Below are 56,846 nucleotides of genomic sequence, written 5' to 3'. Positions count from 1 at the left end.
CCCGTCGATCTCGATGACCACCCGGCGACCGGTGTTGCGGCGCCAGTGCCGGGGCAGGGTCAGCGGGCTCTCGACGCCGCGCGAGGTCACCTCGAGCACGTACGCGAGATCGGCGAATGCGGGAGTGGCGTCGAGGAGGTCGGAGATCTCGGCGCTGAGCCCGGCGAGGACGTCGAGGTCGCCACCGCCGTCGCGGTCGACCACGATCGACAGTTCCTCCTGGCCGTCGCGAGTGCGCACCGTGACGGCCTCGAGGTCGAATCCCCGTTCGGCGACAAGCTTTTCGACGAGTTCGCTCACGTGCGTCGGGCTGATCGGCATGCCACTCCCCTCGTCTTCAGTTGTCGGGCCGTGCCGGGTGTCGCACGACGTTGCTCCGAACATCGTAGTGGATCGATCGGGCGGAGAACTGCTGGCATGATGTCCCGGGTGAGCATGCCCCCGATCGAGCGACGGACCGTGCGGCACCCGATCGACAGGCGCACCGCGTTGCGGGGCGGACTCCTCGCGGGCGCCGCCGTCGTCGGTGCCGGGGCGGCCGGCGTCGGACTGACCGGTTGCGAGTCGTCACCCTCCGCGGAGACACTCCTCGCCGAAACCCTCGTGGCCCTGGTGCGGTCGGCGAACGCCGACGAGAGCACCGCGCGCGCCCTGGTCGCCGTCGAGCCCGCCTACGCGACCGCTCTCTCGGTCGTGGCCGACCAACGCGCCCAGCACGCACGCGCACTCCGCGAGGAGATCATCCGGCTCGACCAGGACGTCGCCGCGACCCTCGATCGTCCGGTCACCTCGGCCACCGCCTCGACCTCGGCGGCGGGCGCCCCGTCGGCCCCGCCGTCACTGGCGCGATTACGCGCCGATCTCGACGCCGCGGCCGGGCAGGCCCGCGCGGTCGCGCTCTCCGCCGGCGGGTACGCCTCCGGGCTGACGGGTTCCGTCGCCGCCGCGGTCACATCGATGCGACAGGTGCAACTGGCATGACCTCACCACTGAACACACCGGCGCCGAACTCCGCGGAGCAGCAAGCGGATCCCGACGATCCGCTCGCCGTCGCCGCCGAGGCGGAGAACGCCGCCGTCTTCACCTACGGCGTCATCACCGCCTTCGTCGCCGCATCGCGCCGACGCACCGTCGCCGACTACGCGGACGCGCACCGGGCCCGCCGCGACGAGATCGAGCGGGCGATCGAGGCGGCGGGGAACACGCCACCGCTGGCCGCCGCCGGCTACACACTCGGCGTCGAGGTCACCGACCCGACCACCGCGGCCCGCGCGGCACTCGGCGCCGAGATCGACTGCACGGTGGCCTATCGCGCCCTGCTCGAGCAGGCCGACGACGAGACCGCACGCCGGATCGGCGTCGACGGGCTCTCGGAGAGCGCCGTGCGCGCCGCCCGGTGGCGGGTGGTCCTCCAGGAGAGCCCGGTCACGGTGGCGTTCCCGGGGTCTCCCGCGAACGGGTAGCCGGGCAGACCCGAACGAACAGGTGCGCCTGATCGATCAGGCGCGGGCGGCCCCCACCACCGCGTCGACCGCGGCGTCGACGGCGACCTCGGTGGCCTCACCGGTGAACCGGTCCCGGATCTCGATGGTGCCGTTGGCATATCCGCGGCCGACGACCACGACGGTCGGCATGCCGAGGAGTTCGGCGTCCTTGAACTTCACCCCGGGCGACGCCTTCCGGTCGTCGAGGAGTACTTCGAGACCGGCCGCGTCGAGGTCGGCGGCGAGCTGCTCGGCACCCGCGACGGCGGCGGCGTCCTTGTTGGCGATGACGAGGTGAACGGCGAACGGCGCCACCGACTTCGGCCAGCGCAGCCCTTTGTCGTCGTGGGACTGCTCGGCGATGACCGCGACCAGGCGCGACACCCCGACACCGTAGGAACCCTGCGTGAGGCGCACCGGCTTGCCGCTCTCGCCGAGGACGTCCACCTCGAAGGCGTCGGTGTACTTCCGGCCGAGCTGGAAGATGTGCCCGATCTCGATGCCCTTGGCGCTCACCAGCGGTCCGGCCCCGTCCGGCGACGGATCGCCGTCCCGGACCTCGGCCGCCTCGACCGTTCCGTCAGGGGTGAAGTCGCGCCCCGCGACGAGCCCGACATAGTGCCGGCCCGGCTGATCCGCGCCGGTGATCCACGAGGTCCCGTCGACCACGCGCGGATCCACGAGGTAACGGATTCCGTTCTCGGCCAGCGCCTTCGGACCGATGTACCCCTTGACCAGGAACGGGTTCGCGGCGAAGTCGGCGTCGGTGAGCAACTCGACCTCGGCGGGCTCGACGGAGGCCTCGAGTCGCTTGAAGTCGACTTCGCGATCGCCCGGAACACCGATGCCGGTGATCTCCCAGTCACCGCCCGGCACACGGAGTTTCACGAGCACGTTCTTGAGGGTGTCGGCGCCGGTGTACTGACCGTCGAGCGTCGCGTTCGCCCAGTCGACCAGGCTGTCGATCGTCGGGGTACCGGGCGTGTCGTGGACGACCGCCGCGGGCAGGTCGTCGTAGGGCAGCGGGTCGGGCGCGCGGGTGATGACCGCTTCGACGTTGGCGGCGTAGCCGGATTCGACGCATCGCACGAACGTGTCCTCGCCGACCGCCGACTCGGCCAGGAACTCCTCGGAGGCGCTGCCACCCATCGCGCCGGAGGTCGCGGCGACGATGACGTACTCGATCCGCAACCGCTCGAAGATCTTCTGATACGCCTCACGGTGCGCGTTGTAGGCGGTCTTGAGTCCGTCGTCGTCGAGGTCGAAGGAGTAGGCGTCCTTCATCACGAACTCACGTCCGCGGAGGATGCCCGCGCGCGGCCGTTCCTCGTCGCGGTATTTGGTCTGGATCTGGTAGAGGATGACCGGCATGTCCTTGTACGACGAGTACTCGCCCTTGACCAGCGTCGCGAACAGTTCCTCATGGGTCGGGCCGAGGAGCATGTCGGCACCCTTGCGGTCCTTGAGGCGGAAGAGCGAGTCGCCGTATTCGGTCCAGCGGTTGGTGGTGTCGTAGGGCTCGCGGGGCAGCAGGGCGGGCAGCAGGATCTCCTGGCCGCCGATGGCGTTCATCTCCTCGCGGACGACGTTCTCGATCGCCTTCAGCACGCGTAGACCGAGCGGCAGCCACGAGTACACACCGGGCGCGACTCGGCGGATGTAGCCGGCTCTGACCAGCAGCTTGTGGCTGGGGACCTCCGCGTCGGCGGGGTCGTCGCGCAGGGTCCGCAGGAACAGGGTCGACATGCGTGTGATCACGACAAACCAGCTTAGTTATGGTGTTGCGGTGCTCGTCATCCTGCCTCCCTCAGAGACGAAATCCGACGGCGGCCGCGGGGCTCCCCTGGATCTCGACACGCTGTCCTTCCCGGAGCTGAACCCGATCCGCAAACAGCTCGCCGAGGCCCTCGTCGCGCTGGCCGCCGATCTCGACGCCAGTCGTACTGCGCTCGGGCTCGGCGCGACCCAGCTCGACGAGGTCGACCGCAACGCCGAACTCTGGCTGTCCCCGACCCGGCCGGCGCTCGAGCGCTACACCGGCGTCCTCTACGACGCCCTCGACCATCGGTCGCTCACCCGGGCGGGCAAGACGAAGGCGGCCGACCGGCTGGCGATCGGTTCGGCGCTGTTCGGCGTGGTACGAGCACCCGATCCGATCCCCGCATACCGGCTCTCCGGCGGCTCCAAGCTGCCCGGCCTGCCGACCCTGGCGTCGCTGTGGAAGCCGGATCTGTCCCCCGCACTCGACGCCGTCGACGACTTCGTCGTGGATCTGCGGTCGGGTGTCTACCACCAGCTCGGGCCGGTACGGGGTGCGGTGACGGCGACCGTCATGACCGAACAGCCGGACGGCTCGCGCAAGGTGGTGAGCCACTTCAACAAGCACTACAAGGGCTTGATGGCTCGTGAACTGGTCCGTACGCGACGCACCGTGCGCGACATCGACGGTGTGGCCGCGGTTCTCGCCGATGCCGGGCAGCGGGTCGAGATCGAGGCGCCCGACCGGATCGTCGTGCTGACCGACTGACCCGGCCCCCGGACGTGCGTCGCTACTGCGCGTCGAACTCGAACAGGGTCGCGCCACCGGGCTCCACGGTCTGCAGGACGGTCGCCCGACGCGGCGTCACACGGTAGACCCACCACGGCGGCGGCCCGGCCGACGGCGCGCTGAAGTCCGCGGTCAGGGCGATACCGGACTCGTCGACGCGGCACGGCCACCCGTCGTTCGCCCACAGCTCGGCGAGTTCTGCGACTACGCCGGGCTCGGTGACCCGTCGCGCATCACCCTCGACGACGAGATCGGCCACGTCGAGGGCCACCGACAGGGTGCAGCGCGGGTCGCGGGCGAGGTTGTTCGCCTTCCGGGTCGTGGGACCGGTCTCGAGCCACAGCGCCCCCTGATGCCACAGCGCCCCGATGCCGGTGACGTGCGGGCTGCCGTCGGAGTTGATCGTGGCGATCCACCACGTGTGCCGGCCGGGGCCGCCGGTGCCGGGTGCCTGGGACACCCCGGCCGCCAGGCGCGCCGCGACGGGCTGCCAGTCGAGGGTGTCGATGTCGTAGAGCTCAGCGAGATTCTTGGCGTCCATGAAGGGACCGACCGTGCTCCCGCCGACAACTCATCGCTGGGTGTCGGGCCCCGGGGTGCGCGTCTCGGCGTCGACCCCTGCGTCGGCGGCTTCCTGCGCGGCCTGCCCCTCGGCGACCTGCTCGGGCGTGAACCGCATGAACAGCACGACGATCGCGGCGAGGACGGCGATCCCGGCGCAGGCGGCGAAGGCCAGACCGTAGCCCTCGGCCTGCGCCGCGAGCTGTGTGGGGTTCATCGTCTCCACCGGCGCGGTCGTGCCACCCTTCGACAGCGCGCGGGAGGTGACCATCGCGCCGACGACGACCAGGCCGACGGCGCCGCCGAGGTTCTGCGCGACCTGTGCCAGTGCCGTCAGCGGGCCGATCTCGGTGGTACCCACGCCGGCCACCACGGACAGGGTCAGCGGGATGACCGCCAGACCCACACCGAAGCCGATGACGACGACCGGGATGAAGATGCTCGGGAAATAGTCCGGCGAGTCGGTCGCGATCGACGATGCGTACAGACAGCCGATGAGGATCACCGCGCCACCGACCAGGACGAGCCATCGCGGCTGGATCATCAGCGCCAGCTTCGACGCGATCGCCGCGGCGATGCCCAGTCCGAACGCGAAGGGCACGACGGCGAGCCCGCTCTGGATCGGCGAATACTGCAGGATGCCCTGCAGATACAGCGAGATGAAGACCGCCATGCACATCATGATCATGCTGGCCAGCAGGATCGCGAGCAGCGCCGCGACGCGGGAGCTGTTGTCGAAGAGCGAGAACGGCAGCAACGGGTTCCGGGCGCGGCGTTCGACCACGATGAACGCGGCCAGGGCGAGGCCGCCGAGGATGAACGAGCCGACCACGACCGGCGCCGTCCAGCCGTTGGGTCCTTCGTTCACCGCGAGCACGAGCAGGGTGCAGCCGAGCGTGCCGAGGACCGCGCCGGGCACGTCGAGGGGCAGTCGTTCACCCTGGGATTCCCGCAGCGCGACAAATGCTCCGACGACGACGATCAACCCGATCGGCACGTTGATGAGGAAGACCAGTCGCCACGACAGCTCGGTCAGCACACCGCCGAGGATCAGCCCCGCCACCGACCCCACCCCGGTCATGGCCGCGTAGACGGCGAAGGCCTGGCTGCGCGGTTTACCGGGTGCGAAGGTGGTCGCGACCAGGGCCATCGCGGTCGGCGCCGCGATGGCCGCCGACGCACCCTGGAGGGCTCGCCCGGCGAGCAGGCTGGCCTCGTTCCAGGCCAGGCCACAGAGCAGCGACGTGAGCGTGAAGGCGACGACACCGACGATGAACATCCGCTTGCGGCCGAAGGTGTCGCCGAGCCGGCCGCCGAGGAGCATGAGTCCGCCGAATGCCAGGACGTAGCTGCTGATCACCCAGTTGGCGCTCGACTCCGACAGCGAGAGGGCGTCGCGGATGCTCGGCAGCGCGAGCGCGGCGACGGTGCCGTCGAGCACGACGAGCAGCTGCATCCCGGACAGCACCAGGATCGGCAAACCGAAGACCGGACGGAACTGCGCGGTATCCACCGTTCCAGTGTTCACGGTTCCGGTGTGCGCAGATCCGGGAGTCGACATAGAGAACGACCGTACCGGCCGATGGCAGGCACATGCCAATCCCCATTGATTCGGTCGGGCTCGGATCCGGTCAGGCCCGGATTCCGTCAGGCTCTCCCTCGGTGAACGCGGCCACGTCACCGATGACCACGATCGCGGGCGGCCGCAGTCCCTCGGCGTCGGCGACCTCGCCGGCGTGGGCGAGGTCGGTGCGCAGCAGCCGCTGCGTCGGCAGCGATCCGTTCTCGATCATCGCGACCGGGGTGTCGGGTCGCCGGCCGCCGTCGAGCAGTGCCCGGGCGAAGACCTCGACGCGTTCGACGGCCATCATCAGGACGAGGGTGCCCCGCAGCTTGCCCATCGCCGACCAGTCGATCAGCGAGTCGGGGTGGCCGGGTGGCACGTGACCGGAGGCGATCACGATCTCGTGCGTGACCCCGCGGTGCGTGACCGGGATCCCCGCGGATGCCGGCGCGGCGATCGAGCTGCTGATGCCCGGGACCACCGTCACCGGGACACCGGCGGCCACGCAGGCCTGGAGTTCTTCGAAGCCCCGCCCGTAGACATAGGGGTCTCCCCCCTTGAGACGGACGACGAACTTGCCCGCCTTCGCCTTCTCGACCAGGACGTCGTTGATGGCCTCCTGCTTCATCGCACGGCCGTACGGCACCTTGGCGGCGTCGATGATCTCGACCTGCGGGCCGAGCTCGGCGAGCAGCTCGGGGGGCGCGAGCCGGTCGGCGACCACCACATCGGCCTCGGCGAGGAGCCGCTGACCACGGACGGTGATGAGGTCGGGATCACCCGGTCCGCCACCGACGAGGGCCACGCCCGCGGCATGCGGGGCGGCGTCGTCGACGCTCAGTGAACCGTCGGCCAGCGCGCGGCTGATCGCGGCGCGCAACGCTGCCGACAGCTTGTGGTCGCCACCGGCGAGGACCCCGAACTGCACGTCGCGGTGGCGGCCGGACGCCGGCGTGACCGCGGTGCCGTGTCGGGCGTCGTCGGCGCGCACGCAGAACGTGTGCCTGCGCTCGGCCTCGGCGACCACCGCCTCGTTGACGGCGGGGTCGTCGGTGCAGGCCATCGCATACCAGGCGCCCTCCAGATCCCCGTCGACGTAGCGACGCTGGGTGACGCTGATACCGGGGAACGACTCGACGGCGGGCGTCGGGTCGAGTGCGACGACGTGGACGTCGGCTCCCGCCGCCACGAGGTTGGGCAGACGTCGCTGGGCGACGGACCCACCACCCACCACGACGACCCTGCGTCCGCGGAGGTCGAGGCCGACCAGGTAGTGCCCCTCTCCGGAGGGGAAGGCGTCGGGCCCGGGAACGTGCGGGGGCCCCGGGACATTCGACGAGGCGGAGTCAGGCTCGGACATGGGAGCTGACACTACCGGGACCGCTGATCCACAGCGGCGTCGGTTGATCTGCAGCGGCGTCGGTCACCGTCTCCGCTGCTCGCGTGCGCGCTGCCGTTCCAGGGCGCGTTCGCGCGACTCCTCGAACTTGCGCACCTTGACATCCATCTGCTCCAGGAACTCCGCGAGGAGTTCGCGGTAGTACTCACCGATGGGCCCGAAGTCGTCGCGTTCGAAGATGCGCCACTTCCGCAGGACCGGCATGACGACATCCGACATGTGTTGCGGCAGATCGTAGATACCGCCCTTGGCGATCAGCACGGCATTGCGCCGGAAGTTCGGCATCGTCGCGCCGGGCATCTGGAAGTTGGTCACGATCGCGTGGATGGCGGCCATGGTCTGGTCGGGGACGAGGTCGAGCGCGCCGGCGACGATGTTGCGGTAGAAGAGCATGTGCAGGTTCTCGTCGGCCGCGACACGTTGCAGCATCCGGTCGGCGATCGGGTCGCCGCACGCCTTTCCGGTGTTGCGGTGCGACACCCGGGTGGCGAGCTCCTGGAAACTCACGTAGGCGACCGCGAACAGCATGTCGAAGCTGTGGTCGCGCTGGCCGTCGTCGTCGGGCAACGGGTTGAATCCGGACGTCATGTGCGCCATGCGGATCTCTTCGAGCTCGACCGGGTCGACGCCACGGGTCACCACCAGGTAGTCCCGCATGACGATCGAGTGGCGGTTCTCCTCGGCGGTCCAGCGGCCCACCCACCAGCCCCAGGCGTCGTCGAGGGTGAAGTTGTCGGCGATCACCCGGTGGTAGGACGGCAGGTTGTCCTCGGTGAGCAGGTTGGTGATCATCGCGGCCTTGGCGACCTCGGAGAGCCGGGATTGCGAGGGTTCCCAGTCGTGTCCGCCCAGTGCCGCGAAGTTGCGGCCGTCGTCCCAGGGCACGTAGTCGTGGGGGTGCCAGTCCCGGGTCATCTTTATATGGCGCTCGACCTCGGTCTCGCACACCGGCAGCAGTTCGCGCAGCAGGTCCGAGCCGGTCATGCCGGGGTTGCCGAGGTCGGCGTCGGGGGGTCCGATGAGGGTTGTCACGTGCTCTCCTGGTCGGGGCTGGGGTCGTACCGTTTCACTCTGCGCGACGGGGCGGGTGGTGCTCGTGAGGCAAAAGTCCCGCCTGCATGGGGTCCGACGTCGCGAGTTGGCGACCCGCCGGATCCGGTACTTTCAGACCCATGGCCCCTGTCACGACGGATTCGCCCACCACCGGTCCGACCCCGTCCCCGGTTCGTGCCTACCTCGTCGACGACCACGAACTCGTCCGGCGTGGCCTGCGCGACCTACTCGGGACCGCGGACGACATCGAGGTGGTGGGCGAGGCCGCGTCGGTCGGCGAGGCCCTCGTCGGCATCCTGGCGACCAAACCCGACGTCGCCGTCCTCGACGTCCGGCTGCCCGACGGCAACGGCGTCGAACTGTGCCGGGACGTGCGCGCCGCCGAACCCGGGATCAAGTGCCTGATGCTGACGAGCTACGCCGACGACGATGCGCTGCTCGCCGCGGTCCTCGCCGGCGCCTCGGGATTCGTCCTCAAGCAGATCCTGGGCCACAACCTGGTCGCCGCGGTCCGGACCGTCGGACGGGGTGGGTCACTGCTCGACGACCGGTCCACGGCCGCACTGCTGGCCAAGCTGCGCGACGGCAAGCAGACCGAGAAGGACCCGCTCGCCGAGCTGACCCATCAGGAGCGCGAGGTGTTCGCCCTCATCGGCGAGGGTCTGACCAATCGGCAGATCGCCGAGCGGATGTTCTTGGCGGAGAAGACGATCAAGAACTACGTGTCCCGCATCCTGGGCAAGCTGGACATGCAGCGACGCACCCAGGTCGCGGTGATGGCGACCAGACTCCGCGACGGCAGGGCCTGAGCTATCCGAGGAGGGGCACCGACCAGGTGAGCGTCGTCCCGCCCCTGCGCGTGAGGACGCTGAACGTCCCGTCGCAGTCCTCGGCCCGCCGGGTCAGGTTCTCCAGTCCGCGGTAGGTGACGTCGGCACCGATGCCGATGCCGTCGTCGCTGATCTCGACGGTCAGCACGTCGTCGGCGGTCACCGAGACGGCGATGTGCTCGGCCCGCGCGTGCCGGAGGGCGTTGCTCAATCCCTCCCGCAGGACCGCGTCGATATGCGGTCCGAGCGCGTCCGGCACCACTGTGTCGACCGGGCCGTCGAACTCCACGCTCGGCGAGATCGACGCGTGCCCGGACAGTTCGGAGACGATGTCGATCACCCGCCGTCGCAGCGTCGGGTCGGCATCGGGTCCATAGGCCGTCTGCAGATCGAAGATCGAGGTGCGGATCTGCGCGATCGTGCGGTCCAGGTCGGTCATGATCTGCTCGAGGCGCGCTGTGGCGGCGGCGGGATCGGTGGTCCCGGCGAGCAGCGTCTGCACCGACATGCCGACCGCGAAGAGTCGTTGTATCACGTGATCGTGCAGGTCTCGGGCGATCCGGTGCCGGTCCTCGAGCACCTCGAGATCGCGGGCGATCTGCTGCTGTTCGGCGTAGACCACCGCCAGCGAGGCGACCTCGGCCACACCGGCGAGACCGGCGATCTCCTCGTCGTCCCAGTACGGGCGATTGCGGTGCGTGATCAGCATCCAGCCGAACGCGCCCGACGCGCGTTGCAGTGGCTGCACCGAGGTCCAGCGGGCGCCACGCCGGATGAGCGACTCCGCGATCTGCCCGGAGCGCTGCACCCGTAGAGACGTGGCATCCGGCGCGATGAAGGTGTCGACCTCCACCGGCTCCCCGGTGTGACCGCGCAGTTCCACCTCCCCGGCCAGCTCGGTGAACAGGTAGACATCGACGGCGCCGACCAGGTCGGCGACATCCGCGCACATGCGGGACATGGTGTCCGACAGTGCGATTCCGGCCAGCGGCTCCGACCCACGCCGGGCGAGGACCTGCATCCAGCGATGCCGGGTGCGGGCCCGCTCGAAGAGGCCCGCGTTGTCGACGGCGATACCGGCGGCGACCGCGAGTACCGCGACAACGGTCTCGTCGACCTCGGAGAAGTCCTCCGCGGACCGCTTCTCGGTCAGGTAGAGACTGCCGAAGACCTCCCCGCGCACCATGATCGGTGCGCCGAGGAACGTGTGCATGGGCGGGTGGTTGGCCGGGAAGCCGACCGAGGTCGGGTGCGCGCCGAGGTCGTGGATGCGGTGCAGGCGGGGTTCGTCGATGAGCAGCCCCAGTACCCCGCGTCCGACCGGCAGATGTCCCATGGTCGCCCGCTGGGCGTCGGTGATCCCGATGTGCACGAACTCACTCAGTCCGCCGTCGGGACCGCGCACTCCGAGGGCGCCGTACTGGGCGTCCACCAGACCGGCCGCGACCTCGACGATGCGCTGCAGCGCCCGGTCGAGCTCGACACCCTGACCGACGACGAGGACCGCCTCCAGCAGTTCCCGCAGCAACGCCGGGTCGTCGGCACCGTGGTCGGCGAGCGCGTCGAGGGTCTCGCGGAGCCGGTGGTCGAGCATCACGACGCCCCGGCGGTGTCACCGGCCCGGTCGGAGGACAGTGCCGGCGCCACCTCGGCGGCCCGGGATACGAAGCGGCACAGCGCCTCCGGGATCGAGGCCGGATGCAGATGCAGATACGAGGCGTGCACCGACGCCGTCGTGACCCCGTGCCTCGATGCCCGGCCCGAGGCATCCCGCCACGCCCAGGCGGGTGCGTGCGCGCCGTCGCCCACCCCGCTGCGGTGGAACTCGTGGCCCGTCACGCGTTCGCCGGTCCGGAAGAGGACCGAGTCGCTCACGGCGACGGCGTCGCGATAGCCGAGGGTCAGGGTGGGGCCGAAGTGGCCGGGGATGTCGAGGACGCCGCTCATCGGGTGCCCGTCCAGCTGGGCGCACAGGTACAGCAGGCCCGCGCATTCGGCGTGGATCGGACGACCCGCCGCGGCATGCGCACGGAGGTCGGCGCGCAGGAGTTCGTTGGCGGCCAGCGCCTCGGCGTGTTCCTCCGGGAAGCCACCGCCGATCACGACGCCGCCCGCATCCGCGGGCAGCCGATCGACGAGCGGGTCGAACACGACGACGCGCGCACCGGCGGCGGTCAGCATCTCGGCGTGCTCGGCGTAGCCGAAGGTGAACGCCGCTCCCCCGGCGACGGCGATGACCGGCGACTCGGTCGTCGCGGTACGGCGATGGGGCGCAACGGCTTCCGACGCCGACCACGCCGTCGCATCGGGCACCGATCGTGCGCGGGCGGCGGCCACGATGGCCGGCAGGTCGAGGGCGCCGCGCAGGTGTGCGGTCATCGCGTCCACCGCCGCGACCGCGTCGGCATTGCGTTCGGCAGCCGGGATCAGGCCAAGGTGGCGGGAGGGCACGGTCAGCGACGGGTGACGACGCAGCACGCCGAGAACCGGCAGTCCGACCCGGGCGGCGGCCTGTCTCAGCACCATTTCGTGACGGGGCGAGCCGACCCGGTTGAGGATGACGCCCGCGATCGACACCGAGGGGTCATAGGACAGGAATCCGTGCAGCACCGCGGCCAGTGACTGGCTGTGCCCGGCGGCGTCGACGACGAGGATCACCGGCGCGCCGATGATCGACGCGACGTGCGCGGTGGAGCCCACGCCGAGGGACCCGGCCCCGATGCCGCCGTCGTCGGAGCTGCCGTTGTCGTGGTCGACGATGCGACCGTCGAACAGGCCCATCACGCCCTCGACGACCGCGATGTCCGCACCCGCCGCGCCATGGGCGAACAGCGGCGCGATGCGTTCGGCGCCCACCAGATTCGGGTCGAGGTTGCGCCCGGGACGTCCCGCGGCCACCGCGTGGTAGCCGGGATCGATGTAGTCGGGACCGACCTTGAACGGGGCCACCCGGTGCCCGGCTGCCCGCAGTGCACCGATGAGGCCGGTGGTCACGGTCGTCTTGCCGCTACCGGACGACGGTGCGGCGATCACGACGGCCGGCGTCGAACCGCCGGCGGAGTTCACCATTCGATCCCCTTCTGCCCCTTGCGGCCCGCGTCCATCGGGTGGGCGATCTTGCGCATCTCGGTGACGAGATCGGCGGCGTCGACGAGTTCGGCCGGCGCACGCCGGCCGGTGATCACCACGTGCTGGCGTCCGGGGCGCCGCGCGAGGGTGTCGACGACCTCGGCGGTGTCGACCCATCCCCAGTGCAGCGGGTAGGTGAACTCGTCGAGGACGTAGAAGTCGTGTTCACCGGCATCGAGGCGGCGGGCGATCTCGGCCCACCCGGCCTGTGCGGCGGCGGCGTGGTCGTCGTCGTGGTCGGAGTTGGCGCGCAGCCACGACCAGCCCTGGCCCATCTTGTGCCATTCCACCGGTCCACCGGCGCCGGTCTCGGCGTGGACCCGGTCGAGGGCGAGCATCGTCGACTCCTCCCCGACCTTCCATTTCGCGCTCTTGACGAATTGGAACACCGCGACCCGCATGCCCGCGTTCCACGCGCGCATCGCCATGCCGAACGCAGCGGTCGACTTGCCCTTGCCGTCGCCGGTGTGCACCGCCAGGACGGGCTGGTTGCGGCGCTGTCGCGTCGTCAGCCCGTCATCGGGGATGCTGACCGGAACTCCCTGGGGCACTCGACTTCTCCTTGCCGGTTGCGGGTGGTGGGCGGTGACGGGTGGGCGGGTCGGTCCCGGACGGAGGGCTCAGGCCGCCCCGCGTGCGGGTGCCGGTCCGGTGAGGGCGGTGGCCGACAGCTCGTCCATGGGGATCAGGTCGGCACCGAGGTGAGCCGCCAGATCGCCGGCGAGTCCGAGCCGGACCATGCCCTGCTCGCAGTCGACGACCACGGACCCGATCCCGCGGCGGCGGATGCCGTCCGCGGCCTGCCGGGCGCGTGCCATCGCGCTGCGACCCGAGGCGTCGCGCCCGGAGGTGGCCCGTCCGTCGGTGAGGACCACCAGCAACGGCCGGCGGTCGGGCTCCGCGCGTCGACACCGCTCCACCACGTCGGCGGCCAGTTGCAGGCCCTCGCCGAGCGGCGTGCGGCCACCGGTACGGATCTCTTCGAGGCGACGCACCGCGATCTCGACGGATTTGGTGGGCGGCACCGCCAGTGTCGCGGCGGAACCCCGCGCGACGACCACGGCGACGCGGTCGCGGCGGGTGTAGGAGTCACGCAGCATCTCCACGCACAGCTCGGAGACCGCGGCCAGACGACGCCGCGCGGTCATCGAACCGCTGAGGTCGACGACGAAGACGACCAGGTTGGACTCCTGGCCGATCCGTTGCGCCGACCGCAGATCCGGCGCCGCGATACGCAGGCCGCCCGGCCGCCCGTCGTCGCCCCGTGTCGCCCGGCCGGCAGCGGCGAGCACGGTGCCGAACAGATGGACCGGTCGTTCGGCGTCGAAGTCGACGGCATGGGTGGTGTGCCCACGACGGCTGCGCGCCTTCGAGCGACGGCCCGGATCCCCGTCGCCGAGTCCGTCGACCCGCAGGGTCGGCATCCGACGACCGGTCGGAACAGACGCGGAGCCGAACGCGGGGCCGGGGGCGGTCTGCGGGACCTCGCCGTCGCCGGTCTCGGGCGCGGTGCCGGGATCCTCGGCGGTGTCGGTGTCGTGTGCTGCGCCGGGAGCCGTGGCGGTGTCGTTCGGCTCGGACGCCGGCGGATCGCCCCCGCCACCGGGCGGTGGCGTCTCCGGCGGTCCCGGGTCGTCGTCGGGTGAGTCGGGCCCGGCCGCGTCCTCACCCGCCGACATCGCCTCGTCGAGCTGGTCGGAGCTGAGTCCCGACTCGTCGAACGGGTTGCGGCGGCGCCGGTGTGGCAGTGCCAGCTCCACCGCCGCCCGGACGTCGACGTCTTCGACGACAACTGCTCCGCGCCAGGCGGCGTGGGCGAGCGCGGTCCGCGCCACGACGATGTCGCCGCGGAGTCCGTCGACGTCGAGGTGGGCGCAGATGCCGGCGATCCGGCGCAGTTCCCGGTCCGGGAGCTCGACGGTGCCCACGGCGGCGCGCGCCGTCGCGATGCGTTGCGTCAGTTCGTGTTCGGCGGCGGCGTGGGCGGCGACGAACGACTCCGGATCGGCGTCGTAGGCCATCCGCCGGCGCACCACCTCGACGCGTTCGTCGACCTCGCGTCCGGCCGCCACGTCGACGGCGAGCCCGAACCGGTCGAGCAGCTGCGGGCGGAGCTCGCCCTCTTCGGGGTTCATGGTCCCGACGAGCACGAAATCGGCCGCCTGGGTGTGCGACACACCGTCGCGTTCGATGGTGACCCGCCCGCTCGCCGCGGCATCCAGCAGGACGTCCACGAGGTGGTCGGCGAGCAGGTTGACCTCGTCGATGTAGAGGACCCCGCGGTGCGCCCGGGCGAGCAGGCCGGGGGTGAACTCCGCGCGGCCGTCCCGAAGGACCGAGGTGAGGTCCAGCGAGCCGATCACGCGGTCCTCGGTCGCCCCGATCGGCAGTTCCACGACGCGGCCTGCCGTGTCGTCCACCGACCCGGGCACGCTGAGCAACGGACCCAGGCCGCGCACGATCGTCGACTTCGCGGTGCCCTTCTCGCCGCGGATCAGGACTCCGCCGATACCCGGCGAGATGGCCGAGAGGATGAGCGCGAGCTTGAGCTGCTCCTGGCCGACGACCGCACTGAACGGGTAGCGCACGTCGGCAGCCAGATCGGCGGGGGCCGGGAGTTCACCGAGGGTGGTCATCGCGACCCGGCGCGGAGCATCGACACGTGGGGAATTCCGTCCTCGAGGTAGTCGTCGCCGTCGCGGGCGAAGCCGAACTTGCCGTACATCTCGGTGAGGTAGGTCTGGGCCTCGATCCGGCACGGGCGGTCCCCGACCTCGTCGAGCGCAGCGGTCATGAGGGTCGCCACGAGACCGCGGCCCCGATGGTTCCGCTCGGTGCAGACCCGCCCGATCCGGAAGACCTGCCCGCCGTCGGTCTGGGGTTCCTCGAGCAGTCGCAGCGTGGCCAGGACCGTACCCGCCCCGTCGGTCGCGTCCTCTCCGGCACCCTCGGGCGGGTCTGCACCGTCGGTGATCCAGAACTGTCTCGTGGTCGGCTCGAGGTCGCGTCCGTCGAGCTCGGGGTACGGACACGCCTGCTCGACGACGAAGACCTCGACCCGGAGCCGCAGGATCCGATACAGCGTGGCTGCATCGATGTCATCGGCCTGGGCGCGATGCACCCGCGGTACGGAGATCATGTGTCGTGGTTAGCACACAACGCGGCCGGACTTCATCTCCCGAGAGATCAGCCGGCGGTGGCGGGCGCGAGCCGGCCGGTCTCGGCGGGGGTCTCGTTGCGCTCGGTCAGCTGCAGCGACTTGTTCGTCCAGTCCCAGACCTGGCGGTACAGGTCCCGGTTGCCGTTCAGTTTCTGGCCGAAGGACGGGATGATCCCGGACAGCTTCGACGTCCAGCCCGCGTACTCCTCGGGGAAGCACTGCTCGAGCACCGAGAGCATCGCCGGGACGGCGGTCGAGGCGCCGGGCGACGCCCCCAGGAGGCCGGCGATCGTGCCGTCACCGGCCGCCACGACCGCGGTGCCGAACTCGAGCTGCCCACCGACGCCGGTCTTGCGGATGACCTGTACGCGCTGTCCGGCGGTGATGAGCTCCCAGTCGGCGCCGAGCGCGCGGGGGACGAATTCCGACAGCGTCTTGACCCGGTCGGCGGGGCCGGCGGCGAGCTCGCTGATGAGGTACTTGAGCAGGCCGAACTCCTTCGGCGCGATCGACATCATCGGGAGCAGGTTGCCCGGCTTGATCGACGCGGGCAGATCGGTGATCTTGCCGCTCTTGAGGAATTTGGGCGACCAGCCGGCGTACGGACCGAACAGCAGGCCGGGCTTGTGGTTGATGACGCGGGTGTCGAGGTGGGGCACCGACATCGGCGGCGCACCGACGGCGGCCTGTCCGTAGACCTTCGCGTGGTGCTCGGCGACGAGGTCGGGATTCGTGCAGCGGAAGAACTCACCGGAGACCGGGAATCCGCCGAACCCCTTGGCTTCTTTGATCCCCGACTTCTGCAGCAGGTGCAGTGCACCACCGCCGGCGCCGACGAACACGAACTTCGCGTGCACGGACAGCTTCTGGCCGGTCCGCCCGTTGCGGACCTTCACGATCCAGCTGCCGTCGGACTGCTTGGACAGGTTGGTGACCGAGTGGCCGAAGTAGATGTCGGCGCCCTGCGCGACGTAGTTGAGGAGCTGCTGGGTCAGTGCGCCGAAGTCGACGTCGGTGCCCTGGTCGAACCAGTTCAGTGCGACCGGGTCGGCGAAGTCGCGTCCGTGGGACATCAGCGGCAGCCGCTCGCTGAACTCGGCTGGGTCGTCGATGAACTCCATGCCCTCGAACAGGGTCTGCGAGGCGAGGTTGTCGTAGCGCTTGCGGAGGTACTTCTGCCCCTCCGCGCCGTGGGTGAAGGCGACGTGCGGGATCGGGTTGATGAACTCCGACGGGTCACCGAGGATGCCGCTGTCGACCGCGTGGGCCCAGAACTGGCGCGACACCTGGAACTGCTCGTTGATGGTGAGCGCCTTGTCGATGTTGACGTCACCGTCGGCCGTCTTCGGCGTGTAGTTGAGCTCGCACAGCGCCGAATGGCCGGTGCCGGCGTTGTTCCACGGGTCGCTGCTCTCCGCGGCGGCCGCGTCGAGCTGCTCGAACAGGCTGATCGACCAGTCGGGCTGGAGCTGCCGGAGCAGCGCTCCCAGCGTGGCACTCATGATTCCCGCACCCACCAACGCGACGTCGGTCGTGATCTCCGTTTTCGACACCTGGACTCCACTTCACCTGGTGGGACACTGTGACCTGAGTTCGTCGCGGCACGTCGTCCCGGATGGCACCTTCTCGACCGGGCACTTCTCACCCGATCCTTCTCAACCGCCATTGTCCAGCATGGCACGTCCCCCGACAGAATCGACCTGCGCAACTGTGGGCTGCACGACACCTGGGCAGTCGGTGACCTGTCACTATGCTGGCTGGCGTGAGCGTATCCGCCGCCGCCGACTGGCGGCCCGACCGATTCCTCGACGCCTACCGGCAACGCGTGCTCCCGCTGGGACCCGACCCCGACGGCGAGTCGCCGGTCACCGCGACCCTGGTGCGCCGCGCCGAGACGTCACCCGCACGCGGCGCGGTGCTCTACGTCCACGGCTTCACCGATTACTTCTTCCACGAGCCGCTCGCCGATTTCTTCGTCGACCGCGGTTACGCGTTCTATGCCGTCGATCTCCGGAAATGCGGACGTTCGCGGCAGTCGCACCACACGCCGCACTTCACCACCGACCTCGCGATGTACGACGAGGAGCTCAACGCCTCGTTGCGGATCATCCTCGACGAGGTGGGCCCCGACTGCCGCGTCGTGGTGGCCGGCCACTCGACCGGCGGCCTCGTCACCGCGCTCTGGCTCGACCGGTTGCGGCAGCGCGAGCCGGCCCTGCACGCCGCGGTCGACGGACTCCTGCTCAACTCGCCGTGGTTCGACCTGCAGGGCGACGCGGTCCTGCGCACGCTGCCGGTCACACTGCTGATCAAGGCGATCGCCGCCGTCGCTCCGACCAGGGTGATCCCGAAAGAACTCTCGCAGGCCTACGGCGAGAGCCTGCACGACAGCGCTCACGGCGAGTGGAACTACGACCTGTCGGCGAAACCGCTCGGCGGATTCCCGGTCACCTTCGGTTTCCTCGACGCGGTGCGCAGCGGCCAGCGCCGCCTGCACCACGGTATCGACGTCGGTGTGCCCGCCCTTGTATTACGTTCGGACAAAACGCATTTCGCCAAGACCTACTCCCCGTCCACCGATCATGCCGATGCCGTCCTCGACGTCACCCACATCGCGCGCTGGAGCGGTTGCCTCGGCGGCCGGGTGACCGCGGTGCCGATCCCCGACGCCCGGCATGACGTATTCCTCTCCGTCGCGCATGCTCGTGAGCACGCCTACCGCGAGGTCGACCACTGGCTGTCCGCCGTCCTCTCAACCGAAAGCGAGAATCCCCTATGACCGCCACACAGGTCGTCGACCTGGCCATCATCGGCTCCGGGAGCGGCAACGCCATCCCCGACGACCGGTTCGCGGACAAGACCCTCGCGATCTTCGAGGAGGGCGTCTACGGCGGCACCTGCCTCAACGTGGGCTGCATCCCGACCAAGATGTTCGTCTACGCGTCCGAGGTGGCCGAGATCGCCACCCACGGCGCGCGCCTGGGCGTGCACGCCAAGGTCGACTCGGTCGACTGGCCGGGCATCGTCGACCGCGTGTTCGGCCGCATCGACCCGTTGTCGCAGGGCGGCAAGGAGTACCGGGTCGACCGCTGCGACAACATCACCGTCTACGACTCCCATGTGGAGTTCGACGGGCGGGACGACGACGGCCGGTACCGGCTGGTCACCCGGGACGGCGACACGGTCCTCGCCGCCGAGGTGGTGCTGGCGGCCGGCTCGCGCGCGGTCATCCCCCAGGTCATCGCCGACTCGGGCGTCACCTACTACACCAACAACGACGTGATGCGTCTCGCCGAGCTGCCCGAACGCCTGATCATCGCCGGAAGCGGTTACATCGCCGCGGAATTCGCGCATGTCTTCGGCGCGCTGGGTTCCCGCGTGACGGTCATCGCGCGTGGACCGGCGTTGCTGCGCAAGCAGGACGCCGACATCTCCAACCGCTTCACCCAGGTGGCCGAGGAGAAGTGGGACGTGCGCCTGGCGACCACGATCACCGACGCCGAGGACCTGCCCGACGGCGGTGTCCGCGTGGGGCTTTCCGACGGCACCTCACTCGAGGCCGACGTGCTCCTGGTCGCGACGGGCCGCCGGCCCAACGGCGACCGGCTCAACCTCGGTTCCGTCGGCATCGAACTCGACGAGGAGGGCCGCGTGCGCTGCGATGCACACGGCCGCACCGCCGCCCGCGGCGTGTGGACCCTCGGCGACGTCAGCTCGCCCCATCAGCTCAAGCACGTCGCCAACCACGAGCAGCGGGTCGTCCAGGCCAACCTCCTGAAGGGTTGGGACGAAACCGATCTCGACTCCTTCGACCATCGGTTCGTACCGGCCGCGGTGTTCACCCACCCGCAGATCGCGTCGGTGGGGCTGACCGAGGCCCAGGCGCTCGACGCCGGCCTCGACATCGCCGTCAAGGTCCAGGCCTACGGCGACGTGGCCTACGGCTGGGCCATGGAGGACACCACCGGATTCTGCAAGCTGATCGCCGAGCGCGGCACCGGCCGGCTGCTGGGCGCACACCTCATCGGTCCGCAGGCACCCACCGTCATCCAGCCGGTCATCCAGGCGATGCACTTCGGACAGACCGCACACGAGCTGGCCCGCGGGCAGTACTGGATCCACCCGGCGATGCCCGAGGTCCTCGAGAACGCGCTGCTCGGCCTGGAGATCTGACGGCGTCGGCGAGACCCTCAGAAAATGGTTGAGCGCAGGGCGATCTCGCTGGCGAGGGCCGGAGCGGCGTGCTGCGGAATCCAGTGGTCCACGCCGGCGAGTTCGCAGAAGCGGAAGTCGCCGTAGACGTACCGGCCGCTCCCCTGTGCCTGTTCGCGACCCAGCGCGGTGTCGGCGTCGCTCCACAGCAGCGTCGTCGGGATCTCCACCGGCGGGCAGGCCATCGTCGCCTTGATGTCGCCGGTGAAGTTCGCGCGGTACCAGTTCAGCGCCGCGGTCAGGGCGCCGGGCTCCCGCAGCGGGGCGAGCTCGTCCTCGGTGATCCCCACGGCCCGCAGCTGCGCACCGTCGTCGGCGAGGAGCTTCTCCTCTGCCCCGTCGGTGACGAAATCGAGAATGTACGAGGAGCGTTCGCGCTGATCGCTGCCGGCGAGCGCGTCGCGCATCGCCGACGGATGCCCGGTGCTCCCGACGACGAGTCCGGTGAACCGGTCGGGGTACTTCCCGGCGAGATGCCACGCGAGGATGCCGCCCCAGTCGTGTCCGACCAGGATCGCGTAGCCGATGCCGAGCGCGTCGAGCACGCCGATCGCATCGGAGACGAGGTGGGTGAGGTGGTAGTCGTCCACCCGGGACGGCCGCGCGCCCGGGCTGTACCCGCGCTGGTCGATCACGAGGGTGCGCAGGCCCGACTCGTGCAGGCGCGGCAGAACCTGGTCATAGCAGCTTCCGTTCACCGGGAAGCCGTGCAGCAACAGAACCCACGGGCCGGCCTCCGGCCCCCCGATCCGGACGTCGAAGGTGAGGCCGTTCACGGTCACCTGACGGTGATCTTCAGTCATTGGGCAACGATAACCCGTTCGCAGGATCGCAGCGCCTACAGAGCATCGAGGTGGTGCCGGATGATCGGCGGATTGCGCGGCGGCCCTTGTTCGATGAGACGCGTCACGGCGTCGAGGTCGAGATGTTCGGTGACGAGGTCGGCCATCTGGTCGACCTGCCGGCGACGTTCGGCGTCGACATCGGTGTCCGGTGCCACGCGGAACCCGCGCACCCCGGCCTCGGTCGCCACGTCGGTGAGGAGACGGCGACGGAAGTCGTTGCACGCCAGCAATCCGTGCCAGTGCGTACCCCGTAGGGCCCCCCGGATCGCGCCCTCCGGTCCGTGCCGGTCGTCGACGATCCACGTGTCCTCCGCCGAGCGGGTCACCCGTCCGTGATGGATCTCGTAGCCGCTGATCGCGACCGCGGACGCCGGGTCACCGGCCGATCCGCCGGCGCCGGTGACCTGCCGCACGGTCTTGTCGGCGTCGAACTCGATGTCGAGGTCGAACAACCCCAGCCCGGGCACACGCCCGCGACCGGATTCGACCCGGTCGTCGAGTGTTCGGCCGAGCATCTGGAATCCGCCGCAGACGGCGACGATCGGACGTCCGCGGGCGGCGCGTTCGGTCAGCGCCTCCCCGATGCCGCGCGCCCGGACCCAGTCGAGGTCGGCGACGGTGGCCCGGGTACCGGGCACGACGACGAGGTCGGCGGCCGCCACCCCGGCCGGGTCGTCGACCCAGGTGACGTCGACACCGGGTTCGCAGGCCAGCGCCTCGACGTCGGTCGAGTTCGATATCCGCGGCAGCCGGATGGCCGCGACACGCAACCGGGCGCCCACCGTCGGGCCGGACTCGGTGAACGAGCGCGGTGGCCCGACGCGTCGCCCGACGGGTGCGGCGAGGGAGTCCTCGGCGTCGAGCCACAGGTCGTCGGCGAACGGCACGACACCGAGCGTCGGCCGCCCCGTGATCGCCTCCACCTGGCGGAGCCCCGGTTCGAGGATCGAGGGGTCGCCGCGGAACTTGTTGATCACGTACCCGGCGATCAGGCGCTGATCGGCGTCGTCGAGAACCGCGGTGGTCCCGAACAGGTGTGCCAGCGAGCCACCCCGGTCGATGTCGGTCACCAGCAACACCGGAAGCCGAGCCGCCTGTGCGAGACCGAGATTGGCGATGTCGTTGGCGCGCAGGTTGATCTCCGCGACCGAACCCGCACCCTCACAGATGACCACGTCGAAATCGCGTCGCAGACCGGCCAGTTCGTCGGCGACGACGGCTCGCAGTCGCGCCCGCCACTGAAGATAGTCGGCGGCCCCGACGTCGCCGGCCGGGCGGCCGCGGAGGATGACGTGCGAGCGGCGGTCGCTGCCCGGTTTCAGCAGCACCGGGTTGAACCGGGTGGACGGCTCGAGTCCGCACGCGAAGGCCTGCAACGCCTGCGCGCGACCGATCTCGCCGCCGTCGAGGGTGACCACCGAGTTGTTCGACATGTTCTGCGCCTTGAACGGTGCGACGCGCACACCGGCTCGGTGCAGCGCCCGGCACAGCCCGGCGACGATCAGGCTCTTCCCGGCATCGCTGCTCGTACCGCCCACGAGCACTGCGCCACCGACTGCGTCCACCCGGACAGCCTAGTGGTGGCGTCGTTCACACGGCGCACCGTTCGCCTCGCGGCGCGGTGGCGCTGGATAGAGTGGCCCATCGAAGGGGTCAGCAGTCGTGCACAGCAATGGGGGGTCGTCGGACGTGGAGGTCGTGAAGCCCGGATCCGTGTTCGCCGGGTATCGCGTTCTCTCGCTGCTCGGGCACGGCGGCATGGGACAGGTCTGGCTCGTCGAACATCCGACCCTGGGCCGGCGCGAGGCACTCAAGATCATCTCGCCCAATCCCGCCGACCCCAGCTTCGCCGAGCGGTTCCGCAACGAGGCCCGCACCGCGGCGGCACTCGATCATCCCGGCATCGTGACGGTCTACACGCACGGCGTGGAGAACGGCAGTCCGTGGTTCTCGATGACCTACCTCGACGGCGACGACCTCACCGCCGTACCGATCCTGCCGGTCGCGGATGTGGTGACCATCGTCGGCAAGGTCGCCGATGCCCTCGACTACGCGCACACACAGCGCGTCATCCACCGCGACATCAAACCCGCGAACATCGTGATCGCGCGGGGATCCGACGGCCGGATCACGCGGGTCACCGTGCTCGACTTCGGCATCGCCCGCCTGATGGACGGCGCCAAGATGACCGCCACCAATCTGTTCGTCGGCACCCTCGCCTATGCCGCACCCGAGATCCTCACCGGCGAGGCGGCCATACCGGCGTCGGACCAGTACGCGCTCGCGTGCACCACCTTCCAGCTGCTCACCGGATCACAACCCTTCCCCGGCCAGACCCCGATGGCCTTGATCGCCGGCCACGTCAACACACCCCCACCGCGGATCTCCGGGCGTCGACCCGATCTCGGATATCTGGATCCGGTGTTCGCGCGCGCCCTCGCCAAGAACCCCGCCGACCGGTTCTCGTCCTGTTCCGAGTTCGCCGCTGCCCTCGCCCGGGCCGTCGAGACCGCACCGACGGCGTCCACGCCGCCGTTCGGGCAGCACCAGCCCCCGGGTCGCCCCCAGCAGCTTCCCCCCACCCAGCATCCGCCCACCCAGCACGCGCCGGTACACCCCGCCGCTGCCCACCGGGCCCCGCCGCCCGGCGGTGGTCAGTACGCACCGTTCCCCGCCTACGGTCCCGGCGGCCCGCGTCTCGGCCATCCGACCGGACCGCATGGGCCCGGCCCCGGGCAACGGGGATCCGGCTCGCGGACCGCATGGATCATCGCCGCGGTCCTCGGTGTCATCGTCCTCGTCGTCGGGGTCGTCGGAGCCGCCATCGCCCTCGGCGGATCGGAGTCGGATTCCCCGACGACGGTCGCCGGGTCGTCGACGTCGGGGCCCAGCACGTCCGGTTCCCCGGCCGGCAGCGGCACCTTCGACTCCATCGCGTCCAGCGGGGACAGCACGTGCGCGGTACGCGACGGCCGGCTGTACTGCTGGGGCGGCAACGAGCGGGGCACGCTGGGCGACGGCACGACCACCGACCGCCCGCGGCCCGTCGCGATCACCGGCATCTCCGATGTGTCCGCGGTCAGCATGGGCGGTCTCGGAACAACCTGCGCGATCAGTTCCGGTGACCTCTACTGCTGGGGCTACGGCGTCGGACAGCCGGGCCAGAACGTGCCGCTCCCGACGAAGGTGACCGGCCTGTCACGGGTGTCGGCGGTGTCGGTCGGGTTGACGATCTGCGCGATCAGCGACGGCGACGCCTACTGCTGGCGCAACAACGCCAGCGGGCAGGTGGGTAACGGCAGCACCGGCTCGGTGGACGTGCCGACCCGCGTCGCCGGGTTGACGGACGTGACCGCCGTCTCCACCTCGCACACCACCAGCTGCGCGATCGCCGGCGGCTCCGCGTACTGCTGGGGCAACAACCGCGAAGGCCAGATCGGTGACGGCACCACGATCGACCGCCTGACCCCGACGCGGGTTCTCGGTCTCGATTCGCCGACGTCGATCAGCGCGAGCCTCTACTCGACATGTGCGGTGGCCGGCTCCGGCGGCGTGTTCTGCTGGGGCCAGAACACCAGCGGCCAGCTCGGCGACGGCACCGAGCAGAACCGGCGGACCCCGACCCGGATCGACGTCCGCGGGGCCACCGAGGTGTCGACCGCGGCGTACGGCGGATGCGCCGCCGCCGGCAGTTCCGCCTATTGCTGGGGGTCGCGCAGCGATCAGCCCGACAAGAGCCCGGACCGCGTCAACGGACTGTCCCGGGTCACCGCGGTCACCACCGGGTCGGCGAACGTGTGCGCCGTCGCCGACGACGAGATGTACTGCTGGGGCCTCAACGGGAAGGGTCAGCTCGGCAACGGGACGACCACGACGAGCAGCGAACCGCAGCCCGTCCGGTTCCCCGCCTGACTCCTGGTCGGCCTGACCTCTCAGTTGTCGGGAAGCGTGAGGACCTCGGCTCCGTCGTCGGTGACGACGAGGGTGTGCTCGAACTGCGCGGTCCACCGGCGGTCGGCGGTCACGACGGTCCAGCCGTCGTCCCACATCTCCCATGGCAGCGCGCCGAGGTTGATCATCGGCTCGATGGTGAACACCATCCCCGGTTCGAGGACCGTGTCGACGTTCGGCTCGTCGTAGTGCAGCACGATCAGCCCGTTGTGAAAAGTCTCACCGATGCCGTGGCCGGTGAAATCGCGCACGACCGTGTAGCCGAAACGATTTGCGTAGGACTCGATGACCCGTCCGACGACATTCAGCTCGCGGCCCGGCTTCACGGCCTTGATGGCCCGTTCGGTCGCGATCCGGGTCCGTTCGACGAGATCGACGGCCTCCTGATCGACGTCGCCGGCGAGGAAGGTCGCGTTGGTGTCACCGTGCACACCGTGGATGTAGGCGGTGACGTCGATGTTGACGATGTCCCCGTCCTCGATCACGGTCGAGTCCGGGATGCCGTGGCAGATGACCTCGTTGAGCGACGTGCAGCACGACTTCGGGAAGTCCTTGTAGCCCAAGGTCGACGGGTATGCGCCGTGATCGATCATGTACTCGTGCGCAATCGCGTCGAGTTCATCGGTGGTCACGCCCGGGGCGACGGCCTTGCCCGCCTCGGCGAGCGCGTTGGCCGCGATCTTGCTCGCGATGCGCATCTTCTCGATGGTCTCGGCCGTCTGCACCCAGGGCTCGTGCCCTTCGTCGACCGTCGGCTTCCACACGTACTCGGGACGTTCGATGGAGTCGGGCACGGACCGGATGGGCGAGACGATCCCCGGCGTGAGGGCACTACGAACTGGCATGCGTCCAGACTATCGCTGCCCGTCGCGCCGAGGCCCGTGGGCGGACGACGGACCGATCGCCATTAAGCTCGCCGGGAGGAGCCGACGGCGGCGTCGGGCCGACGATGGAGGTGGTGACGCGGTGCGGACCAGGGGGTTGCGGGCGGCGCTCGTGATGGTGCTGACCGTCCTGAGCCTGTCGGCATGCTTCGTCACCCCGATCGAGCAGGACAGGCACTCGCCGGGTGCGTCGCTGCGCTCCGGTCCGCAGACCGCCACACTCGCGGAGTCCGACGTCACCCCCGTCGTCGAGAATCCCGCCCCTCGGCTGCCCGCCACCGTCGACTCACTCCGGTACGGCGACGTGACCGTCGGCGACGCCGACCGGATCATCGCCGTCGACATCAACGGGACCCTCGGCAACATCGTGTACGCCCTCGGACTCGGGTCCCGCGTGGTGGGGCGCGACACATCCACCGCCTTTCCCTCGGCGAGGTCGCTTCCGGTGGTGACCAACCGCGGACACAGCCTCAACGCGGAATCCGTTCTCGCACTCGACCCGAGCGTGCTGCTCGTCAGCGAGTCGACCGTGCCGACCACCGCGGTCGACCAGATCCGCGACTCCGGGGTCGCCGTTGTGGTCTTCCCGGCCGCCCGCGATCTCGAGTCGAACGACACCCTGATGCGCTCGGTCGCCGCCGCGCTCGGTGTCCCCGACGCGGGCGAGAAGCTCGTCGCCCGGACCGACGCCCAGATCGAGGAAGCGCGCGAACTGGTGCCGGACCCGTCCGGAGATCCCACGATGGCGTTCCTCTACATCCGTGGACGCAACCTGCTGCTGCTGGCCGGGCCCGGATCGGGCGCCGACGACCTGATCGAGGCGCTCGGCGGCCGGGATGCCGGTGCGGCGGCCGATCTCACCGGCGCGTTCACCGCGATCAGCGCCGAGGCCATGATCACCGCCGACCCGGACGTCATCCTCGTGATGACCCAGGGCGCGGCGACGGTCGGCGGACCCGCGGGGGTCCTGACGTTGCCGGGTGTGGCCGACACCGAAGCCGGCCGTAACTCACGGGTCGTCCAGATGGACGAGACCCAGATCCTGGCGTTCGGACCCGAGGTCGGACTCGTGCTCGGCGCCCTCGCGAGGTCGATCTACGCATGACCGACCCGGCACCCACCCGGACGACGACAGCGCCGGCGACCGAACCGACCACCGCGTCGACGGCCTTCCCCTCCCCCGGTGACACACCGCATCGGGTCCGCGACCTCACCGTGGTCGCCGTGATGCTGGTCGCCACCGTCATCCTCGTCATCGTGTCGGCCGGCACCGGCAAGGTGTCGGTACCGCCGCTCGAGGTACTCGGCAGCATCGCCCACCACTTCCACCTCGACCTGGGACCGCTTCCGTCACACCCGAACGGCGAGGGCGCGCTGTGGAATGTGCGATTCCCCCGCATCGTGCTCGGACTGTTCGTCGGCGCCGCACTCGGTGCCGCGGGCTGCCTTCTCCAGGGTGTGCTCGCGAATCCGTTGGCCGAGCCGGGCATCATCGGCGTCTCCTCGGGCGCCGCGGTCGGCGCCTGCCTGATGATCGTGCTGGCCGGAGGGACCGCCGGAGTCGGTGGCGCCGCGGGCAATTGGGCTCTCGCCGGTGCCGCGTTCGTGTTCGGTCTGATCACGGCGGCGGCGGTGTACCTGTTGTCCCTCCGGGACGGCTCGTCGTCGGCGATCATGCTCGTGCTCACCGGCATCGCCGTCAACGCGTTCGCCGCCGGGATCATCGCGTTCCTGACCTTCGTCGCGACCACCGCCGCCCGCGAGCAGATCATCTTCTGGCAGCTCGGCTCGCTCGCCGGACGCACCTGGAGCGAGATCTGGGTCGTGGCACCACTCGTCGTCGCGGGTGTCGCCGCCTGTCTGTTCCTCGTCCATAAGCTCGATCTGCTGGCGCTCGGCGACATCCAGGCCGCCTCCCTCGGCGTGAACGTCGAAGCCGTCCGTCGCCAGGCGATCGTCCTGACCGCGGTGTTGACCGCCGCCGCGGTCGCCTTCGCGGGGATCATCGCCTTCGTCGGCCTCGTGGTACCCCATGTGATGCGCCTCATCGTCGGACCGCGCCACGCGATCCTGCTGCCCACCAGCGTCATCGGCGGGGCTCTGGTCATCACCGCCGCCGACCTCGCCGCCCGGACGATGCTCGGTGACGCCGACCTCCCGCTCGGCATGTTCACGTCGCTGATCGGCGGCCCGGTGTTCTTCATCCTGCTGCGTCGCAGCCGTCATGCGGGTGCCGGATGGTGACCGCCGAGACCCCGGCCACGACGGTCCTGGGCATCCGCGCACGGGATGTCTCGGTCGCCCTCGGCGGGCGCGAGGTGGTCCGCGGGGTGTCCCTCGACGTCGGGCCGGGTGAACTCGTCGCCCTGGTCGGACCCAACGGATGTGGCAAGTCGACGCTGCTGTCGGCGCTGTCGGGCACCCGCACGCCACAGCGGGGACACATCGAGGTCGACGGGCGCGACGTCACGTCGACCTCGATGCGCGAACTCGCCCGCCACCGCTCGCTGGTGACGCAGCAGAACCGGGTCGACACGCCCTTCACCGTGGCCCAGGTCGTCGCGATGGGCCGATACCCGTGGCTGCGGACACCGCGCGCCGCCGACTCCCCCGCCGTGATCGCCGACGCGATGGCGCTGTGTGAACTCGGCGACATCGCCGACCGCCCGTTCGGACAGCTCTCCGGCGGCCAGCAGGCACGCGTCTCCCTGGCTCGCGCACTCGCCCAGGACACTCCCGTGATGATGCTCGACGAGCCGACCGCGGCCCTCGACATCCACCACCAGGAGCAGGTGCTCGACATCCTGCGCATCCACCGCGACGCGGGCAACGCGGTGCTGCTGGTGGTGCACGACCTGACTCTCGCGGCCGCCTACGCCGACCGGGTGGCCGTGATGAAGGACGGCCGGTTGCTGGCGAGCGGACCGACGTCCGAGGTGATGACCGTCGACCTGCTCAGCCGCACCTACGATCACCCCGTCGAGGTCATCGAGCACGCCGGTCGACGGGTGGTCCTGCCCGTCAGGGCAGAGGGCGCACCGCGTACCCCGGTCCGAGACCACCGAAGAAGTCGCGGGTGACGGCCACCGCGTTGTTCGAGTCCCCGCCACCCACGACGAGGGTCGCGAAGGCGATGTCGCCGCGGTAGCCGGCGAACCAGGCGTGTGACCCGCCGGCGAACTCAGCCTCACCTGTCTTGCCGAACACCGCTCCCTGCCCGTCGATCACCGAGGCCGTACCGCTCGTGATCACGGCCCGCATCATCGGGCGGAGCTGGTCGTAGACCTCGGGCGCCATGGTCGGCGTCGGCCCCTCGACCTTCGTGGGCTTGTCCAGGATGAGTTGCGGCACCGGCGCCTTGGTGCCGTTCGCGACGGTCGCTGCCACGAGCGCGAGGCCCAGCGGCGAGACGAGCACCTTGCCCTGTCCGAAGCCGTCCTCACTGCGGGCGACGAGTTCGTTCTCGATCGGCACCGACCCGGACACGGCGTCGAGGCCGGCGATCTCGTACTGCTGTCCGATGCCCATCGCAGCCGCGGCGTGCGCGAGGTCCGACGGACCCATCTGGCTGGCGAGCTTGGCGAACGTGGTGTTGCACGACTGCGCGAACGCTCGCAGCATCGACACGGTGCCGAGCGAGAAACCGTCGTAGTTCGGGATCAGGCGCGGCCCGATCTGGATCGCACCGGGACATCCGACGGGGGTGTCGGGGGTGGCCATGCGTCGGCTGATCGCGGCCGCGGCGGTCACCATCTTGAACGTCGAGCCGGGCGGGTACAGACCGGTCGTCGCGATGGGACCCTGCCGGTCGGCGGCGGGATTCTGCGCAACCGCGAGGATCCGTCCGGTGGACGGTTGCACGGCCACGAGCGCGATCTGAAAACGGTTGGTGGCATTGACCGCTCGCTGGGCCGCGTTCTGCACCGTCCGGGACAGGCTCAGCGAGACCGCCGGCGCGGGGTCGGGGTCGTGATCGGCGAGCACGTCGGCGTCGAGGCCGTTGGGATTGACCGTGACCACGCGCCAGCCCGCGCGTCCCGACACCTCGGAGTCGACGACCTTCTTGACCTCGGTCAGCAGTGCGGGCGCGAATCTCGGGTCCTCGGGGACCAGTTCCGCCTGTTCATTGGTCACCACGCCGGGGATCGCCAGCTGGTCGCGCAGTCGGTCGAACTGCTCGTGCGAGAGCCGGGCGAGCGGGTACTGCTGCCGGTTGGCGGTGACCTGTTCGGTGATCGTCTGCTCGTCGAGCGACGGGCTGAACCGGCGCAGCACCGCCACCGCGGCGGTCACCGACTCGGCGATCGACGCTCCTTGTTCGGCGGCGGCGACCGGGTCGAAGTTGACGCCGACGACGCTGCCGTTGACCATCACCTCCGAGCCGTCGGCCTCGTTGACCGTGGCGCGCGGCGCCTCGACGATCTGGAGCGAGAGCCGTTGGTCCGCACCGAGTTTCGGATGGATGTTCGTCGATGCCCAGCGCACCGCCCAGCCGTCGTCGGAGCGGCCCATCCGCAGGGTGGCGTCATAGGTCCAGTCGCGACCCCGCGGCAGCGCCCACTGGTAGTCGACGTCCACCTCGGCGGTGTCGCCGGTGACGCGAACCCGGCCGGCCTGCGACTCGAGCGCCTCGGCACCCAGACCGGCCCAGGCCGACTCCATCGCGGACTCCGCAACGTCGGGGGCGTCGGTCAGTGCGGCCGCCGAGGCGACCTCACGGTCGGCATAGGCCTGGAGGAAGCGTTCGGCGGCGCGGCGCGGACCGTCGTCCTCGGAGGCCGAACAGCCGACCGTGGCCACCGTCACGGCAGCACACAGCGCGACGATCACCGCCGGGGTCCATCGAGTTCGCATGCGCCACATCGAGGTCGAGTCTAGGGTGGCGCGGTCGGATTCCCGCGACGCCACGCGGCAGGGCGGTCAGTCGACGAGGACGGTCGCGAAGGTGCCGACCTCGGTGAATCCGATGCGCTCGTACACCGCCCGCGCGGTGACGTTGAAGCCGTTCACGTAGAGACTGGGGATGCGCCCGTGCGCGGCGACGGCCTCCGCGACGGCGGCGGTGCCGCCCAGCCCGAGCCCCTCGCCACGACGGTCGGGAGCGACCCAGACACCCTGGATCTGGCCGACCCGGCGGGACAGCGAGCCGATCTCGGCCTTGAACACCACGTCGGGGCCGTCGAACCGCGCGAACACCCGCTGCGCGGTGATGAGCGAGGCGAGGCGACGCCGGTAGGACCGGCCGCCGTCGCCGGCCGTCGGATCGACACCGACCTCGCCGATGAACATGTCGATGGCCGCGGGCATGTACGCGTCCAGGTCGTCGAGGGTCACCAGCCGCACCAGGGGGTCGGCGGGTACCGCCGAGCAGGTGGTGAGGGCGAGCAGCGGCTGCACCGGTCTGACCTCTCGCGCCGGACCCCACACCGGCTCGATCTGGTCCCACATCTGCAACACGAGTTCGGCGCGGCCGACGATCGATGAACACGCCCGCGGCGCGGCGACGGCGCGGTCGGAGAAGTAGTCGAGATCGCCCGGCGACCCGACGAGCGGGATCAGATTCGCGCCGGAGAAACAGAGCGACGACGCCGGATTGTGCGCCGTCCACAGCTCACCGCCGAGGAGGCGGGGGTTGATCCCGTGCGTCTCGAATCGGGCCGCCACCATGCACATCGCCACCGGGTCGGAGGTGAGGACACGTTCGACGGCAGCCGCATCACGAGCGCCGAGCGGCTTGTCGCCCAGTAGCTTCAGCAACGCCGCTCCTCCTCTCCGGGCTTCCGCCGACCTACGAAACGGTCACCACGGGCGCGCCCACAGTTGTACCGTCTCCAGTTTCTCCTGATTCCTCGGCGATCCGCAGCGCTTCTTCGATCAAGGTCTCCACGATCTGCGCCTCGGGGACGGTCTTGATGACCTCACCCTTGACGAAGATCTGACCCTTGCCGTTGCCGGATGCGACGCCGAGGTCGGCTTCCCGGGCTTCGCCGGGACCGTTGACGACGCACCCCATCACGGCGACGCGCAGCGGGACCTCCATTCCCTCGAGTCCCGCGGTGACCTCGTCGGCGAGTTTGTACACGTCGACCTGGGCGCGTCCGCACGACGGGCAGGAGACGATCTCGAGTTTGCGGGGGCGGAGGTTCAGCGACTGCAGGATCTGATCGCCGACCTTGATCTCCTCGGCCGGCGGTGCCGACAGGGACACTCGGATGGTGTCGCCGATGCCCTCGCTGAGGAGCGCACCGAACGCCACCGCGGACTTGATCGTGCCCTGGAACGACGGCCCGGCCTCGGTGACGCCGAGGTGCAGCGGGTAGTCACAGGCGGCGGCGAGCTGGCGGTAGGCCTCCACCATGATCACCGGGTCGTTGTGCTTCACCGAGATCTTGATGTCGCCGAAGCCGTGCTCCTCGAACAACCCGGCCTCCCAGAGCGCCGACTCGACGAGGGCCTCGGGGGTCGCCTTGCCGTACTTCTGCAGGATGCGCTTGTCGAGCGAGCCGGCGTTGACGCCGATCCGGATCGGGATGCCGGCATCGCCGGCCGCCTTGGCGACCTCCTTCACCCGACCGTCGAACTCCTTGATGTTGCCCGGGTTGACACGCACCGCGGCACACCCGGCGTCGATCGCGGCGAAGATGTACTTCGGCTGGAAGTGGATGTCGGCGATCACCGGGATCTTGGACTTCTTGGCGATGATCGGCAGCGCTTCGGCGTCCTCGGGACGGGGGCACGCGACGCGCACGATGTCGCATCCCGAGGCGGTCAGCTCGGCGATCTGCTGGAGCGTGGCGTTGATGTCGTGGGTCTTGGTCGTCGTCATCGACTGCACCGAGATCGGGTGGTCGCTGCCGACGCCGACCGAGCCGACGAAGAACTGCCGGGTCTTTCGCCGCGGGGCGAGCACCGGGGGTGGCCCGGCGGGCATGCCGAGTCCGATCGGCACGGCGTTCGCGGGAGTCGGGGCGTTCATCTCGTTCACCTCTGGGGAATCGGAGTGTCGGTGTGGTCGGGAGGGGTCACAGGGTGTTCGTCGTGCGGGCTCACGCCGGATGTGTTCACCAGGGATTGATCGGGTTGACGATGTCGGCGGTGAGCGTGAGCACCATGAAGCCGGCCATCACCACCACCGCCGCATAGGTGATCGGGAGCAGCTTGTAGTAGTCGACGGCACCGCCGGGGGCGCGGCCGAACCAGCGCCGCACGGTGTCGCGCCCCTTCTCGTAGCCGACGATCGCCATGTGCCCGCCGTCGAGCGGGAGCAACGGCACCAGGTTGAACAGCCCCAGGAAGAAGTTGATGCTGATCAGGAGCATCCAGAACATGTCCCACAGACCGCGCTCGACGGCCTGGCCGCCGAGCACCGACGCGCCGTAGACGCTGACCGGGGTGTCGAGTGCGCGTTCCCCGCCGGTGACCGCCGTCCACAGGTCACCGATCTTCGACGGCAGCGACAGCAGTGCGTTCCAGGTCTCGACGATGAGGTCACCGGTGAAGGCGAACGCGCCGGGCACGATGTCGATCACGCCGTACTGGATCATCCCCGGCGGGACGTCGTAGGCGATGCCGACCATGTTGTAGGTCTGGGTCTCCGTCGTGCCGTCCGACTTGGTCGCGGTGACCGTGACGGGTTCCGGGGTCATCGTCAGGTCGAGTCGGCGGCCGTCACGGTCGACGGTCAGCGCGACCGGTCCGGTCGACTCGCGGATCACCGGGGTCAGGTCCGACGCCTGGCCGACCGGCTGACCGTTGATGGCGACGATGTCGTCGCCCGGGAGCAGTCCGGCGGCACCCGCGGGACCAGAACCGGTGCACGGGGAGTTCGTCTGGTCGTTGCCGGCGATGGTGATGGTCGACGACACGCACTGGGTCTCGGCGACCCGCGCGGGCACCGGCGGCGGACTGAGGTCGGGCAACCCGAAACTCAGTCCGACGATGATGATCAGCACGAAACCGAGGATGAAGTTCTGGGCCGGTCCGGCGAACAGCACGACGAGGCGTTTCCACGCCTTCTGCTTGTACATCGCCCGGTCTTTCTCGTCCCAGGCGAGTTCCTCGTGCGGGGTCATCCCCGCGATGTCGCAGAAGCCGCCCAGCGGCAGCGCCTTGATCCCGTACTCGGTCTCGCCTCGACGGGTGGACCAGATCGTGGGACCGAAGCCGACGAAGTACCGTCGGACCTTCATTCCCGTCGCCTGCGCGGCCCACATGTGACCACACTCATGCCAGGCGACCGACAGCAACAGCGCCAAGGCAAACAGCGTCACGCCGATCGCGAAACTCACGTACCTACTCCATCCGGATCACGGGGCGTACCCGCTCACGAGGACCGCCGATCAGAAGGATGCGGCCGCGACCAGCTGCGCAGCGCTATCCCGGGCCCACCGATCGGCGGCGAAGACCTCTTCCACAGTACCTGGCGTCCGGGCCCACTGATCGGCCTCGCCGAGCACCTCCTCGATGACCTCGACGATGCGCGGGAACCGGATCGCGCCCGCGAAGAACCCGGCCGCGGCGGCCTCGTTCGCCGCGTTGTAGACGGCCGTCAGGCTGCCCCCCGCGCTTCCCGCGCGCCGCGCCAGCTCGATCGCCGGGAACACCGTGTCGTCGACGGGCTCGAACGTCCACGACGACGCGGTCGAGAAGTCGCACGCGGCCGACGAACCGGGCACCCGGTCCGGCCATCCCAGGGCCAGCGCGATGGGCAGTTTCATCGACGGCGGCGAGGCCTTGGCCACGGTCGCGCCGTCGACGAAGGTCACCATCGAGTGCACGATCGACTGCGGGTGGACGGTGACGTCGATGTGGTCGTAGTCGACGCCGAACAGCAGATGCGCCTCGATGACCTCGAGCGCCTTGTTGACCAGGGTCGCCGAGTTGAGCGTGATCATCGGACCCATCGACCACGTGGGATGGCGGCCGGCCTGCTCGGGGGTGACGTCCTCGAGCTGCGCGCGGGTCCACCCCCGGAACGGGCCACCCGAGGCGGTGAGGACCAGCCGGTCGACCTCGGCTGCCGTCCCGGCGCGCAGGCACTGCGCGATGGCGGAGTGCTCGGAGTCGACCGGCACGATCTGCCCGGGCGCGGCCGCGTCGAGGACGAGTGCGCCTCCGGCGACGAGCGACTCCTTGTTGGCCAGCGCGAGCCGGGCACCCGATCGGAGTGCGGTGAGACTGGGCGCGAGTCCGATCGACCCGACGACCGCGTTGAGGATCACATCCACCCCGGTGTCCGCGACGACCGCGTCGATCAGGTCGCACATGGCGTCGGGCCCGCCGAGCACCCGGCCGCCGAGCCGTTCGGAGAGTTCCGGTGCCCGCGCGGCGTCCGCGACGGCGATCCGCGCGGCCGGGACGCCGAACGCGGCGGCCTGTTCGGCGAGGAGGTCGAGATGCGATCCGCCCGCACCGAGGCCGACCACCTCGAAGAGGCCGGGGTGCTCGGCGACCACCTCGAGCGCCTGGACGCCGATGGAACCGGTGGAACCGAGGATCAGCACACGTGTGGGCACGCACCCATTCTGGACCATCCCGATTCGGCGGACGCCGTCGCCGGTGGCACCGGACAGACCCGCGGGCGGGGTGTGCCGCTATGCTGCTCGGAGAACTACTACCGATCGTCAGACATCTGACGTCCGCGCTGTGAGGAGTGGCTGTGGCAAGCACCGATGTGGAGCACACTGTGGGGCATGGCGAAGGGGGCCACGTCGAGGTCATCGACACCGGCTGGCGCCGCGAGCCCGCCGATGCCCCGTCCGCCCGGTTCGGCTGGCACGGTGCGGCGACCAAGACCTTCTACGGTGCGGCCATCTTCTTCGCGCTGTTCCTGCTCGCGATGATCATCGGCAACCACACCGGCCACATCGAGGACCTGTACCTCATCGCCTTCGCCGTGGGGACGCTGTTCTTCGCGGTCCGCGGCTGGTGGATGAACCGCGGAAAGTGGTCCTGACCGCCACGACACCAGATCCACGAGAAACGCCGAGCGGTGATCCGCTCGGCGTTTCTCATTTCCGCGTCGTCGTGCCTCAGCGCTCTTCGGCTGCCAGCTGTCCGCAGGCGGCGGCGATCTCCTGACCGCGCGTGTCGCGGACGGTGCACGAGACTCCCTGTTCGCGGACACGCCGGACGAACTCGCGTTCGACCGGTTTGGGACTGGCGTCCCATTCCGAGCCCGGCGTCGGATTCAGCGGGATGAGGTTCACGTGCACCAGTGACCCGAGGGCGCGGTGCAGCTTCTGCCCCAGCAGGTCGGCTCGCCAGGGCTGGTCGTTGACGTCCCGGATGAGGGCGTACTCGATCGAGACGCGGCGTCCGGTGGTGTCGGCGTAGTAGCGGGCCGCCTCGAGCACCTCGTCGACCGACCATCGGTTGTTCACCGGGACGAGGGTGTCGCGCAGCTCGTCGTCGGGCGTGTGGAGCGAGACGGCGAGGGTGACCGCGAGGCCCTCGTCGGCGAGACGACGGATCGACGGCGCGAGGCCGACGGTCGACACGGTCACCGAGCGTGCCGAGATCCCGAGACCGTCCGGCGCCGGCGAGGTGATCTGCCGGACTGCGTTCACCACGCGCTTGTAGTTGGCCAGCGGCTCGCCCATGCCCATGAACACGACGTTCGACAGGCGCCCGGGTTCGCCGAGTTCGCCGTCACGCAGCGCACGAGCCGCGGCACGGACCTGGTCGACGATCTCGGCGGTCGACAGGTTGCGATCGAGCCCGCCCTGTCCGGTCGCGCAGAACGGGCAGGCCATGCCGCATCCGGCCTGGCTCGAGATACACAGGGTGTTCCGCTCGGTGTAGCGCATGAGAACGCTCTCGAGGAGGGTGCCGTCGTGCAGACGCCACAGCGTCTTGCGGGTGGAGTCGTCGTCGCAGGAGATGTGCCGGACCGGGGTCAGCAGCTGCGGGAAGAGCTTGTCCCGCACCCCTTCGCGGGAGCCTGCGGGCAGGTCGGTCATCTCGTCGACGTTGCCGTTGAGACGCGCGTAGTACTGACGGGCCAGCTGATCGGCCCGGAACTTCGGCAGCCCCAGCTCGGCCAGCGCCGCGACGCGACCGGCGGCGTCGAGGTCGGCGAAGTGTGTCGGCGGACGCCCGCGTCGGGGCGCGTCGAACACAAGTGGCAATGAGGTCATTTCGCCATTGTCGCATGTCATGATGAAGCGATGACGACACCCGAGGACCGACGGCACACGGGTTCGGTACCTGCGTGGGGCGAACAGCCCGCCGGGGCACCGGTACCGGCGACCGGCCACCCGTACACACCTGATCAGCACTCCCCCGACCCCGACCACCGCGATCGCCTCCGACGCACGGTCGCCGATGTGGAGCACACGCGGACCCGGGCGACCTGGTTCGGCGTGGTGATCGGTGCGATCATCCTCGTCCTGCTCCTGGTCTTCATCGTGCAGAACCTCGACTCGCAGGAGATCGAGCTGCTGTTCTGGGAAGTGAATCTGCCGCTCGGGGTGAGCCTGCTCATCGCGGCCATCGCCGGCGCCCTGATCGTGGCGCTCGTGGGCGGTCTGCGGATGCTGCAGCTGCGGCGTGCGCTGAAGAAGGCCGCGAAGTAGCGCGGACGCCGGGGCGCTTGCCCGCGGGTCAGAGCAGTGCGGTCAGCACGACCCACACCACGAACGCCGACGGCAGCAGGCTGTCGAGGCGGTCCATGATGCCGCCGTGCCCGGGCAGCAGTGTGCCCATGTCCTTGATGCCGAGATCGCGCTTCACCTGCGATTCGACGAGATCACCCAGGGTCGCGCAGACCACCAGGACCGGTCCCAGGATGATGCCGATCCACCAGTGGCTCTCCAGCAGATACACCACGCATCCGACGGCGCCGACGGTGCCGACGACGAGGGAGCCCACCATGCCTTCCCAGGACTTCTTCGGGCTGATCGCCGGTGCCATCGGGTGCTTGCCGAACATCACGCCCGCGGCATAGCCGCCGACGTCGGAGCACACCACGACGACCATCAGCGTGGCCACCCGCGCGGCGCCGTCGTCCTGCACCACGAGGTGCGCGCCGAACGAGGCGAGCAGCGGCAGCCACGCCAGGACGAACACGGTGACCGCGAGGTCGCGCAGGTAGTCGACCGGCGCATTGTTGATGCCCTGTCCGAGGAGCTTCCACACCATGGACACCAGGACCGTCGCCACGAAGGCGACGAGCGCGCCGGTCGGGCCCCAGGGCCAGCTCGCCCAGATGATGGCCTGCCCGCCGACGAGCAGCGGCCAGAGCGCCACCGCGTATCCACCGGTCCGGAGGCGTTTGACGACCTCCCAGGTGGCGATCGCGAAGGCGACCGCCACGAGGCCGTACCAGACCTTCGGTACGAAGATCAGGATCGCGATGATGCTGATGCCGAGCGTGCCGCCGACCGCGATGGCGGCCGGCAGATCGCGCCCCGCGCGCGACTTCTTCTCACCGCCTCGTTGCGGAACCTCGTTCACACCTCGAGCAATTCGTCTTCTTTGTGCTTCACCAGCTCGTCGATCTGATGCACATAGGTCGCCGTGGTCTTGTCCAGTTCCTTCTCGGCGCGGGTGACCTCGTCTTCGCCGGCCTCGCCGTCCTTCTGGATGCGCTTGAGCTCGTCGGCCGCCTTGCGACGCACGTTGCGGATCGCGACCTTCGCGTCCTCACCCTTGCCCTTGGCCTGCTTGACGAGGTCGCGGCGCCGCTCCTCGGTGAGCTGTGGGACGGCGACCCGGATGATCGTGCCGTCGTTGGTCGGATTGACCCCGAGGTCGGAGTTGCGGATCGCGGTCTCGATGTCACGCAGCGTCGACGCCTCGTACGGCTTGATCACGACGAGGCGCGGTTCGGGCGTGTTGATGCTCGCGACCTGCGTCACGGGGGTGATCGAGCCGTAGTACTCGATGTTGATCTTGTTGAACATGGACGGGTTGGCGCGCCCGGTCCGGATCGAACCCATGTCCTCCTTGGCGACGTTGACCGCCTTCTCCATCTTCTCCTCGGCGTCGAGCAACGCGTCGTCGATCATGTTCGTCCTTGTTCCGTTCAGTCGGTGTTCTCGTCGATCTCAGGGTCAGGCGTCGGGTTCAGGTGCTGACCAGGGTGCCGATGCGGTCGCCTGCGACTGCACGGGCGATATTGCCCTGTTGGAGCAAATTGAACACCAAGATCGGCATCTTGTTGTCCATACACAGGCTGAAGGCCGTCGCGTCGGCGACCTTGAGCTCCTTGTCGAGCACCTCGCGGTGGGTGATCTCGGTGAACATCGTGGCGTCGGGGTTGGTGCGCGGGTCGGCGTCGTACACACCGTCGACCGCCTTGGCCATCAGGACCACTTCGGCCTTGATCTCCAGCGCTCGCTGGGCGGCGGTGGTGTCGGTGGAGAAGTACGGCATCCCCATGCCCGCGCCGAAGATCACCACGCGCCCCTTCTCCAGGTGTCGCTGTGCACGCAGCGGCAGGTACGGCTCGGCGACCTGTCCCATCGTGATGGCGGTCTGCACCCGGGTCGAGATCCCGCGCTTCTCCAGGAAGTCCTGCAGCGCAAGGCAGTTCATGACCGTGCCGAGCATGCCCATGTAGTCCGAGCGGCTTCGGTCGAGGCCTCGTTGCTGCAGTTCGGCGCCGCGGAAGAAGTTCCCGCCGCCGATCACCACGGCGACCTGGACACCGGAATTGACGACGTCGGCGATCTGGTCGGCGACGGTGCCCACCACGTCGGGATCGAGCCCGACCTCTCCTCCACCGAACATCTCGCCGCCCAACTTCAGCAAGACCCTACGGAATCCATCCCGCCGGATGGGGTCGGACGCTTCACTCATCGGCTTCCTCACTCGTCGGTTCGGTGAACTATCGTACGTCTTCACCGGAATCGACCCGCGACACGCGTCGTGCGCGCCGCGGGAGAGTTCACCCGCGCAGTGCCGCCTCGAACTGCGGCCAGGCACGATGCAGTTCGTCCTGCCAGTACGGCCATGCGTGGGTGCCGCCCTCGTAGAGGTGGAACGTCGCCGGGACACCGATGTCGCGCATCCGGCGCCGGAGGTTCCGCGTGCACTGCGCCGTGGCCGTCTCGATCACCGCCCCGACCGCGATCTGGTCGAACAGCTTGGAGCCGTTGCCGTCGATACCGGGACCGTCCAGGGTGTCGTATCGGCCCGGCATCCCGGACCCGTTCGACACGTAGATCGACGTCCCCCGGAACTCCTCGGCATGCAGGTACGGGTCGTTGGCACGCCAGGCCGGATCGTCGGGCGGCCCCCACATGTTCACAGTGTTGGCACCGCCGCGGCCCTCGACAACCATCCGGACGACGGCCTGACCGAGCGGATCGCTGGTCTGGGCACAGCCGCTGAACGAGCCGAGTGCCTGATACACGGACGGTGCGTGAAGGGCCAACTGGAACACCGACGTGCCCGCCATCGAGATCCCGGCGATCGCATTGCGTCCGGTGGCGCCGAAGCGGTCGTCGATCGTTGCGGGCAGCTCCTCGGTGAGGAAGGTCGCCCATTTCTGCCTCCCCAGCACGGGGTCGGGTCGCTGCCAGTCGGTGAAGTAACTCGCCGCGCCACCCATCGGGACGACGATGTTGACGTTCTCGTCGGCGAAGAACGTCCGGATGTCGGTCCGGTCGAACCAGCTGCTCCCGCCGTCGCCGCCCGCCGCTCCGTTGAGGAGGTAGAGCGTCGGCGCGGGCCCGGTTCCGCGGGCGGGCCACACCTTGACCGGAACCACCCGGCGCATCGCGGCGGACCGGACGCCGACCTCGATCTCGCCTCCGCGCTGAACCGTCTCGGCGACGATGCGAGCGGGCGCGGGCGACGCGGCGGCGGGCACCACCATTCCGAGAGTCGAGACGACCAGCGCGGTCACGAGTACGGCCACCCGCATCGGCGAGTGCCTGCGCCACGCCCGATCCACGTCGGCAGACCCGTCGTCCATACCCCTCGCCTTCATCCGGGTGCGACCGGCGTCACACGCAACCACGGCAGTGTGCCCGACGCACCGCCGGATGTCCACATGGGTCAATCGTCCGGCACCACAACGGCATTCGATGACACAGAGAGACGAGGACTGTTACAGCGTCTCATCGCACCGTGGTTGTCCCTGTTTCGGCGACCGCCGAGGTTACCGTGCGGTAAGGTCCGTCCCGGTCGGCCGCTCCACCGTCCGGGGAACCTCGGGCACCTGTCGTGCATCGGTCGCCGAATCCACTTTCCCGCAGGCGAATCGAGGTACACACATGATGAAGTTCGGCCTCATCGAGGAATGGGAGCCCCGCGCCGGTCACCTGACCAGCTGGGTGGCCTCCCTCGCTTCGGTGACGAATGCCGATCGGGCTCCTGTGCATCCCTCCCCGCCGTCCCACCAGCAGGAGGAGTACCTGCGGGTGGCCTGGCGCAACGAGTCCGCGGGGTTCCGTTTCGCCCGGCTCTGTCTCATGGCGTTCGACGTCTCGGCACCTCTGGACGTCTCCGCGATGACGATCGCGGTCAACGAGTTCGTGCGGCGCCACGACAGTTTCCGGTCCTGGTTCTCGATGGAGGACGACGGTTCGGTCCTCCGCCATCTCGTGCCCCCGGAGGTCGTCGACATGGTTCCGGTCGCATACGGCGACCGCGACGCCCCGCAGCTGCGGACGCATGTGCAGGACGAGACCTCGGGGCCGTTCAACTGGGACTGTTTCACCTTCGGGGCCATCGAGTGGGAGGGCGGGTTCACGCTCTACGCCGCGGCCGATCACCTCAACACCGACGGGATCTCACAGGCGATCACCTGCGTGGACCTGTTGTCGCTCTACATGAATGAGGCCTTCGGTGGCGACGTCGAGCTGCCCCCGGTCGGCAGCTACCTCGACTACTGCGCGCGCGAGCGCGACGTGTCGCGCCGGCTGACCCGTCGATCGCCGCACGTCCAGCGCTGGATCGATCTGGTGCAGGCGAACGGTGGGCGCCTGCCGAGTTTCCCGTTGCCGCTCGGCACCGGCGGACAGACGTATACGCGCAGCGCAATCGTGAACTCGACCCTTTTCGACGAGCCCACGGCCGCGCGTTTCGAACAGATCTGTCGCGAGCTGGGAGCCAACATGATCGCCGGGATCATGACGGCAGCCGCCCTCGTCTATGCCGAGTTCACCGGCCGGAGTGAGTATTTCGGGATGACGCCGAAGAGCACGAGGTCGGGCGCCGCGGAGCTGAAGTCGGTGGGCTGGTTCACGAGTCTGATCCCGGTTCCGCTCACCGTCGACGACGACACGACGTTCCGCTCGCTGGCACCGGAGGCCGCGCGCAGCTACGAGTCCGGAAAAGAGTTGACCGACATATCGTTCCACCGGGTCCTCGAACTCGTGGAACCCGGCGACGGCATCGCGGTCCGGTCCGGCTGGGCGGTGCCGATGGTGTCCTACATCGACGTCCGCAAGCTCCCGGGCGTCGAGATCTTCGAAGCCGGGAACGGGTGCCTCTTCGGTAATCGCGGCAGCAGCGAGGAGGTGTACATGTGGGTCAACCGGTTCTCCGGCGAGACCTCGATCACGTTGCTCTACCCCGACACCGAGATCGCTCATGAGTCCGTGACGCAGTACGTCGAACGATTCGTCGCGGTGATGTCGGCGGTCGCCGACCTGGGCGACTACCGACCCTCGCTGCCGGCTCTCGCACCGTGACCGCCGGCCCCGCGGCGGGACGGCGGCCGACCGGCGCGATCGGCGATCGCCCGGGAGCCTGGGCTGCTCTCGCGGGATGCCTGCTCGGGGTGTTCATGCAGATGCTGGACACCACCATCGTCAACATCGCCCTGCCCGATCTCGCCCGGGACCTCGGCGCGTCGACGTCGCAGCAACTCCTGGTGCTGACGGTGTACACGCTGTCGTTCGCCTGCACCCTGCTGACCGCGGCGACACTGGGGGCCCGAGTCGGACGCCGCCGGATGTTCGTGATCGGCATGGTGGCCTTCACCGTCACATCGGTGCTGTGCGGTGTGTCGACCGGGCCGGGTGAACTCATCGCGTTTCGCGGGTTACAGGGTGTCAGTGCGGCGCTCATGTCTGCGCAGACCCTGGCGCTCATCGCGGCCCTCTTCGACAAGAGACGCCACGGACTGGTCTTCGGCGTCTACGGGGCCGTGGCCGGTCTCGCCGCCATCCTCGGCCCGGTGGTCGGCGGATTCCTCGTCGACGCCGACGTTCTCGGATGGGGCTGGCGAGCGATCTTCTTCGTCAACGTCCCACTGGGCGTGCTCTCCTGCCTGCTCGCCCACCGCCGCCTGCCCGACGCCCGTGAGCCGACGCCGGGACGGGTTGACGTCCCGGGTGTGGTCATGTCGGCGACGGCGCTGTTCCTGCTGCTGTACCCGCTGGCCCTCGGACGCGAGATGGGGTGGCCCCCGATCCTGTGGGTGATGATCGGGACGGCCGGAATCCTGTTGGCGCTGTTCGCCCTTCACGAATTGCGCGTCGACGCCCGGGGTGGCACTCCCCTGCTGCGACCACAACTGTTCGCCTCCCGCCGGTTCACGGTCGGGCTTCTCCTGTCGCTTCTGTTCTTCAGCGTGTTCGCCGGGTTCTTCTTCACCGTGTCGATCTCGGCCCAGTTCGGACTCGGCTACTCGGCGTTCCGGACCGGGATGCTGGCACTGCCCTTCGCGATCGGTGCTGCCGTCGGCTCGCTCTGCTCGCCACGGGTGGTCGTCCGGCTCACGGCGCCGCACACCTTGACGGCCGGGTCCCTCGCCGTCGGAGCCGGATTCGTCTGGCTCGCGATCATCATCGAACCGGCAGCGGAGACCTTGCCGTGGCCCGGCATCCTCGGCCCCCTCGTACTCGGCGGTCTGGGGACCGGCCTGTTCATCGCACCGTTGCAGGCCGTGATCCTGTCCGACACGACCGAGTCCACGGTGGGCACGGCAACCGGGACGATCCCCACGGCTCAGCAGATCGGCGCCTCGATCGGACTGGCGGTCGTCACCCTGTTCTTTTTCGGCCAGGTGGCCGCGCAGACCGCCGAGACGGTTCCGGTTGTACGAGCCGAACTCGTTGCGGCGCTGCCGGACTCACCGGTTCGCCCGGTGCTGCACGTGGCGGTCGCCGATCGTTTCGCATCCTGCGCGGGCGAGCAGCTGAGGTCCGCTCATCCGGAGCGACCGGCGCCGGCCTGCGCGGGCGGCCCGACGTCGCCGGCGATCACGGCGGTCGCGGCGCAGGCGCGGCCCTGGACCCAGGACGCGGCGCGGTCGGTGACGGCCCGGACTTTCCTGGCCGCCCTGCGGACGACCCTGGTGACGCTGGGCCTCGTCGCCGTCGCGATCGCGGTGCTCACGACAACGCTACGGACGCGACAGTCCCCGTGAACGCGCATCGCCCCGTCTCCTCGGCGGAGACGGGGCGATGTGTGGCGAGTTCGATCAGGCCTGGCCGACCTCGAACCGGGTGAAGCCCTTGATGGTCACGCCGGCATCGTCGAGAAGTGCCTTCACGGTCTTCTTGGAGTCCTGGACCGACGACTGGTCGAGCAGCACGACGTCCTTGTAGAAGCCGTTGACGCGACCCTCCACGATCTTGGGCAGAGCCTGCTCGGGCTTGCCCTCCTCCTTGGCGGTCTGCTCGGCGATACGACGCTCGTTCTCGACGACGTCCGCGGGGACCTCGTCGCGAGTGGCATAGCGCGCCTTGAGAGCAGCGACCTGCATGGCGGCGCCGCGGGCGGCCTCTTCGGCACCCGCGCCCTCGCCGGTGTAGGACACGAGCACGCCGACGGCCGGGGGCAGATCGGATGCACGCTTGTGCAGGTACACGGCCACCGGACCGTCGTAGTAGGCCACGCGACGCAGCTCGAGCTTCTCGCCGATCTTGGCCGAGAGTGCCGCCACGGCCTCATCGACGGTGCCGTCGCCGAGCGGAGTCTTCTTCAGCTCGTCGAGATCGTTCGTCTTCGCCGCGGCCGCCGCGTTCACGATGTCGTCGGCGAGCTGCTGGAACTCACCGTTCTTCGCGACGAAGTCGGTCTCGGAGTTGATCTCGATGAGCGCGCCGTCCTTGGCCGCGACCAGGCCCTCGGCGGTGGAGCGCTCGGCGCGCTTGCCCACGTCCTTGGCGCCCTTGATGCGCAGTTCTTCGACGGCCTTGTCGAAATCGCCGTCGTTGTTGGCCAGCGCGTTCTTGCAGTCGAGCATTCCAGAGCCGGTGAGCTCACGGAGACGCTTCACATCAGCTGCGGTGTAGTTCGCCATCGTTGGCGAGCCTCCTTCGGGAAGTGTGTTGGGACCGGACTGCAGTGCAGTGGGACTACTGAGCAGCCGGTGCGTCGGCCGCGGCGTCGCCGCCGGCCGGTGCTGCGGCCTGGGTCAGCAGTTCCTGCTCCCACTCTGCCAGCGGTTCGCCGCTGCCGGCCTCGGGCTTGGCGTCGCCGCTGGCGGCACCGGCACGGGCCTGGACACCCTCGGCCACGGCCGAGGCCACGACGCGGGTGAGCAGCGCTGCGCTGCGGATGGCGTCGTCGTTGCCCGGGATCGGGTAGTCGACGAGGTCGGGATCGCAGTTGGTGTCCAGGATCGCGATGACCGGGATGTTCAGCTTGCGTGCCTCACCGACGGCGATGTGCTCTTTGTTGGTGTCGACGACCCACACGGCCGAGGGGACCTTGGCCATGTCGCGGATACCGCCGAGCGTGCGCTCGAGCTTGTTCTTCTCGCGGGTCAGCATCAAGATCTCTTTCTTGGTGCGGCCCTCGAAGCCACCGGTCTGCTCCATGGTCTCGAGCTCCTTCAGGCGCTGCAGGCGCTTGTGGACGGTCGAGAAGTTGGTGAGCATGCCACCGAGCCAGCGCTGGTTGACGTACGGCATGCCGACACGGGTCGCCTCTGCGGCGATCGATTCCTGGGCCTGCTTCTTGGTGCCGACGAAGAGGATGGTGCCGCCGTGGGCGACGGTCTCCTTGACGAACTCGTACGCCTTGTCGATGTAGGTCAGCGTCTGCTGCAAATCGATGATGTAGATGCCGTTGCGGTCGGTGAAGATGAATCGCTTCATCTTCGGGTTCCAACGGCGGGTCTGGTGCCCGAAGTGTGCGCCGCTGTCCAGCAGCTGCTTCATGGTCACGACAGCCATGATCGTCCTTTTCTCGCAGTTGTCGTCGGCACCGTCGGTACCGACCCTGGCGCCTGCGGCCGAGTGCCACCCGATACGGCATGGGCCGTCCGGGACTGCTCACTTGGCGTGTGTCCGTCGACTGTGCTGGTCAGGGCGTCGAAGCCCCGAGCGGCACAGAACTGAATGCAGGCGCGCGAAGTCACCTCATCAACGCGCGATGAGGTGCGGTCAGAAGTTTACGCCGCCACGGAACGAACACCAAAACGCCTTCGCCCACGTCGGGGGACGGATCCGGCATCGAGACGCCGATCCGGCGGATCCCACTCGGCCTCCGGTGCGTCCAACCACCGTGCGAACTCCAACGCCACGCATCGTGGCCGCCATCCTGCTCGCCGCCCTCTGGTTCGCCGCTCCGGTCGTCACGGCCGCCTCCGGCGAGGCGTACACGGTACCGCTGGCGCCCCGGCCGACCGTCGTGACGGCCTACGACGAACCCGAGAAGCGGTGGCAGCCGGGACATCGGGGCGTCGACCTCGCCGCCGGGCCCGGCCAGGCCGTCCGCGCGGCAGGCGCGGGCCGGGTGCGGTTCGCGGGAACCGTCGCCGGACGGCCGCTGGTCTCGGTGTCGCATCCCGACGGCGTGATCACCACATACGAGCCGGTCGAGGCCGGCGTCGACGCGGGCGACCACGTCTCACGCGGCGAGATCATCGGAACGGTGATCGGCGGGCATCCGGGATGCCCGGTGCTCGTCTGCCTGCATTGGGGCGCTCGGCGCGGCAGCGGGCGCGGAGCGGACTACCTGGACCCCCTGGGTCTGCTCGGCGCGGTGCGAGTCCGGCTCAAACCGATCGGATGACCGCCGGACGGGCCGAACGGATGCGCCTCAGGCGCGGGGGTGCGCCTGACGGTGGACGGCGCGTAGGCGTTCGACGCTCACGTGGGTGTAGATCTGCGTTGTCGCGAGCGACGAGTGACCGAGTAGTTCCTGGACGACGCGCAGGTCGGCGCCGCCCTCCAGCAGGTGCGTGGCGGCGCTGTGCCGAAGTCCGTGCGGTCCGGTCGCCGGCCCGCCGCTCGCGGCGACCGCGCGTGCCACGACCGAGCGCGCCATCCGCTGGTCGAGCCGACCACCGCGGGCGCCGAGGAGCAGCGCCGCCCCCGAGGCGTCGGTGACCAGAGCCGGGCGCCCGGCGCGGAGCCAGTCGTCGACCGCGCGCGCGGCCGGCTCGCCGTACGGGACCGAACGTTCCTTGTCCCCCTTGCCGATCACCCGCATCACCCGCCGGTCGGCGTCGACGTCGCCCACGTCCAGCCCGCACAACTCCCCCACGCGAATCCCGCTGGCGTACAGCAATTCCACGATGGCCCGGTCGCGCAGGGCGAGCGGGTCGTCGGGCGCGCGGTCTGCGCTGGTGGCCGCGATCGCGGCCTCGGCCTGGGCGGGAGCCAGCACCGCGGGCAGCGTCCGGTGGGCCTTGGGCGCCTTCAGTCGCTGCGACGGGTCGGTGGCCAGATACCCCTCCCGGACCGCCCACGCGCAGAAGGTCTTCGCCGCCGAGACCTGTCGGGCCACGGTCGTGCGCGCCGCCCCGCGCCGGGTCAGTTCGGCGAGCCAGGCCCGCAGTAGGGCGAGGTCGATGTCGCCGACCGCCACACCCCGGGCGCCGGCGAACGAGACCAGTGCACGCGCACCACCGACGTAGGCACGGATCGTGTGCTCACTGCGCCCTTTCTCCAGGCGCAGGTGGTCGGCGAAGTCGTCGAGCATGGTCACGACCTCATCGTGTCGGGCATCCGGGTGCAACCGCACACGCGGCGTCGTGGCCGAATCGATGCCCGATCCCCAGACGTCGTCAGCCCTGGGCGCCGACCCCTTCCTCCTCGGCCCGCAGGTCGGCCTTCCACTGGCGGAAGCCTTCCTCGGTCCGTCCGCGCCGCCAATATCCGGAGATGGAGGCGTTCGCCGCCCCCACTCCGCGCTCCTTGCGGACGTAGGCCCGCAGATTGTGCATGACCGCCTGCGCCTCACCGTGGATGAACACGTGGGGCTCGCCGTCGAGCCACTCCGTGGCGCGGACCGCTTCGATCAGCGGCGCGTTGTCGCCGGCGAGTGAGTCGTCGACCTCGCCCGCGGGCCCGCCGCGATGCACCCACGTGATCTCCGCCCCGGCGGGCGCGTCGAGATCGAGTTCGTCCTCGGGTCCGGCGACCTCGATGAACACCTTGGCGACGGCGTCGGCGGGAAGCGCTTCGAGGGCAGCGGCGACCGCGGGGAGGCCGGCCTCGTCGCAGGCCAGCAGGTGCCAGGGGGCGTCCGCACGCGGGCGATAACCGCTGCCCGGTCCGATGAAGCGGATCGTCTCGCCCGAGCCGACCGTGGCCGCCCAGGGACCGGCGATGCCCTCGCTCCCGTGGACGACGAAGTCGACGACGAGCTCACGAGCGGCCGCATCGACGCGGCGAACGGTGTAGGTCCGCAGCACCGGCTGACGCTCCGGGGGCTCGTTGGCACGGACCTCCTGCAGATCGAACGGCTCCGGGTAGGTGACACCCGGCGGTGCGAAGATGAACTTCACATACATGTCGGTGTCGGGTTCCCCGGACTTGCCGACTGCCGGCTGGAAGTCCTCGAACCCTTCACCGCCCAGGTACAGGCGCACGAAGTGCGGACTGATCCGCTCGCTCCGGAGCACCGTCATCGTGTTCACGCGTTTCGCCATCGAACCTCCCTTTTCAGAGGTCACCTTACGCCCCTCCGTTTAGGGGACCCTTAGCTTTAGCCGAGCGAACCACCCATCCGCAGTTGTAAGGTTTTCTACTGATCAAGCGATGTGCATCTGAGACTTTGCCATTACTAAAATCAGACGTCGTGAGACCCGACCAGAGGTGACTCCATGCCGGATCAGCCCGTGGATCAATCCACCCCGCGCCGCGGTTCACGGCTCAGCGTCGACGACTGGCTGGAGGCGGCGACGCAGATCCTGGTCGACGACGGCATCGACGCCCTCAAGATCTCACGCCTGAGCGCCCGACTCGGCGTGACGAAGGGCAGCTTCTACTGGCACTTCACCGACATCGGTGCGCTGAAGACCGCGCTCGCCGAGCACTGTCGGCAAGCACAGTCGGCAGCGGCCGCCCGGATCGAGTCACTCGAGTCCCTGCCGCCGATCGAACGTGTCGACGCGCTGGCGCGACTGCTGTCCGATCCACGTCGCCGGGCGATGGAGTCGGCCCTGCGGCGGTGGGCCGAGACCGATCCGACAATCGCGGATTCGGTCGACCGGCTCGACTGCCGGATCTTTGCGATCGCGATCTCCGCGATGCGTGAACTCGGGTTCTCCGAGGCCGAGGCACATGCTCGCGCCACCACACTGCTGTACGCGGGGATCGGCTACGTCCATGCGCACGGCCGACTCAACGAGGCGACGGTCGAAGATCTGCATGTCATCATCGACATCCTCACCCGCCGCTGAGGTCACGCCAGCCGCCACCGTCCGTCGACGTTCTGCACGTGTCCCGTGACGTCGAGGTGCGCGAGCGCCGACCGCACCACCCCGATGTCGAGGCCCGCGGCGAACGCGATCTCGTCGATCCCCACGCCGCCGCGGCCGGGAATGGCGTCGTGGACCCGCAGCTGCTCGGCGTCGAGCCCGTCGGTCGGCTTCGCGCGGCCGCGGCCGATGTCACCGCCACCGTCGGGGCGCACCAGGTTGACGACCGACGCGACGTCGGAGACCAGCACCGCGAGTTCGTCGGCGATCATCCGATGGCAGCCGACCGAGGTCGCCGATGTGACCGGGCCGGGCACCGCCCCGAGCGGCCGGCCGAGCTTGCGCGCCCACGCGGCGGTGTTCGCCGCGCCGGACCGTCGCCCCGCCTCGACCACCACGGTCGCACCGCTCATCGCCGCGACCAGACGGTTCCGGGTGAGGAACCGGTGTTTGGCGGCCGTCGTCCCCGGCGGGTACTCACTGATCACCGCGCCCGTGCGCGCGATCGCGGCCAACAGAGCCGAGTGCGACGCCGGATAGTCCCGGTCGATCCCACAGGCCATCACCGCCGCGGTCACCCCGCCCGCCGCGACGACCGCGCGGTGAGCAGCGCCGTCGATGCCGAACGCTCCCCCGGACAGCACCGCGAAACCCTGGGCCGACACTCCCGACGCGAGCGTCTGCGTGACGTGTTCGCCGTAGGACGACGCGGCGCGCGACCCGATCAACGCGACCGACGCCGCGGCCAGGTCGTCGAGCCGGGCGGGGCCGCGTACCCACAGCGCGAGCGGTTCACCACCGCGCGCCGCGGTGTCGGCCTGCCCCAGCGCCAGCAGCGACCAGGCCGGCCATTCCGGGTCGGCTCGGGTCACCAGGCGCGCACCGATCCGCTCGGCGGCGTCGAGATCATCTGGTGCACAGTCGGAATCGAATCGAGCCGCGGTCGCGGCGAGCACCGCGTCGTGACCGGCGGGCACGGTGCGCCGGCGGATCGCCGACGCGGCCTCGACGGGGCCGATATCGTCGACGAGCGCGATGACCGCGGCACAGGGCGGTTCGGCGACCCGCGCCAGGTAGGCCCAGGCGATGGACTCGGGAGGATGGGCGGTCACCAGGTCGCTCCTCTGTCTCGGTACAGAAGTGCCTGCGCGACATCGTCTTCGACGGGACGCTCGGATCCGCGTAGATCGCTGAGGGTCCAGGCCAGCCGCAGTGCCCGATCGGCGCCGCGCGCCGTCACGCGTCCGTCGCGGAGGAACAGTTCGATGGGCCGCAGTACGTCCGGTGGCAGCCGGAACCGCTGGCGCAACGCGGACCCGGGGACCTCGGCGTTGGTGCGCCACCCGAACTCCGACCACCGCTCGATCGCGGTGGCCCGCGCCGCGGTGACCCGGGCGCGGACGTCGGCACTCGACTCGCCGGCACCACTCATCAGCGCGGCGTTCCCCGGCGGGTCCATGCGCACCCGGATGTCCACGCGGTCGAGCAGTGGCCCCGACAGCTTGCCCAGGTAGCGCCGCCGGACGACGGCCGTGCACACGCAGTCCACATCGTGGGCGGGCGCGCACGGGCACGGGTTCGCCGCGAGGATCAGCTGAAAGCGCGCGGGATAGACCGCCATGCCGTCACGCCGCGGCACCCGCACCTCGCCGTCCTCGAGGGGTTCCCGCAGGGATTCGAGCGACTTGACACTCATCTCGGCGCACTCGTCGAGGAACAGCACTCCTCGATGCGCCTTGGACGCCGCGCCCGGCCGGGCGAAACCGGTGCCGCCACCGAGCAGGGCTGTGATCGACGAACTGTGGTGCGGGGCCACGAACGGCGGTTCGGTGATCAGTGGACGTCCTGGCGACAACTCCCCCACCAGGGAGTGGATGGCCGTCACCTCCAGCGAGTCCTCGAGACCCAGCGGCGGCAGGATGCCCGGCAACCGCCGCGCGAGCATCGTCTTGCCGATTCCCGGCGATCCCGTCATCAACACGTGATGCGCTCCGGCCGCGGCGATCTCGAGCGCATGCCGGGCCTCCTGCTGCCCCACCACGTCGGCCATGTCCGGAATCGGTGGCGCCTTCGAGGCCGTCGCGTCGTGCACGGTGTCGAGCACATGGTCTCCGGCCAGCCACTGGGTCACCTCTTTGAGACTCGTCGCGCCGCCGACGTCCATCCCCTCGACGAGCGCCGCCTCGGCAACCGTCTCGATCGGCACGACCGCCCGCCGGTATCCCTCCTGGCGTGCGGCGATCACCGCCGGCAACACCCCGCGGATCGGCCGCACGCTGCCGTCCAGACCGAGCTCGCCCAGGAAGACCGTCGACGACAACTTCTCCGCCGACACCTGTTGGGTGGCAGCCAGAATCGCGACGGCCATCGACAGATCGAACCCCGAACCGACCTTCGGCATGTCGGCCGGCGACAACGCCACCGTCACCTTCAGCTCGGGAAAACTGAACCCGGAATTCTTGATCGCAGCCCGCACCCGGTCCCGCGCCTCCCGAACCGACGGGTCCGGATTGCCCGTCACCGCGAATCCCGGCAGACCCGAACTCACACTCGCCTGCACATCGACCACCCGCGCGGCAAAAGCATTGAGCCCCACCGCCTGTGTTTGCCCCAACATGGGCACAGTCTCGCCGGTGCCATGCGTCGCGAACGGTCCCGAACCACTCGGACAGACGATCTGTGGATGAGGCCGTGGTTGTCCACCATGGTCACGCCTCGAGGTTCGCCTCGGTGCGAACGCGATTGTCGGGAGCGCACGCGAGGGAGCCGCGCTACCTGCCGAGGCGCTTGACTAGGCTCGACAACCGATGAACCACGGAACTTTCGACGATGCGTTCGTCGGTGATCTCGACCGGCTGCTGCGATGGCGACGCGACGTCCGTCGCTTCAGCCGCGAGCCACTGGAACCACATCTGCTGCCCCAGATCCTCGACGCGGCCGAACTCGCGCCGTCGGTGGGCAACAGCCAGCCGTGGCGCTGGGTCGAAGTGCGGTCCACCACGGCCCGAAAGGCGGTGCGCGACAGCTTCACCCGCTGCAATGCCGATGCGCTCGACGGCTACACGGGCGAACGCGCACAGCTGTATTCGTCACTCAAGCTCGCCGGTCTCGACGACGCTCCCGTCCACCTCGCCGTGTTCTGCGAACCCGCTGTCGCCCAGGGCCAGGGACTCGGCCGACAAACAGTGCCCGAGACGTTGGAGTATTCGGTCGTCACCGCGATCTCCACACTCTGGCTGGCGGCGCGGGCCCGGGGCGTCGGGGTGGGTTGGGTGTCGATCATCGAACCCGACCGGGTGACCGCGGCTCTCGCGGTCCCGTCCGCGTGGAAGCTGGTCGCCTACCTGTGTATCGGCTACCCGGCCCATGATTCGGAGACGCCCGAACTCGAACGTGTCGGCTGGCAGGCTCGGACTGCGTCTGAGGAGCGCCACTTCGTGCGCTGACACCAGATCGTGACCCGCTCGACCACGCGTTTGTGCACAACACCAGTAACAATAGTCACGTCCATCACTTCTGTCACAAGAGTAACTGGAGGGCGTGCGTGTCGAGCCGTCTCACCACGAGTGTCCGGCTGGCACTCGCCGGGGTCATCGCGTTCAGCGGTACCGCGATCGCCCTGACGACCGGCGCCGGCGTCGCCCACGCCGCACCCTGCGGCAACGCGAGCACCGGATCGAGTGTCCTCGGCTTCGGCTCCAGCGGATCGAGTGGTTCGAGTGGCTCGGCGGGGTCCTCCGGCGGCTCGAGCATCCCGAACCCGGGTCCCCAGGCGCCGCTGGTCCCCTATGTCGGGTCCAAGTCCCGCACCGTCGGGTGGGTGACGGGCCCGCTCAGCGCCAACCGGACGTACAGCCGGTTCGGGATCGGGGGCACCGATCTCGGCGTCGCCTGGGACAACGGCCGCGGACAGACCCTGATGGCCTTCGGGGACACCTTCGGCAACTGCAACGCACCGGGGCAGCAGTGGCGACACAACGTGCTCCTCCGCACCGACGACGACGACCTCGCCAACGGCCTCTCGGTTCCCGACGGTCGCGCCGGCGACGTGACCTCGGGTTCGGTGATCGCGCCGGGCCAACCCAACTACGCGCAGGAGCTCATCCCGTCGGTCGGGATCTCCAACGTCGAGGTCACGACCATCCCCACCGCGGCCATCTCCCTCCCGCACGGCGACGGCTTCCGCCAGTACGTCAACTACATGTCGGTGCGATCGTGGGGTTCGCCGGGCAACTGGGTCACCAACTTCTCGGCCATCGCCCATTCCGACGACAACGGCCAGACCTGGGTCACCGACCAGGACACCATCCTCATCAATGCGCCGGTGTCACTCCGACTTCCCGGCGAGTTCCGCCCGATCGAGTTCAACAACGGCAAGTTCCAGCAGAACGCCTACGTCCGCGGCCGGGCCGGGACCCCCGACGCGGAGTACGTCTACCAGTACGGCACGCCGAACGGGCGATTCGGCGCCGCGTTCCTCGCCCGCTTCCGGCCGGCGGACATCCTGTCACTGAACGCGTACGAATACTGGGCGGGGAAGAGCCGCGGCTGGGTGGACGACATCGCCGCGATCCCCGACGACGGCTCCGCGATCGTCGTCGGTCAACCGGTCACCGAACTCTCGGTCGCCTGGAGTCCCTATCTCGAGAAATACATCATGCTCGACGGCGACAACGACATCACGCTGCGCACCGCGGACCGTCCCGAAGGCCCGTGGAGCGCACCGAAGACCATCGTGCCCCGCGGCGCCCTCGTCGTCTACGGACCGATGATGCTCCCCGGTTCCCCCGCGCTGCAGGGGGATTCGAAGGACCTGTACTTCAACGCATCGCGTTGGAGCGACTACAACGTGATGCTGATCCGCACCGACCTGAGCAAGCTCTGACGCGTTCAGCTCAGACGTAGACGCCGCGGTGGTGCCGAACGCGCGCACGGGCCAGGTCGTCGGGTGCGGCCTGGTCGAGCCGCACACTGACCACGTCGAACCGGATCTGCGACCACCGGCGGTCCTGCGCGGCGAGCCACAACCGGGCGAGCCGACGCATCCGCGCGAGCTTCGTCGGCGTGACCGCCATGACCGGATCGTCGTAGGTGCGACTCGCGCGGGTCTTGACCTCGACGATCACCAGGATCGACCCGTCGGCCGCGACGAGATCGAGTTCGCCGTATCGGGTACGCCAATTGCGTTCCAGGACAGTCCAACCCAGCGATGTCGCATAGTCCGCGGCCACATCCTCACCGAGCCGGCCGATGTGTCCGCGTCGATCGGGGCGGGGATGTCCGCGCGGTTCAGCACTCATGCCGATCAGCGTCGCGCAGAACCGCTTTCGATCACCGCTCGAATACGAGCAGAGCCCTGATCTGTGGACGATCAGGGCTCTGTCAACAGCTGCGCTCTCACTTGAGAGCGGGCGCGGGATCAGGGTTCGTCAGGCAGTCGGAGTTCCGGCTTCTCGAGCTCTTCGATGTTGACGTCCTTGAACGTGATCACGCGAACCTGCTTGACGAAGCGCGCCGGACGGTACATGTCCCACACCCACGCATCGCTCATCCGGAGTTCGAAGTACACCTCGCCGTCGGTGTTGCGCGGGATCATCTCGACGGCGTTGGCGAGGTAGAAGCGCCGCTCCGTCTCCACCACGTAGGTGAACTGCCCGACGATGTCCTTGTACTCGCGGTACAGAGAGAGTTCCATCTCGGTTTCGTACTTCTCGAGATCCTCAGCACTCATCCTGTCAGCCTATCCCTGTTGTCGTTTGCGCTGGTGACCACACGTGCCGCGACATTACGGTACGACATGCGGTGTTGTGGCGACGGGCCTGCCGCGTCGATGCGCGACATGTGCAACGCCGTGCTGTAGCCCTTGTGGATGGCGAAGTCGTACCCGGGCAGGTCGTCGTCCATGGCGATCATGATGCGGTCTCTGGTGACCTTCGCGATGATGCTGGCGGCGGCTATGCACGCGGCGGCCCCGTCTCCCCCGATCACCGGCAGCGACGGCGCGGTCAGCCCCGGCACCGCGAAACCGTCGGACAGCACGTATCCGGGCTTCACGTCGAGTGCCGCCACCGCGCGCCGCATGCCTTCGATGTTGGCGACGTGGATGCCGATGCGATCGATCTCTGCGGCCTCGATGATCACCGCGCTCCAGCTCTGTGCGTAGCGCGTCACCGATCGGTACAGCCCCTCACGTGTCCGCTCGGTCAGCTTCTTGGAGTCGTCGAGATCGGCGAGGGATGCGAGCTGGGTCGGTTTGAGCACGCACGCCGCGACCACGAGGGGCCCGGCACACGCACCGCGACCGGCTTCGTCGACACCGGCCACCGGCCCGAGACCCTGGCGGTGCAGTGCGAACTCGAACGTCCGCAGGCCGGCAGCGCGACGGACGGGCGAACGCGGAGGCCATCGAGTCGTCACGGCTCACCCATCACTGCTGCGGATTGAACGAACCGACACCACCGATCCGCGAGAAGGGATAGATGATGAAACGGACCTTGCCGCGGATATCGCTCACCGGGACCGTGCCCTGGTACCGGTCCTCGACGTGGTAGCGCGAGTCCTGCGAGTTCAGGCGGTTGTCACCCATCACCCACACATTGCCCTCGGGAACCTTGATCGGACCGAAGTCGGGGCCGAGACACGGGGGCACCTGATTGCCCGGACCGGCCACGCCGGGCCCGAACGAGGCGACCGTCTCCTCCTGGAGCTTCATGTCGATGTAGGGCTCACGCAGCGGGCGGCCGTCGACCTTGACGCCGACGCCCTCGTCGTTACGGCATTCGACGGTCTGACCGCCGGTGGCGATGACCCTCTTGACGAGATTGTTCTCGTCGGGCGGCGCGAAACCGAACCACGAGAGGGCGTCCTGCGCCTTGTGCATCACCGGATTCGTCGACCGGGGTGACACCCAGGCGCCGTTCCACGACTCCGACGGCCCCTTGAAGACGACGACGTCGCCGGGCTGCGGATCACCGAACCGGTAGGTGAGCTTGTCGATCACGATGCGGTCGTTCGTGCAGCCGTCGCAGCCGATGAGGGTCGACTCCATCGACTCCGACGGGATCACGTACTGGCGACCGATGAAGGTCTGCAGAACCCAGGTGAGGAGCAGGACGCACCCCACGATGATCACGACTTCGCGCAGGAGCGAACCCGATCCGGATGTACGCTTGCCGCGCTCGTCGGCTGGGTCGTCCCGGTCGGTCTTCAACCGCCATGGACGCTTGGCGTCCTCGTCGCGGTCGCCGCCGGGGGCGTCGTGGGGTCGCTGTGTGTCGGCCACCTCGTCAGGTTAGACGCGTCAGCGCTTTTCCTTGATCTTGGCTGCCTTGCCGCGCAGGTCACGCAGGTAGTAGAGCTTGGCGCGACGGACGTCACCGCGGGTGAGGACGTCGATCTTGGCGATGTTCGGGCTGTGCACGGGGAAGGTGCGCTCGACGCCGACGCCGAAGGACACCTTGCGGACGGTGAACGTCTCGCGCACGCCGCCACCCTGACGACGGATGACGACGCCCTTGAACACCTGGACGCGCTCCTTGCTGCCCTCGATGACCTTGACGTGGACGTCGAGGGTGTCGCCGGGGCCGAAGTCCGGCACGTCGTCGCGGAGGGACTGCTTGTCGAGGAAATCGAGCGTGTTCATGTGGCGTGGTCCTTGTCTGGCGGA

At 69.4% G+C, this 56,846-nt stretch carries 54 protein-coding genes (1 of these 54 running past the window's edge); 18 read left to right on the top strand and 36 right to left on the bottom strand.

Annotated features, from left to right (window positions below; all coding sequences use genetic code 11):
• Positions 1-321, bottom strand: partial view of a ribosome maturation factor RimP gene (gene rimP / locus AMD30_RS04465; protein ID WP_055474810.1) — the 5' portion only. Its footprint begins 276 nt before the window's first position; the window shows 321 of its 597 coding nt (coding positions 1-321); its start codon is at positions 319-321; the stop codon falls past the left edge of the window.
• A 96-nt stretch (positions 322-417) separates the two neighbouring features.
• Here rimP and AMD30_RS04460 point away from each other — a divergent pair, with 96 nt between their 5' ends.
• Together AMD30_RS04460 and AMD30_RS04455 are read left to right on the top strand one after the other, a co-directional pair.
• Positions 418-981, top strand: coding sequence for a hypothetical protein (locus AMD30_RS04460; RefSeq protein WP_055474809.1), 564 nt, complete (start codon positions 418-420; stop codon positions 979-981).
• Positions 978-1,463 (top strand): ferritin-like domain-containing protein, encoded by a 486-nt coding sequence (locus AMD30_RS04455; RefSeq protein WP_055474808.1) that lies wholly within the window; start codon positions 978-980, stop codon positions 1,461-1,463. Before AMD30_RS04460 ends, AMD30_RS04455 begins: the two co-directional genes overlap by 4 nt.
• A 36-nt stretch (positions 1,464-1,499) precedes the next feature.
• On the opposite strand, the gene AMD30_RS04450 is transcribed toward AMD30_RS04455, so the two are convergent.
• A complete protein-coding gene (locus tag AMD30_RS04450) occupies positions 1,500-3,230 on the bottom strand; it encodes a proline--tRNA ligase (RefSeq protein WP_055474831.1) in 1,731 nt (576 codons plus the stop codon).
• On the opposite strand from AMD30_RS04450, the gene yaaA reads away from it, so the two are divergent.
• Positions 3,229-4,011, top strand: coding sequence for a peroxide stress protein YaaA (yaaA, locus tag AMD30_RS04445; protein ID WP_014926502.1), 783 nt, complete (start codon positions 3,229-3,231; stop codon positions 4,009-4,011). The genes AMD30_RS04450 and yaaA overlap by 2 nt on opposite strands.
• 22 nt (positions 4,012-4,033) lie before the next feature.
• Here the strand turns inward: yaaA and AMD30_RS04440 are convergent, their stop codons facing one another.
• From AMD30_RS04440 to AMD30_RS04425, 4 genes are all read right to left on the bottom strand, one after another.
• Complete coding sequence (locus AMD30_RS04440) at positions 4,034-4,573, bottom strand: pyridoxamine 5'-phosphate oxidase family protein (protein ID WP_010841458.1); 540 nt, start codon at positions 4,571-4,573, stop codon at positions 4,034-4,036.
• Between the two features lie 30 nt (positions 4,574-4,603).
• Positions 4,604-6,154: a DHA2 family efflux MFS transporter permease subunit gene (locus AMD30_RS04435; protein WP_055474807.1), complete on the bottom strand. Its 1,551-nt coding sequence runs from the start codon at positions 6,152-6,154 to the stop codon at positions 4,604-4,606.
• 70 nt (positions 6,155-6,224) lie between these two features.
• A complete protein-coding gene (cobA, locus tag AMD30_RS04430) occupies positions 6,225-7,517 on the bottom strand; it encodes a uroporphyrinogen-III C-methyltransferase (protein ID WP_231632640.1) in 1,293 nt (430 codons plus the stop codon).
• Between the two features lie 63 nt (positions 7,518-7,580).
• Positions 7,581-8,588 carry an acyl-ACP desaturase gene (locus AMD30_RS04425; protein WP_055474806.1) on the bottom strand — a complete coding sequence of 336 codons (1,008 nt, stop codon included), beginning with the start codon at positions 8,586-8,588 and terminating at the stop codon, positions 7,581-7,583.
• 140 nt (positions 8,589-8,728) lie between these two features.
• On the opposite strand from AMD30_RS04425, the gene AMD30_RS04420 reads away from it, so the two are divergent.
• Complete coding sequence (locus tag AMD30_RS04420; protein ID WP_010841462.1) at positions 8,729-9,418, top strand: response regulator; 690 nt, start codon at positions 8,729-8,731, stop codon at positions 9,416-9,418.
• Position 9,419: 1 nt separating this feature from the next.
• On the opposite strand, the gene AMD30_RS04415 is transcribed toward AMD30_RS04420, so the two are convergent.
• From AMD30_RS04415 to mqo, 6 genes are all read right to left on the bottom strand, one after another.
• Positions 9,420-11,033, bottom strand: coding sequence for a GAF domain-containing sensor histidine kinase (locus AMD30_RS04415; protein WP_055474805.1), 1,614 nt, complete (start codon positions 11,031-11,033; stop codon positions 9,420-9,422).
• Entirely contained in the window at positions 11,033-12,508 is a 1,476-nt protein-coding gene (locus AMD30_RS04410) for a cobyrinate a,c-diamide synthase (RefSeq protein ID WP_055474804.1), read from the bottom strand. Before AMD30_RS04410 ends, AMD30_RS04415 begins: the two co-directional genes overlap by 1 nt.
• Complete coding sequence (gene cobO, locus AMD30_RS04405) at positions 12,502-13,119, bottom strand: cob(I)yrinic acid a,c-diamide adenosyltransferase (RefSeq protein ID WP_010841465.1); 618 nt, start codon at positions 13,117-13,119, stop codon at positions 12,502-12,504. Before cobO ends, AMD30_RS04410 begins: the two co-directional genes overlap by 7 nt.
• 69 nt (positions 13,120-13,188) lie before the next feature.
• On the bottom strand, positions 13,189-15,204 hold the full coding sequence (locus AMD30_RS04400) for a VWA domain-containing protein (RefSeq protein WP_055474803.1): 2,016 nt from the start codon (positions 15,202-15,204) through the stop codon (positions 13,189-13,191).
• Entirely contained in the window at positions 15,201-15,707 is a 507-nt protein-coding gene (locus tag AMD30_RS04395; protein ID WP_010841467.1) for a GNAT family N-acetyltransferase, read from the bottom strand. The genes AMD30_RS04400 and AMD30_RS04395 overlap by 4 nt, the downstream gene beginning before the upstream one ends.
• 47 nt (positions 15,708-15,754) lie before the next feature.
• Complete coding sequence (gene mqo, locus AMD30_RS04390; RefSeq protein WP_010841468.1) at positions 15,755-17,281, bottom strand: malate dehydrogenase (quinone); 1,527 nt, start codon at positions 17,279-17,281, stop codon at positions 15,755-15,757.
• 197 nt (positions 17,282-17,478) lie between these two features.
• On the opposite strand from mqo, the gene AMD30_RS04385 reads away from it, so the two are divergent.
• Positions 17,479-18,507, top strand: coding sequence for an alpha/beta hydrolase (locus tag AMD30_RS04385; RefSeq protein WP_010841469.1), 1,029 nt, complete (start codon positions 17,479-17,481; stop codon positions 18,505-18,507).
• Positions 18,504-19,901, top strand: a complete 1,398-nt coding sequence (locus tag AMD30_RS04380) for a mycothione reductase (RefSeq protein ID WP_055474802.1) — start codon at positions 18,504-18,506, stop codon at positions 19,899-19,901. The genes AMD30_RS04385 and AMD30_RS04380 overlap by 4 nt, the downstream gene beginning before the upstream one ends.
• Positions 19,902-19,918: 17 nt before the next feature.
• On the opposite strand, the gene AMD30_RS04375 is transcribed toward AMD30_RS04380, so the two are convergent.
• Together AMD30_RS04375 and AMD30_RS04370 are read right to left on the bottom strand one after the other, a co-directional pair.
• Positions 19,919-20,722 (bottom strand): alpha/beta fold hydrolase, encoded by an 804-nt coding sequence (locus tag AMD30_RS04375; RefSeq protein ID WP_084817196.1) that lies wholly within the window; start codon positions 20,720-20,722, stop codon positions 19,919-19,921.
• Between the two features lie 56 nt (positions 20,723-20,778).
• Entirely contained in the window at positions 20,779-22,350 is a 1,572-nt protein-coding gene (locus AMD30_RS04370) for a cobyric acid synthase (protein WP_055474800.1), read from the bottom strand.
• Positions 22,351-22,483: 133 nt separating this feature from the next.
• Here AMD30_RS04370 and AMD30_RS04365 point away from each other — a divergent pair, with 133 nt between their 5' ends.
• Entirely contained in the window at positions 22,484-24,697 is a 2,214-nt protein-coding gene (locus tag AMD30_RS04365; protein WP_231632639.1) for a protein kinase domain-containing protein, read from the top strand.
• Positions 24,698-24,717: 20 nt separating this feature from the next.
• On the opposite strand, the gene map is transcribed toward AMD30_RS04365, so the two are convergent.
• Positions 24,718-25,581 carry a type I methionyl aminopeptidase gene (gene map, locus AMD30_RS04360; RefSeq protein WP_010841474.1) on the bottom strand — a complete coding sequence of 288 codons (864 nt, stop codon included), beginning with the start codon at positions 25,579-25,581 and terminating at the stop codon, positions 24,718-24,720.
• A 121-nt stretch (positions 25,582-25,702) separates the two neighbouring features.
• Here map and AMD30_RS04355 point away from each other — a divergent pair, with 121 nt between their 5' ends.
• Genes AMD30_RS04355 through AMD30_RS04345 form a run of 3 tightly spaced genes read left to right on the top strand, consistent with a single transcriptional unit; the run spans position 25,703 to position 28,700 of the window.
• The gene (locus AMD30_RS04355; protein ID WP_014926487.1) at positions 25,703-26,725 is read left to right on the top strand and encodes a heme/hemin ABC transporter substrate-binding protein; all 1,023 of its coding nucleotides are present in this window, start codon (positions 25,703-25,705) and stop codon (positions 26,723-26,725) included.
• Positions 26,722-27,864 carry a FecCD family ABC transporter permease gene (locus AMD30_RS04350; RefSeq protein WP_055474799.1) on the top strand — a complete coding sequence of 381 codons (1,143 nt, stop codon included), beginning with the start codon at positions 26,722-26,724 and terminating at the stop codon, positions 27,862-27,864. Before AMD30_RS04355 ends, AMD30_RS04350 begins: the two co-directional genes overlap by 4 nt.
• Entirely contained in the window at positions 27,858-28,700 is an 843-nt protein-coding gene (locus tag AMD30_RS04345; protein WP_055474798.1) for a heme ABC transporter ATP-binding protein, read from the top strand. The genes AMD30_RS04350 and AMD30_RS04345 overlap by 7 nt, the downstream gene beginning before the upstream one ends.
• On the opposite strand, the gene AMD30_RS04340 is transcribed toward AMD30_RS04345, so the two are convergent.
• The 5 genes from AMD30_RS04340 to dxr form a co-directional block, all read right to left on the bottom strand.
• Complete coding sequence (locus AMD30_RS04340) at positions 28,642-30,483, bottom strand: penicillin-binding transpeptidase domain-containing protein (RefSeq protein ID WP_055474829.1); 1,842 nt, start codon at positions 30,481-30,483, stop codon at positions 28,642-28,644. The genes AMD30_RS04345 and AMD30_RS04340 overlap by 59 nt on opposite strands.
• A 57-nt stretch (positions 30,484-30,540) precedes the next feature.
• Positions 30,541-31,377 (bottom strand): GNAT family N-acetyltransferase, encoded by an 837-nt coding sequence (locus AMD30_RS04335; protein WP_010841479.1) that lies wholly within the window; start codon positions 31,375-31,377, stop codon positions 30,541-30,543.
• Between the two features lie 31 nt (positions 31,378-31,408).
• A complete protein-coding gene (ispG, locus tag AMD30_RS04330; RefSeq protein WP_014926482.1) occupies positions 31,409-32,596 on the bottom strand; it encodes a flavodoxin-dependent (E)-4-hydroxy-3-methylbut-2-enyl-diphosphate synthase in 1,188 nt (395 codons plus the stop codon).
• Between the two features lie 85 nt (positions 32,597-32,681).
• Positions 32,682-33,908, bottom strand: coding sequence for a M50 family metallopeptidase (locus AMD30_RS04325; RefSeq protein ID WP_055474797.1), 1,227 nt, complete (start codon positions 33,906-33,908; stop codon positions 32,682-32,684).
• Positions 33,909-33,959: 51 nt separating this feature from the next.
• Positions 33,960-35,135, bottom strand: coding sequence for a 1-deoxy-D-xylulose-5-phosphate reductoisomerase (gene dxr / locus AMD30_RS04320; protein WP_055474828.1), 1,176 nt, complete (start codon positions 35,133-35,135; stop codon positions 33,960-33,962).
• Positions 35,136-35,278: 143 nt separating this feature from the next.
• On the opposite strand from dxr, the gene AMD30_RS04315 reads away from it, so the two are divergent.
• Positions 35,279-35,575 (top strand): DUF2631 domain-containing protein, encoded by a 297-nt coding sequence (locus AMD30_RS04315; protein WP_014926479.1) that lies wholly within the window; start codon positions 35,279-35,281, stop codon positions 35,573-35,575.
• A gap of 76 nt (positions 35,576-35,651) precedes the next feature.
• On the opposite strand, the gene rlmN is transcribed toward AMD30_RS04315, so the two are convergent.
• Entirely contained in the window at positions 35,652-36,758 is a 1,107-nt protein-coding gene (gene rlmN / locus AMD30_RS04310; RefSeq protein WP_010841484.1) for a 23S rRNA (adenine(2503)-C(2))-methyltransferase RlmN, read from the bottom strand.
• A gap of 30 nt (positions 36,759-36,788) precedes the next feature.
• Between rlmN and AMD30_RS04305 the strand changes: the two genes are divergently transcribed.
• A complete protein-coding gene (locus AMD30_RS04305; protein WP_055474796.1) occupies positions 36,789-37,196 on the top strand; it encodes a LapA family protein in 408 nt (135 codons plus the stop codon).
• Positions 37,197-37,224: 28 nt separating this feature from the next.
• Here the strand turns inward: AMD30_RS04305 and AMD30_RS04300 are convergent, their stop codons facing one another.
• The 4 genes from AMD30_RS04300 to AMD30_RS04285 all read right to left on the bottom strand — a co-directional run bounded on the left by AMD30_RS04300 (position 37,225) and on the right by AMD30_RS04285 (position 40,543).
• Positions 37,225-38,076, bottom strand: coding sequence for a phosphatidate cytidylyltransferase (locus AMD30_RS04300; RefSeq protein WP_055474795.1), 852 nt, complete (start codon positions 38,074-38,076; stop codon positions 37,225-37,227).
• Positions 38,073-38,630 carry a ribosome recycling factor gene (frr, locus tag AMD30_RS04295; RefSeq protein WP_055474794.1) on the bottom strand — a complete coding sequence of 186 codons (558 nt, stop codon included), beginning with the start codon at positions 38,628-38,630 and terminating at the stop codon, positions 38,073-38,075. The genes AMD30_RS04300 and frr overlap by 4 nt, the downstream gene beginning before the upstream one ends.
• Before the next feature lie 58 nt (positions 38,631-38,688).
• Complete coding sequence (gene pyrH, locus AMD30_RS04290; protein ID WP_010841488.1) at positions 38,689-39,423, bottom strand: UMP kinase; 735 nt, start codon at positions 39,421-39,423, stop codon at positions 38,689-38,691.
• An 88-nt stretch (positions 39,424-39,511) separates the two neighbouring features.
• A complete protein-coding gene (locus tag AMD30_RS04285; protein ID WP_055474827.1) occupies positions 39,512-40,543 on the bottom strand; it encodes an alpha/beta hydrolase in 1,032 nt (343 codons plus the stop codon).
• 301 nt (positions 40,544-40,844) lie between these two features.
• On the opposite strand from AMD30_RS04285, the gene AMD30_RS04280 reads away from it, so the two are divergent.
• Entirely contained in the window at positions 40,845-42,266 is a 1,422-nt protein-coding gene (locus tag AMD30_RS04280; protein WP_055474793.1) for a condensation domain-containing protein, read from the top strand.
• 95 nt (positions 42,267-42,361) lie between these two features.
• Complete coding sequence (locus tag AMD30_RS04275; RefSeq protein ID WP_084817195.1) at positions 42,362-43,948, top strand: MFS transporter; 1,587 nt, start codon at positions 42,362-42,364, stop codon at positions 43,946-43,948.
• Between the two features lie 54 nt (positions 43,949-44,002).
• On the opposite strand, the gene tsf is transcribed toward AMD30_RS04275, so the two are convergent.
• Both tsf and rpsB read right to left on the bottom strand, forming a co-directional pair.
• The gene (tsf, locus tag AMD30_RS04270; RefSeq protein WP_055474791.1) at positions 44,003-44,827 is read right to left on the bottom strand and encodes a translation elongation factor Ts; all 825 of its coding nucleotides are present in this window, start codon (positions 44,825-44,827) and stop codon (positions 44,003-44,005) included.
• A 55-nt stretch (positions 44,828-44,882) separates the two neighbouring features.
• Complete coding sequence (gene rpsB, locus AMD30_RS04265; protein ID WP_010841493.1) at positions 44,883-45,704, bottom strand: 30S ribosomal protein S2; 822 nt, start codon at positions 45,702-45,704, stop codon at positions 44,883-44,885.
• 331 nt (positions 45,705-46,035) lie between these two features.
• Here rpsB and AMD30_RS04260 point away from each other — a divergent pair, with 331 nt between their 5' ends.
• Positions 46,036-46,545 carry a M23 family metallopeptidase gene (locus AMD30_RS04260; RefSeq protein WP_442902686.1) on the top strand — a complete coding sequence of 170 codons (510 nt, stop codon included), beginning with the start codon at positions 46,036-46,038 and terminating at the stop codon, positions 46,543-46,545.
• A gap of 27 nt (positions 46,546-46,572) precedes the next feature.
• Here AMD30_RS04260 and AMD30_RS04255 read toward each other — a convergent pair whose 3' ends face one another.
• Together AMD30_RS04255 and AMD30_RS04250 are read right to left on the bottom strand one after the other, a co-directional pair.
• Entirely contained in the window at positions 46,573-47,457 is an 885-nt protein-coding gene (locus AMD30_RS04255) for a tyrosine recombinase XerC (protein WP_055474826.1), read from the bottom strand.
• An 85-nt stretch (positions 47,458-47,542) separates the two neighbouring features.
• Positions 47,543-48,409 carry a siderophore-interacting protein gene (locus AMD30_RS04250; protein WP_055474789.1) on the bottom strand — a complete coding sequence of 289 codons (867 nt, stop codon included), beginning with the start codon at positions 48,407-48,409 and terminating at the stop codon, positions 47,543-47,545.
• Between the two features lie 174 nt (positions 48,410-48,583).
• Between AMD30_RS04250 and AMD30_RS04245 the strand changes: the two genes are divergently transcribed.
• Positions 48,584-49,162 (top strand): TetR/AcrR family transcriptional regulator, encoded by a 579-nt coding sequence (locus tag AMD30_RS04245; RefSeq protein WP_010841497.1) that lies wholly within the window; start codon positions 48,584-48,586, stop codon positions 49,160-49,162.
• Between the two features lie 2 nt (positions 49,163-49,164).
• On the opposite strand, the gene dprA is transcribed toward AMD30_RS04245, so the two are convergent.
• Positions 49,165-50,292 (bottom strand): DNA-processing protein DprA, encoded by a 1,128-nt coding sequence (gene dprA / locus AMD30_RS04240; protein WP_010841498.1) that lies wholly within the window; start codon positions 50,290-50,292, stop codon positions 49,165-49,167.
• A complete protein-coding gene (locus AMD30_RS04235; protein WP_269432733.1) occupies positions 50,289-51,803 on the bottom strand; it encodes a YifB family Mg chelatase-like AAA ATPase in 1,515 nt (504 codons plus the stop codon). Before AMD30_RS04235 ends, dprA begins: the two co-directional genes overlap by 4 nt.
• A 184-nt stretch (positions 51,804-51,987) precedes the next feature.
• Between AMD30_RS04235 and bluB the strand changes: the two genes are divergently transcribed.
• Positions 51,988-52,626: a 5,6-dimethylbenzimidazole synthase gene (gene bluB, locus AMD30_RS04230; RefSeq protein WP_010841578.1), complete on the top strand. Its 639-nt coding sequence runs from the start codon at positions 51,988-51,990 to the stop codon at positions 52,624-52,626.
• 98 nt (positions 52,627-52,724) lie between these two features.
• Positions 52,725-54,065 (top strand): DUF4185 domain-containing protein, encoded by a 1,341-nt coding sequence (locus tag AMD30_RS04225; protein WP_055474787.1) that lies wholly within the window; start codon positions 52,725-52,727, stop codon positions 54,063-54,065.
• Between the two features lie 10 nt (positions 54,066-54,075).
• Here AMD30_RS04225 and AMD30_RS04220 read toward each other — a convergent pair whose 3' ends face one another.
• The 5 genes from AMD30_RS04220 to rplS all read right to left on the bottom strand — a co-directional run bounded on the left by AMD30_RS04220 (position 54,076) and on the right by rplS (position 56,822).
• On the bottom strand, positions 54,076-54,480 hold the full coding sequence (locus AMD30_RS04220; RefSeq protein ID WP_010841580.1) for a YraN family protein: 405 nt from the start codon (positions 54,478-54,480) through the stop codon (positions 54,076-54,078).
• A gap of 119 nt (positions 54,481-54,599) precedes the next feature.
• Positions 54,600-54,911, bottom strand: coding sequence for a DUF2469 domain-containing protein (locus AMD30_RS04215; protein WP_005198978.1), 312 nt, complete (start codon positions 54,909-54,911; stop codon positions 54,600-54,602).
• Positions 54,908-55,597, bottom strand: a complete 690-nt coding sequence (locus AMD30_RS04210; protein WP_010841581.1) for a ribonuclease HII — start codon at positions 55,595-55,597, stop codon at positions 54,908-54,910. Before AMD30_RS04210 ends, AMD30_RS04215 begins: the two co-directional genes overlap by 4 nt.
• A gap of 10 nt (positions 55,598-55,607) precedes the next feature.
• Positions 55,608-56,462: a signal peptidase I gene (gene lepB / locus AMD30_RS04205; RefSeq protein ID WP_055474786.1), complete on the bottom strand. Its 855-nt coding sequence runs from the start codon at positions 56,460-56,462 to the stop codon at positions 55,608-55,610.
• Positions 56,463-56,480: 18 nt separating this feature from the next.
• Positions 56,481-56,822 carry a 50S ribosomal protein L19 gene (gene rplS, locus AMD30_RS04200; RefSeq protein WP_004572295.1) on the bottom strand — a complete coding sequence of 114 codons (342 nt, stop codon included), beginning with the start codon at positions 56,820-56,822 and terminating at the stop codon, positions 56,481-56,483.
• Positions 56,823-56,846: the final 24 nt, after the last annotated feature.

This window comes from Gordonia sp. HS-NH1 (genome assembly GCF_001418765.1).
Lineage (GTDB): Bacteria > Actinomycetota > Actinomycetes > Mycobacteriales > Mycobacteriaceae > Gordonia.
This window is presented reverse-complemented; position numbering and strand designations above follow the sequence as displayed.

Excerpts from the sequence above, each read along its gene's own strand:
- cobA (WP_231632640.1), bottom strand. The coding sequence starts at position 7,517 with ATGTCCGAGCCTGACTCCGCCTCGTCGAATGTCCCGGGGCCCCCGCAC.
- AMD30_RS04345 (WP_055474798.1), top strand. The coding sequence starts at position 27,858 with ATGGTGACCGCCGAGACCCCGGCCACGACGGTCCTGGGCATCCGCGCA.
- yaaA (WP_014926502.1), top strand. The coding sequence starts at position 3,229 with ATGCGTGTGATCACGACAAACCAGCTTAGTTATGGTGTTGCGGTGCTC.
- AMD30_RS04455 (WP_055474808.1), top strand. The coding sequence starts at position 978 with ATGACCTCACCACTGAACACACCGGCGCCGAACTCCGCGGAGCAGCAA.
- AMD30_RS04435 (WP_055474807.1), bottom strand. The coding sequence starts at position 6,154 with ATGTCGACTCCCGGATCTGCGCACACCGGAACCGTGAACACTGGAACG.
- AMD30_RS04415 (WP_055474805.1), bottom strand. The coding sequence starts at position 11,033 with ATGCTCGACCACCGGCTCCGCGAGACCCTCGACGCGCTCGCCGACCAC.
- AMD30_RS04385 (WP_010841469.1), top strand. The coding sequence starts at position 17,479 with ATGCTGGCTGGCGTGAGCGTATCCGCCGCCGCCGACTGGCGGCCCGAC.
- bluB (WP_010841578.1), top strand. The coding sequence starts at position 51,988 with ATGAACCACGGAACTTTCGACGATGCGTTCGTCGGTGATCTCGACCGG.
- AMD30_RS04340 (WP_055474829.1), bottom strand. The coding sequence starts at position 30,483 with ATGTGGCGCATGCGAACTCGATGGACCCCGGCGGTGATCGTCGCGCTG.
- AMD30_RS04280 (WP_055474793.1), top strand. The coding sequence starts at position 40,845 with ATGATGAAGTTCGGCCTCATCGAGGAATGGGAGCCCCGCGCCGGTCAC.
- AMD30_RS04450 (WP_055474831.1), bottom strand. The coding sequence starts at position 3,230 with ATGTCGACCCTGTTCCTGCGGACCCTGCGCGACGACCCCGCCGACGCG.
- AMD30_RS04400 (WP_055474803.1), bottom strand. The coding sequence starts at position 15,204 with ATGACCACCCTCGGTGAACTCCCGGCCCCCGCCGATCTGGCTGCCGAC.
- rplS (WP_004572295.1), bottom strand. The coding sequence starts at position 56,822 with ATGAACACGCTCGATTTCCTCGACAAGCAGTCCCTCCGCGACGACGTG.
- AMD30_RS04395 (WP_010841467.1), bottom strand. The coding sequence starts at position 15,707 with ATGATCTCCGTACCGCGGGTGCATCGCGCCCAGGCCGATGACATCGAT.
- AMD30_RS04440 (WP_010841458.1), bottom strand. The coding sequence starts at position 4,573 with ATGGACGCCAAGAATCTCGCTGAGCTCTACGACATCGACACCCTCGAC.
- AMD30_RS04245 (WP_010841497.1), top strand. The coding sequence starts at position 48,584 with ATGCCGGATCAGCCCGTGGATCAATCCACCCCGCGCCGCGGTTCACGG.
- frr (WP_055474794.1), bottom strand. The coding sequence starts at position 38,630 with ATGATCGACGACGCGTTGCTCGACGCCGAGGAGAAGATGGAGAAGGCG.
- AMD30_RS04305 (WP_055474796.1), top strand. The coding sequence starts at position 36,789 with ATGACGACACCCGAGGACCGACGGCACACGGGTTCGGTACCTGCGTGG.
- map (WP_010841474.1), bottom strand. The coding sequence starts at position 25,581 with ATGCCAGTTCGTAGTGCCCTCACGCCGGGGATCGTCTCGCCCATCCGG.
- pyrH (WP_010841488.1), bottom strand. The coding sequence starts at position 39,423 with ATGAGTGAAGCGTCCGACCCCATCCGGCGGGATGGATTCCGTAGGGTC.
- tsf (WP_055474791.1), bottom strand. The coding sequence starts at position 44,827 with ATGGCGAACTACACCGCAGCTGATGTGAAGCGTCTCCGTGAGCTCACC.
- AMD30_RS04380 (WP_055474802.1), top strand. The coding sequence starts at position 18,504 with ATGACCGCCACACAGGTCGTCGACCTGGCCATCATCGGCTCCGGGAGC.
- AMD30_RS04350 (WP_055474799.1), top strand. The coding sequence starts at position 26,722 with ATGACCGACCCGGCACCCACCCGGACGACGACAGCGCCGGCGACCGAA.
- AMD30_RS04215 (WP_005198978.1), bottom strand. The coding sequence starts at position 54,911 with ATGAGTGCTGAGGATCTCGAGAAGTACGAAACCGAGATGGAACTCTCT.
- AMD30_RS04275 (WP_084817195.1), top strand. The coding sequence starts at position 42,362 with ATGCAGATGCTGGACACCACCATCGTCAACATCGCCCTGCCCGATCTC.
- AMD30_RS04420 (WP_010841462.1), top strand. The coding sequence starts at position 8,729 with ATGGCCCCTGTCACGACGGATTCGCCCACCACCGGTCCGACCCCGTCC.
- AMD30_RS04250 (WP_055474789.1), bottom strand. The coding sequence starts at position 48,409 with ATGGCGAAACGCGTGAACACGATGACGGTGCTCCGGAGCGAGCGGATC.
- AMD30_RS04220 (WP_010841580.1), bottom strand. The coding sequence starts at position 54,480 with ATGAGTGCTGAACCGCGCGGACATCCCCGCCCCGATCGACGCGGACAC.
- AMD30_RS04460 (WP_055474809.1), top strand. The coding sequence starts at position 418 with ATGATGTCCCGGGTGAGCATGCCCCCGATCGAGCGACGGACCGTGCGG.
- AMD30_RS04285 (WP_055474827.1), bottom strand. The coding sequence starts at position 40,543 with ATGGACGACGGGTCTGCCGACGTGGATCGGGCGTGGCGCAGGCACTCG.
- AMD30_RS04255 (WP_055474826.1), bottom strand. The coding sequence starts at position 47,457 with ATGCTCGACGACTTCGCCGACCACCTGCGCCTGGAGAAAGGGCGCAGT.
- AMD30_RS04410 (WP_055474804.1), bottom strand. The coding sequence starts at position 12,508 with ATGGTGAACTCCGCCGGCGGTTCGACGCCGGCCGTCGTGATCGCCGCA.
- ispG (WP_014926482.1), bottom strand. The coding sequence starts at position 32,596 with ATGAACGCCCCGACTCCCGCGAACGCCGTGCCGATCGGACTCGGCATG.
- rlmN (WP_010841484.1), bottom strand. The coding sequence starts at position 36,758 with ATGACCTCATTGCCACTTGTGTTCGACGCGCCCCGACGCGGGCGTCCG.
- rpsB (WP_010841493.1), bottom strand. The coding sequence starts at position 45,704 with ATGGCTGTCGTGACCATGAAGCAGCTGCTGGACAGCGGCGCACACTTC.